At 71.6% G+C, this 56344-nt stretch carries 57 protein-coding genes, 1 tRNA gene and 1 riboswitch (1 of these 59 only partly in view); of the genes, 32 read left to right on the forward strand and 26 right to left on the reverse strand.

Annotated features, from left to right (window positions below; genetic code table 11):
* Positions 1–61: 61 nt before the first annotated feature.
* From DEJ12_RS03375 to DEJ12_RS03385, 3 genes are read right to left on the reverse strand one after another with little or no spacing between them, the layout of a single operon-like run.
* Positions 62–1090, reverse strand: a complete 1029-nt coding sequence (locus DEJ12_RS03375) for an asparaginase (RefSeq protein WP_111029018.1) — start codon at positions 1088–1090, stop codon at positions 62–64.
* Positions 1087–1461: a hypothetical protein gene (locus DEJ12_RS03380; RefSeq protein ID WP_071404676.1), complete on the reverse strand. Its 375-nt coding sequence runs from the start codon at positions 1459–1461 to the stop codon at positions 1087–1089. The genes DEJ12_RS03375 and DEJ12_RS03380 overlap by 4 nt, the downstream gene beginning before the upstream one ends.
* A complete protein-coding gene (locus DEJ12_RS03385; RefSeq protein WP_111029019.1) occupies positions 1461–2363 on the reverse strand; it encodes a polysaccharide deacetylase in 903 nt (300 codons plus the stop codon). Before DEJ12_RS03385 ends, DEJ12_RS03380 begins: the two co-directional genes overlap by 1 nt.
* A gap of 195 nt (positions 2364–2558) precedes the next feature.
* Here DEJ12_RS03385 and DEJ12_RS03390 point away from each other — a divergent pair, with 195 nt between their 5' ends.
* The 4 genes from DEJ12_RS03390 (at position 2559) to DEJ12_RS03405 (ending at position 8773) form a co-directional block, all read left to right on the forward strand.
* Positions 2559–3611 carry a LacI family DNA-binding transcriptional regulator gene (locus DEJ12_RS03390; protein WP_220034813.1) on the forward strand — a complete coding sequence of 351 codons (1053 nt, stop codon included), beginning with the start codon at positions 2559–2561 and terminating at the stop codon, positions 3609–3611.
* Positions 3612–3680: 69 nt separating this feature from the next.
* Positions 3681–5003 carry an ROK family transcriptional regulator gene (locus DEJ12_RS03395; RefSeq protein ID WP_111029020.1) on the forward strand — a complete coding sequence of 441 codons (1323 nt, stop codon included), beginning with the start codon at positions 3681–3683 and terminating at the stop codon, positions 5001–5003.
* 109 nt (positions 5004–5112) lie between these two features.
* Positions 5113–6081, forward strand: a complete 969-nt coding sequence (locus DEJ12_RS03400; RefSeq protein WP_111029021.1) for a hypothetical protein — start codon at positions 5113–5115, stop codon at positions 6079–6081.
* Positions 6082–6349: 268 nt separating this feature from the next.
* Complete coding sequence (locus DEJ12_RS03405; RefSeq protein WP_111029022.1) at positions 6350–8773, forward strand: lamin tail domain-containing protein; 2424 nt, start codon at positions 6350–6352, stop codon at positions 8771–8773.
* Between the two features lie 160 nt (positions 8774–8933).
* On the opposite strand, the gene DEJ12_RS03410 is transcribed toward DEJ12_RS03405, so the two are convergent.
* Positions 8934–9446, reverse strand: coding sequence for a hypothetical protein (locus DEJ12_RS03410; protein ID WP_111024089.1), 513 nt, complete (start codon positions 9444–9446; stop codon positions 8934–8936).
* 138 nt (positions 9447–9584) lie between these two features.
* On the opposite strand from DEJ12_RS03410, the gene DEJ12_RS03420 reads away from it, so the two are divergent.
* The 9 genes from DEJ12_RS03420 to DEJ12_RS03460 all read left to right on the forward strand — a co-directional run bounded on the left by DEJ12_RS03420 (position 9585) and on the right by DEJ12_RS03460 (position 20610).
* Positions 9585–10139: a DUF805 domain-containing protein gene (locus DEJ12_RS03420; protein ID WP_110863157.1), complete on the forward strand. Its 555-nt coding sequence runs from the start codon at positions 9585–9587 to the stop codon at positions 10137–10139.
* A gap of 9 nt (positions 10140–10148) precedes the next feature.
* Entirely contained in the window at positions 10149–10991 is an 843-nt protein-coding gene (locus tag DEJ12_RS03425) for a PhzF family phenazine biosynthesis protein (RefSeq protein ID WP_111029024.1), read from the forward strand.
* Between the two features lie 221 nt (positions 10992–11212).
* Positions 11213–12571, forward strand: a complete 1359-nt coding sequence (locus DEJ12_RS03430) for an extracellular solute-binding protein (protein WP_071404684.1) — start codon at positions 11213–11215, stop codon at positions 12569–12571.
* 107 nt (positions 12572–12678) lie between these two features.
* On the forward strand, positions 12679–13629 hold the full coding sequence (locus DEJ12_RS03435) for a carbohydrate ABC transporter permease (protein ID WP_110894824.1): 951 nt from the start codon (positions 12679–12681) through the stop codon (positions 13627–13629).
* Between the two features lie 5 nt (positions 13630–13634).
* Positions 13635–14528, forward strand: coding sequence for a carbohydrate ABC transporter permease (locus DEJ12_RS03440; protein ID WP_371830315.1), 894 nt, complete (start codon positions 13635–13637; stop codon positions 14526–14528).
* 105 nt (positions 14529–14633) lie between these two features.
* Entirely contained in the window at positions 14634–17642 is a 3009-nt protein-coding gene (locus DEJ12_RS03445) for a glycoside hydrolase family 38 C-terminal domain-containing protein (protein WP_111029025.1), read from the forward strand.
* 308 nt (positions 17643–17950) lie between these two features.
* Positions 17951–18910, forward strand: coding sequence for a hypothetical protein (locus DEJ12_RS03450; RefSeq protein WP_111029026.1), 960 nt, complete (start codon positions 17951–17953; stop codon positions 18908–18910).
* A gap of 106 nt (positions 18911–19016) precedes the next feature.
* Positions 19017–19757, forward strand: coding sequence for a histidine phosphatase family protein (locus tag DEJ12_RS03455; RefSeq protein ID WP_111029027.1), 741 nt, complete (start codon positions 19017–19019; stop codon positions 19755–19757).
* Complete coding sequence (locus DEJ12_RS03460) at positions 19747–20610, forward strand: NAD(P)H-hydrate dehydratase (protein ID WP_111029028.1); 864 nt, start codon at positions 19747–19749, stop codon at positions 20608–20610. Before DEJ12_RS03455 ends, DEJ12_RS03460 begins: the two co-directional genes overlap by 11 nt.
* Before the next feature lie 155 nt (positions 20611–20765).
* Here the strand turns inward: DEJ12_RS03460 and DEJ12_RS03465 are convergent, their stop codons facing one another.
* Entirely contained in the window at positions 20766–21203 is a 438-nt protein-coding gene (locus tag DEJ12_RS03465) for a YdeI/OmpD-associated family protein (protein WP_111029029.1), read from the reverse strand.
* A 184-nt stretch (positions 21204–21387) separates the two neighbouring features.
* Between DEJ12_RS03465 and DEJ12_RS03470 the strand changes: the two genes are divergently transcribed.
* The 4 genes from DEJ12_RS03470 to DEJ12_RS03485 are packed head-to-tail and all read left to right on the forward strand — an operon-like array spanning position 21388 to position 25518.
* Positions 21388–22530, forward strand: coding sequence for an ABC transporter substrate-binding protein (locus DEJ12_RS03470; protein WP_111029030.1), 1143 nt, complete (start codon positions 21388–21390; stop codon positions 22528–22530).
* A 5-nt stretch (positions 22531–22535) separates the two neighbouring features.
* On the forward strand, positions 22536–23540 hold the full coding sequence (locus DEJ12_RS03475) for an ABC transporter permease subunit (RefSeq protein WP_258370508.1): 1005 nt from the start codon (positions 22536–22538) through the stop codon (positions 23538–23540).
* Positions 23537–24451 (forward strand): ABC transporter permease, encoded by a 915-nt coding sequence (locus DEJ12_RS03480; protein ID WP_111029032.1) that lies wholly within the window; start codon positions 23537–23539, stop codon positions 24449–24451. Before DEJ12_RS03475 ends, DEJ12_RS03480 begins: the two co-directional genes overlap by 4 nt.
* Positions 24448–25518 carry an ABC transporter ATP-binding protein gene (locus DEJ12_RS03485; protein ID WP_111029033.1) on the forward strand — a complete coding sequence of 357 codons (1071 nt, stop codon included), beginning with the start codon at positions 24448–24450 and terminating at the stop codon, positions 25516–25518. The genes DEJ12_RS03480 and DEJ12_RS03485 overlap by 4 nt, the downstream gene beginning before the upstream one ends.
* Before the next feature lie 178 nt (positions 25519–25696).
* Here DEJ12_RS03485 and DEJ12_RS03490 read toward each other — a convergent pair whose 3' ends face one another.
* Positions 25697–26176 carry an NUDIX domain-containing protein gene (locus DEJ12_RS03490; protein WP_017888122.1) on the reverse strand — a complete coding sequence of 160 codons (480 nt, stop codon included), beginning with the start codon at positions 26174–26176 and terminating at the stop codon, positions 25697–25699.
* A 60-nt stretch (positions 26177–26236) separates the two neighbouring features.
* Here DEJ12_RS03490 and nagB point away from each other — a divergent pair, with 60 nt between their 5' ends.
* On the forward strand, positions 26237–27022 hold the full coding sequence (nagB, locus tag DEJ12_RS03495; RefSeq protein WP_111029034.1) for a glucosamine-6-phosphate deaminase: 786 nt from the start codon (positions 26237–26239) through the stop codon (positions 27020–27022).
* Between the two features lie 15 nt (positions 27023–27037).
* On the opposite strand, the gene DEJ12_RS03500 is transcribed toward nagB, so the two are convergent.
* On the reverse strand, positions 27038–28213 hold the full coding sequence (locus DEJ12_RS03500) for a MalY/PatB family protein (RefSeq protein ID WP_111029035.1): 1176 nt from the start codon (positions 28211–28213) through the stop codon (positions 27038–27040).
* Between the two features lie 44 nt (positions 28214–28257).
* Positions 28258–28830, reverse strand: a complete 573-nt coding sequence (locus DEJ12_RS03505; RefSeq protein ID WP_111029036.1) for a TetR/AcrR family transcriptional regulator — start codon at positions 28828–28830, stop codon at positions 28258–28260.
* Positions 28831–28907: 77 nt separating this feature from the next.
* Between DEJ12_RS03505 and DEJ12_RS03510 the strand changes: the two genes are divergently transcribed.
* The 5 genes from DEJ12_RS03510 to DEJ12_RS03530 all read left to right on the forward strand — a co-directional run bounded on the left by DEJ12_RS03510 (position 28908) and on the right by DEJ12_RS03530 (position 35104).
* On the forward strand, positions 28908–29798 hold the full coding sequence (locus tag DEJ12_RS03510) for an SDR family NAD(P)-dependent oxidoreductase (protein WP_111029037.1): 891 nt from the start codon (positions 28908–28910) through the stop codon (positions 29796–29798).
* 97 nt (positions 29799–29895) lie between these two features.
* Positions 29896–32343 (forward strand): GH92 family glycosyl hydrolase, encoded by a 2448-nt coding sequence (locus DEJ12_RS03515; RefSeq protein ID WP_258370509.1) that lies wholly within the window; start codon positions 29896–29898, stop codon positions 32341–32343.
* A 67-nt stretch (positions 32344–32410) separates the two neighbouring features.
* On the forward strand, positions 32411–32689 hold the full coding sequence (locus DEJ12_RS03520) for a hypothetical protein (protein WP_111029039.1): 279 nt from the start codon (positions 32411–32413) through the stop codon (positions 32687–32689).
* Positions 32686–34557: an alpha/beta hydrolase gene (locus DEJ12_RS03525; RefSeq protein WP_111029040.1), complete on the forward strand. Its 1872-nt coding sequence runs from the start codon at positions 32686–32688 to the stop codon at positions 34555–34557. The genes DEJ12_RS03520 and DEJ12_RS03525 overlap by 4 nt, the downstream gene beginning before the upstream one ends.
* Complete coding sequence (locus DEJ12_RS03530) at positions 34541–35104, forward strand: hypothetical protein (protein ID WP_258370510.1); 564 nt, start codon at positions 34541–34543, stop codon at positions 35102–35104. Before DEJ12_RS03525 ends, DEJ12_RS03530 begins: the two co-directional genes overlap by 17 nt.
* 24 nt (positions 35105–35128) lie before the next feature.
* On the opposite strand, the gene nagA is transcribed toward DEJ12_RS03530, so the two are convergent.
* The 7 genes from nagA to DEJ12_RS03565 all read right to left on the reverse strand — a co-directional run bounded on the left by nagA (position 35129) and on the right by DEJ12_RS03565 (position 40481).
* Positions 35129–36295: an N-acetylglucosamine-6-phosphate deacetylase gene (gene nagA, locus DEJ12_RS03535; RefSeq protein ID WP_111029041.1), complete on the reverse strand. Its 1167-nt coding sequence runs from the start codon at positions 36293–36295 to the stop codon at positions 35129–35131.
* Positions 36292–36699, reverse strand: coding sequence for a YrdB family protein (locus DEJ12_RS03540; protein ID WP_084740750.1), 408 nt, complete (start codon positions 36697–36699; stop codon positions 36292–36294). The genes nagA and DEJ12_RS03540 overlap by 4 nt, the downstream gene beginning before the upstream one ends.
* An 8-nt stretch (positions 36700–36707) precedes the next feature.
* A complete protein-coding gene (purU, locus tag DEJ12_RS03545) occupies positions 36708–37568 on the reverse strand; it encodes a formyltetrahydrofolate deformylase (RefSeq protein WP_110861849.1) in 861 nt (286 codons plus the stop codon).
* Between the two features lie 127 nt (positions 37569–37695).
* The gene (locus DEJ12_RS03550) at positions 37696–37908 is read right to left on the reverse strand and encodes a hypothetical protein (RefSeq protein ID WP_111029042.1); all 213 of its coding nucleotides are present in this window, start codon (positions 37906–37908) and stop codon (positions 37696–37698) included.
* Positions 37909–38015: 107 nt separating this feature from the next.
* Positions 38016–39425 carry an MFS transporter gene (locus DEJ12_RS03555; RefSeq protein WP_220034788.1) on the reverse strand — a complete coding sequence of 470 codons (1410 nt, stop codon included), beginning with the start codon at positions 39423–39425 and terminating at the stop codon, positions 38016–38018.
* A gap of 109 nt (positions 39426–39534) precedes the next feature.
* Positions 39535–39969 carry a MarR family winged helix-turn-helix transcriptional regulator gene (locus DEJ12_RS03560; RefSeq protein ID WP_220034789.1) on the reverse strand — a complete coding sequence of 145 codons (435 nt, stop codon included), beginning with the start codon at positions 39967–39969 and terminating at the stop codon, positions 39535–39537.
* A 56-nt stretch (positions 39970–40025) separates the two neighbouring features.
* On the reverse strand, positions 40026–40481 hold the full coding sequence (locus DEJ12_RS03565) for a MarR family winged helix-turn-helix transcriptional regulator (protein WP_111029043.1): 456 nt from the start codon (positions 40479–40481) through the stop codon (positions 40026–40028).
* Between the two features lie 75 nt (positions 40482–40556).
* On the opposite strand from DEJ12_RS03565, the gene DEJ12_RS03570 reads away from it, so the two are divergent.
* On the forward strand, positions 40557–41429 hold the full coding sequence (locus tag DEJ12_RS03570) for an NAD(P)H-binding protein (RefSeq protein ID WP_111029044.1): 873 nt from the start codon (positions 40557–40559) through the stop codon (positions 41427–41429).
* Between the two features lie 43 nt (positions 41430–41472).
* Here DEJ12_RS03570 and DEJ12_RS03575 read toward each other — a convergent pair whose 3' ends face one another.
* Positions 41473–41946, reverse strand: coding sequence for a DUF2017 family protein (locus tag DEJ12_RS03575; RefSeq protein ID WP_111029045.1), 474 nt, complete (start codon positions 41944–41946; stop codon positions 41473–41475).
* Positions 41943–42248 (reverse strand): ATP-dependent Clp protease adapter ClpS, encoded by a 306-nt coding sequence (clpS, locus tag DEJ12_RS03580; protein ID WP_071404706.1) that lies wholly within the window; start codon positions 42246–42248, stop codon positions 41943–41945. The genes DEJ12_RS03575 and clpS overlap by 4 nt, the downstream gene beginning before the upstream one ends.
* Before the next feature lie 38 nt (positions 42249–42286).
* Positions 42287–42371, forward strand: a riboswitch (ZMP/ZTP riboswitch).
* Positions 42372–42467: 96 nt separating this feature from the next.
* On the opposite strand from clpS, the gene glyA reads away from it, so the two are divergent.
* From glyA to DEJ12_RS03595, 3 genes are all read left to right on the forward strand, one after another.
* Complete coding sequence (glyA, locus tag DEJ12_RS03585; protein ID WP_111029113.1) at positions 42468–43745, forward strand: serine hydroxymethyltransferase; 1278 nt, start codon at positions 42468–42470, stop codon at positions 43743–43745.
* On the forward strand, positions 43742–44677 hold the full coding sequence (locus DEJ12_RS03590) for a tetrahydrofolate dehydrogenase/cyclohydrolase catalytic domain-containing protein (protein ID WP_071404707.1): 936 nt from the start codon (positions 43742–43744) through the stop codon (positions 44675–44677). Before glyA ends, DEJ12_RS03590 begins: the two co-directional genes overlap by 4 nt.
* 143 nt (positions 44678–44820) lie before the next feature.
* Positions 44821–45270: a hypothetical protein gene (locus DEJ12_RS03595; protein ID WP_111029046.1), complete on the forward strand. Its 450-nt coding sequence runs from the start codon at positions 44821–44823 to the stop codon at positions 45268–45270.
* A gap of 121 nt (positions 45271–45391) precedes the next feature.
* Here DEJ12_RS03595 and galK read toward each other — a convergent pair whose 3' ends face one another.
* Together galK and galT are read right to left on the reverse strand one after the other, a co-directional pair.
* The gene (galK, locus tag DEJ12_RS03600) at positions 45392–46531 is read right to left on the reverse strand and encodes a galactokinase (RefSeq protein ID WP_111029047.1); all 1140 of its coding nucleotides are present in this window, start codon (positions 46529–46531) and stop codon (positions 45392–45394) included.
* The gene (gene galT / locus DEJ12_RS03605) at positions 46528–47625 is read right to left on the reverse strand and encodes a galactose-1-phosphate uridylyltransferase (protein ID WP_111029048.1); all 1098 of its coding nucleotides are present in this window, start codon (positions 47623–47625) and stop codon (positions 46528–46530) included. The genes galK and galT overlap by 4 nt, the downstream gene beginning before the upstream one ends.
* Positions 47626–47689: 64 nt before the next feature.
* Between galT and DEJ12_RS03610 the strand changes: the two genes are divergently transcribed.
* Both DEJ12_RS03610 and DEJ12_RS03615 read left to right on the forward strand, forming a co-directional pair.
* Positions 47690–48544: a DeoR/GlpR family DNA-binding transcription regulator gene (locus DEJ12_RS03610; protein ID WP_111029049.1), complete on the forward strand. Its 855-nt coding sequence runs from the start codon at positions 47690–47692 to the stop codon at positions 48542–48544.
* Positions 48541–49473 carry an aldose 1-epimerase family protein gene (locus DEJ12_RS03615; RefSeq protein WP_111029050.1) on the forward strand — a complete coding sequence of 311 codons (933 nt, stop codon included), beginning with the start codon at positions 48541–48543 and terminating at the stop codon, positions 49471–49473. The genes DEJ12_RS03610 and DEJ12_RS03615 overlap by 4 nt, the downstream gene beginning before the upstream one ends.
* 87 nt (positions 49474–49560) lie before the next feature.
* Here DEJ12_RS03615 and DEJ12_RS03620 read toward each other — a convergent pair whose 3' ends face one another.
* The 4 genes from DEJ12_RS03620 to DEJ12_RS17785 all read right to left on the reverse strand — a co-directional run bounded on the left by DEJ12_RS03620 (position 49561) and on the right by DEJ12_RS17785 (position 51238).
* Positions 49561–49881: a hypothetical protein gene (locus DEJ12_RS03620; RefSeq protein ID WP_027466636.1), complete on the reverse strand. Its 321-nt coding sequence runs from the start codon at positions 49879–49881 to the stop codon at positions 49561–49563.
* 176 nt (positions 49882–50057) lie between these two features.
* A complete protein-coding gene (locus DEJ12_RS03625; protein ID WP_181433049.1) occupies positions 50058–50894 on the reverse strand; it encodes an SGNH/GDSL hydrolase family protein in 837 nt (278 codons plus the stop codon).
* 56 nt (positions 50895–50950) lie between these two features.
* Positions 50951–51023 (reverse strand) — tRNA-Lys (locus tag DEJ12_RS03630).
* Positions 51024–51076: 53 nt separating this feature from the next.
* Complete coding sequence (locus DEJ12_RS17785; RefSeq protein WP_017888098.1) at positions 51077–51238, reverse strand: hypothetical protein; 162 nt, start codon at positions 51236–51238, stop codon at positions 51077–51079.
* A 127-nt stretch (positions 51239–51365) separates the two neighbouring features.
* Between DEJ12_RS17785 and DEJ12_RS03635 the strand changes: the two genes are divergently transcribed.
* From DEJ12_RS03635 to DEJ12_RS03645, 3 genes are all read left to right on the forward strand, one after another.
* Positions 51366–51995 carry a DNA-directed RNA polymerase subunit beta gene (locus DEJ12_RS03635; RefSeq protein ID WP_111029052.1) on the forward strand — a complete coding sequence of 210 codons (630 nt, stop codon included), beginning with the start codon at positions 51366–51368 and terminating at the stop codon, positions 51993–51995.
* A gap of 578 nt (positions 51996–52573) precedes the next feature.
* On the forward strand, positions 52574–53173 hold the full coding sequence (gene sigK, locus DEJ12_RS03640) for an ECF RNA polymerase sigma factor SigK (protein ID WP_027466633.1): 600 nt from the start codon (positions 52574–52576) through the stop codon (positions 53171–53173).
* Positions 53170–54045 (forward strand): anti-sigma factor domain-containing protein, encoded by an 876-nt coding sequence (locus tag DEJ12_RS03645; RefSeq protein ID WP_111029053.1) that lies wholly within the window; start codon positions 53170–53172, stop codon positions 54043–54045. The genes sigK and DEJ12_RS03645 overlap by 4 nt, the downstream gene beginning before the upstream one ends.
* A gap of 184 nt (positions 54046–54229) precedes the next feature.
* Here DEJ12_RS03645 and pstB read toward each other — a convergent pair whose 3' ends face one another.
* The 3 genes in view from pstB to pstC are tightly spaced (at most 49 nt apart) and all read right to left on the reverse strand, a layout consistent with a single transcriptional unit that may run on beyond the window.
* Positions 54230–55009, reverse strand: coding sequence for a phosphate ABC transporter ATP-binding protein PstB (gene pstB, locus DEJ12_RS03650; RefSeq protein WP_027466631.1), 780 nt, complete (start codon positions 55007–55009; stop codon positions 54230–54232).
* A 49-nt stretch (positions 55010–55058) separates the two neighbouring features.
* The gene (gene pstA, locus DEJ12_RS03655) at positions 55059–56144 is read right to left on the reverse strand and encodes a phosphate ABC transporter permease PstA (protein WP_111024123.1); all 1086 of its coding nucleotides are present in this window, start codon (positions 56142–56144) and stop codon (positions 55059–55061) included.
* A gap of 13 nt (positions 56145–56157) precedes the next feature.
* Positions 56158–56344, reverse strand: partial view of a phosphate ABC transporter permease subunit PstC gene (pstC, locus tag DEJ12_RS03660; RefSeq protein WP_071404716.1) — the end only. It continues 764 nt past the right edge of the window; 187 of the gene's 951 nt are visible here — the last part of the coding sequence; its start codon lies beyond the right edge, outside the window; the stop codon is at positions 56158–56160.

Here is a 56344-nt window from a genome sequence, read left to right on the forward strand (position 1 = left end):
GTGCGGCGCTGCGACGGTGTCGCGGCGCGGGCTGACGGGCGGAGGCGGAGCGTGGGTGCGGTCAGGGTTGGCCGGTCGGGGGAGAGCCCCGGCCGTGCGCGGCGAACGCCGCGTGGATGCGGGCGTCCGGGGCGTCGAGGGCGAGCAGGGCAGCCAGCAGGAGACGCGCCTTGAGGCCGTCGAGGGTGCCGGCGGGGACGAGTCCGGCGCCGAGTAGGTCGATCTCGCCGCCCGCGAAGCCGTACGTCGTCGTGAGCGTCGCACCGGCGCCGGTCCGCGACGCCAGCACGACCGGCATCTGCGCGGCGAGGGCGCGGACGGCGTCGACCGTGCGCTCGGCGACGTGCCCGCCGCCGAAGCCCTCGATGACCGCGCCGCGGTACCCGAGTCCGTACAGGGTCGACAGGACCCGGCCGTCGTCGGCGAGGGTGACCCGGTGCAGGGCCACCGGAGGCAGCGGTGCGACGCGTGTGGTGAGCGAGGGTGCTCGGGACGCCGGAGCGTGGAAGACGGGCGAGCCCTCGGTGACCCGTCCGAGCGGACCGGAACCCGGTGAGGCGAAGGCACCGGTCGACGAGGTGTGCGTCTTGCGGACCGTCCCGGCGGCGTGCACCTCGTCGTCGAGCACGACGAGGACGCCACGTCCCACTGCTGCCGGTGCCGCGGCCACGCACACGGCCGCCAACAGGTTGGCCGGGCCGTCCGCGCCGGGCGAGGAGGCGTGGCGCATCGCTCCGGTCACCACGAGGGGCTCGGGGCGGTCCCAGGCGAGGTCGAGCAGGTACGCGGTCTCCTCGATGGTGTCCGTGCCCTGCGACAGCACGACGCCCGAGGCTCCGGAGCCGACGGCGTCCCGCGCGGCGTCGAGCGCTCGCTGCACGTCGTCGAAGTCGAGCGAGGGAGAGGGCACCATGCCGAGCTGGCGGGCCTCGACCCGTGCGACCTGCGCGATGGCCGGCACACCGGCGAGGAGGTCGCGGGCTGCGATCCGCGGCACGGCGCCGCAGTCGCGCGTATCGCCCGAGGTGACGCTCGCGATGGTCCCGCCGAGGGCGAGGTACACGATCCGGGGGAGCGTGGGGTCCGTCACGGCAGGGTGTCCCTTCGTCGATCGACCGCGCGGGCGAGGCTGCGGTGTTCCCAGTCGGTGTCGTCACGCGGGTCGGCCCTGCGGACGCGGGTGGCGACGGCCGACCAGTCCGTGCGCCCGGCGCCGACCTGTTCGACCGCGTCCAGGACCCCGTCGACGCCCTGGGCCACGACGCGCTTGCCGGTCGGCCCGACGATCACGAGCCGGACGGTGCCCGGGACCTCGTGGACGCGGATCCGATCGTCCGCGAAGAGCCGGGTCGCCCAGGCGGCCAGCCGGAGCTGCGCCCGCTTGCGCGCCGCGGGGGTGTCCTCGACACCGGCGGCGTACCAGTCACGGTGCCCCCCGTTGCCGCCACATCCGCCGCACATCAGTACTCGCGTGGACGCTCGGGCTGCGCGAACGGGAAGCGGACGCGGAAGTCGTCGGCGATCTCGTTCATCGTGACGAACCGGACGCCCTCGTGGCCCCCGATGTACTCGATGAGCCGCTCGATCATGAGCAGGACCTGCGGCCGCCCGGAGACGTCGGGGTGGATCGTGATCGGGAAGACGGCGTAGTCGAGTTCGCGGTACACCCAGTCGAACTGGTCCTTCCACATCTGCTCGACGTCGCGCGGGTTGACGAAGCCGTGGCTGTTCGGGCTCGACTTGATGAACATCATCGGGGGCAGGTCGTCGACGTACCAGTTCGCCGCGATCTCGACGAGGTCGATCTCGCTCCCGTGGACGAGCGGCGTCATCCACGTGTGCGGGTCCTGCGAGTAGTCGATCGGTGTCCACTGGTCGCCGACGATCGAGTAGTAGGGGACGAAGTCCTTGTGCTGCTGACTGTGGTCGTAGCTGAACCCGAACTTCTCCAGGAGCGTCGGCGTGTAGCTGCTCAGTTCCCACCACGGCGCGACGTAGCCCGTCGGCTGCTGACCCGTGAGTCGCGTGATCAGCTCGACCGAGCGCTCCATCACCGCGTCCTCCTGCGCCTCGGTCATCGCCACGGGGTTCTCGTGGCTGTACCCGTGCGCACCGATCTCGTGGCCGGCATCGAACAGGGCCTTGCACTGGTCCGGGAAGGTCTCGAGCGAGTGGCCGGGGATGAACCAGGTCGCTGCGATGTCGGCGCGGTCGAACACCTTCTGCAGACGTGGGACGCCGGTCTGTCCCGCGAAGATCCCGCGCTGGATGTCCGAGGGGGAATCCGCCCCTCCGTAGGAGCCGAGCCAGCCTGCGACCGCGTCGATGTCGACGCCGAAGGACACGAAGATCTCTTTCACCATGGGACACCGTCTCTCGTCGTTGCTGCAATTCGTGCAATCGTTTGCATTGACCGGAATCCTGACAGTCGACTGTTTCGATCGACGTCCAACCGTGTAACCAGTGTGTTTCGGCTCGTCCGGGCTGTCGTCGGGCGAGGCGCCCGCAAACGTTCGCGCCGTCCGGTGTGACGACGATCTGTCACCTAGACTCGACGGATGGGCAGTACGAGCGACGACCCGGCCGGACACGGTCAGCAGGATCGTCGTGGTGACGTGAACCTCCAGGCCATCGCCGCGCTCGCCGGCGTGCACATCTCGACGGCGTCGCGCGTGCTCCGACAGGCGGAGCCGACCAAGGGGTGGAGCGCCTCGGCGCAGCGGGTGATCGCGGCGGCGGCCGAGCTCGGGTACCGCCCCAACCGACTCGCAGCATCGCTCCGGACCCGGCGGTCGAACACCATCGGCGTCGTGATGCCACGGCTCGCCGACACGGTCATCGCGACGATCTGCCAGTCCGTCGAGTCGGCCGCCCGATCTGCCGGGTACCAGCTGTTGCTCACGACGCCCCCGGACGACATGGGCGCGCAACTGGACGCGGTCGACTTCCTGCTCTCCCGACAGGTCGACGGCCTCATCGTCAGCTCGCTCCACCTGTCGTCCCCGAACCCTCGGCTGATCGACCTCCCCGTGCCGGTCATCGCGACGAACCGCCACCCCGGGGACTGGATGCCCGCCGTGGTCGGTGACGACGTCGAGGGCGGCCGGATGGCCACGGAACACCTGCTCGCGCTGGGGCACCGCCGCATCGGCGTCATCGCGGGTCCGCGCCACGCCAGCACCGCCGTGGAGCGGGTGGCCGGGTTCCGCCTGGCGCACGAGCAGCGGGACCTCGCCGTGGACGACGCGCTCGTCGTCCACAGCGACTTCGAGGTCGAGGGAGGCGTGGTCGGCGCGCACACGCTGCTCTCGCTGTCGGACCCGCCGACCGCGATCTTCGCCGTCAACGACACCGCGGCGATCGGCGTGATGGGCGCCGCACGGCAACGCGGCCTCCGCGTGCCCGACGACCTGTCGATCGTCGGCTACAACGACATCTCGGTCGTGGCGCAGCTGCCCACGCCCATGACGACCGTGCACTCACCGACCGCCCTGATGGGCACCGTGGCCGTGGAGCGGCTGCTCGCGGCGATCGGCGACGGGGCACTGCAGGGAGCGACGCTCCCGGTCTCGCTCGTGGTGCGGTCGTCGACCGGACGTCCGGCGGGCTGATCCAGGACAGGGCGCTCTGACCGGACCACGCGAGCGGGTGCCCGAGCGGCGTCGCGGTATGGTCGCGGCATGGCAGAGCATCGACGCGGAGCGAACCTCCCGTCGATCGGCGGGTTCAACCGCACCGTGGTCCTCGACGCCGTCCGCCGCTCGCCCGACGGCCTGAGCCGCGTCGAACTCGCCGCCCGCACCGGCCTGAGCGCGCAGACCGTGTCGAACGTCACCCGGTTCCTGATCGAGGCCGGCATGATCGTCGAGTCCGGCACCGTCGTGTCCGGCCGCGGCAAGCCCCGCACCATCCTGCGGCTCGAACCGGGCAGCCGGTACGCGGTCGGCGTGCACGTCGACCCGGCCGTCGTCACCTACGTGCTGCTCGACCTCGCCGGCACCGTCGTCGCCGCGTCCACCACCTCGACCCCCACCGCCGACGACCCGTCCGAGGTGGTGCGCACCATCGCCTCGGCCGTCGACGGGCTCGTCGCCGACGCCGGGGTGGCCGTCGACAGCGTGCTCGGCGTCGGGATCGCGAGCCCCGGACCCATCGACGTCGAGGCCGGCATCGTGGTCGACCCGCCGTTCCTGCCCCGGTGGCGGGACGTGCCGCTGCGCGATGCGCTCGCCGAGGCCACCGGCTACCCGGTCCTGCTCGAGAAGGACGTCACGGCCGCCGCGGTCGGCGAGATGTTCCTGGCGGGGGAGTCCTCGGCCCGGAACTTCGCGTTCGTGTACTTCGGCACCGGGTTCGGCGTCGGACTCGTCGTCGACCACGAACCCGTGCGCGGGGTGGGGTCGAACGCAGGTGACGCCGGGCACATCATGGTCGACCAGGGGTCGCTCGCGGGCACCCCGGACGGCTCGGGCACGCGCGGCGAGGTCGGTGCAGCCGTCGCGCCGGACCGGTTGGTGCGGGTGGCGCGGTCGCGCGGCCTCGCGTTGTCGGGCGGCGGCGCGGTCGCCGAGGCAGATGCTGGTGCAGACGCCGCGGGTGCCACCGACGCCGCCGACGCCACGGACGCCGCCGATGCCGCCGATGTCGATGCCGTGAACGCCGCGTGGGACGAGCTCGCCGCGGCCATCGCGGACGGGGACGGCACCGCCGTCACGCTCGCGGCCGATGCCGGCACCGTCATGGGCAACGCCGTCGTCCTCATCGTGAACCTGCTCGACATCGACCGCGTGGTGTTCGGCGGCCCGTTCTGGTCCCGCATCGCGAGCGCTGCCCTGCCGGCCGCGCGGACCGCCATCGTCGGGTCGCCGCTGCTCGTGCCGAAGCACGCCGTGCAGGTGGTGGAGAGCGACCGCGGTGCCGACGTCGCCGCCGTGGGTGCCGCCTGCCTGGTACTCGACGCCGCGCTCTCGCCGCGGGCCAGCACCCTGCTCATCCGGCGCTGACGGCACGGGCGCCGTCGCCCGGCGGTCTGCCCGGCCGGAGTGCTCCGCCCCGGCCCGCTACGCTGCGATCCGACGCAGCCGCCAGGTGTGCGGGATCGACGGGGGACACATGACGGACACCACGGACAGCACGGACAGCACGGACAGCGCGAACGACACGGACGGCACGATGGACCCGCGGTGGGCGAGGGTGCGCCCACTCGTGTTCCGGACGATCATCGGCGCGGTCGTCGCCGCGGGCCTGGTCGGCATCGCCGCGGTGCTCCTCGGCGACTTCGGACGGGTCGCGGTGCAGCTGCTCCTGACGATCGTCGTGGTCGTCGTCTTCGCGCTGCTGTCCTGGTACGACGCCGATGTCTCGTCCAGGCGGTCCGGGATCTTCGCGTTCGCGAGCATCGCCACGTCGATGTACCTACTCGTCGCCGGTCTGTACAAGGTGTGGATCGTGCCGACGGGCGTCTCCGGTGACGGCATCTGGTTCGTCCTGGAGCACTTCTGGCACTGGATCTGGCTCGTCGGCGTCGCCCGGGTGGCGCTCCTGCACGTCCACCTGCTCCTCGTGATCCACCGGCGCTACCCGACGCCCGTCCTGCAGGTCGTCGCGAAGGCCACCGTCGGCGTCATCGCCCTGCTCGCACTGCTGCTCTCGATCCCGCTGCTCGCGCCGGACGTCGACTACGCCCGCGGCTACTGGCGGCTCGTCTGGGTGGTGGTGATCCTCGACCTGCTCGGGACCGTCGTGGTGCCCCTCAGCAACGCCCTGTTCCGTCCGCGAGCCACGCTGCCGTCGGCGACGTGGCCGGCGCCCGAGCAGCAGCCGGCGTGGAGCGCAACGCGGACGCCTGCGGCTCCCGCACCTGCTCCCGAGGTGCCACTGCCGCCTGCTCCCGCACCTGCTCCCGCTCCTGCCTCCGCCCCCGATCCCGCCCCCGGAACGGTCGTCGCGTCCGACGGGCGTCGCTACGCGTCCCGTCCGTCGGCCTCCCGCGCCCTGGCCTGGCCCCGCTACGTCGACGGCACGCCCCTGCCCGCGCTGCCCGACGGGACGCCCGACTTCTCGGAGGTCACCGAGCGCTGACACCTCGAGCAACGAGTGTGCAGAAGACGTCGGATTCACAGTGCGGACCCGACGTCTTCTGCGCACCGGATGCGGTGAGCGCGACCGCAGGGCGGACGGGAGGCGCGGTGCGGGCCCGCCCCGCGCCTCCCGTCCGCACGCCGCGCGTCCAGGGCGCCGGGCGCGACCCGGGACACCGTGCGTTCACCCCGCGGCCACCGGCCGGTCGCGTGGATGCTGAACAGTCGTGCAGGTCTTCGCCCGCTCGCTCCCCCGAGAAGGACCCTGCATGCGCGCTCCCGCCCTGCGCCCGCCCACCCTGCGCCCGCCAACACTCCGCATCGGCGCCGCCGTCGCGACCGCCCTGGTCGTCGCCGCCGGTGTCGTCACCGCCAGCCCGGCCCTCGCGGCCGTCGGTGATGACGACCCGGCAGTCGGCGCCGTCGCGGCGAACGGCCTCGTCGTCAACGAGGTCGAGTCGAACGGCGACGACACCGACTGGGTCGAGCTCGAGAACACCTCGGGCACCGCGATCGACCTGACCGGGTACGCGTTCCTCGACTCCGACAACTCGCACGACGCGTACGTGCTGCCCAGCGGCTCGACGATCGCCGCCGGCGGGTACTTCGTCGTCGACCAGCTGTCCGCGACCGCCCCCGGCTTCGACTTCGGGCTCGGTGGCGCCGACACCGCGCGCCTCTACGACCCCGCCGGCGATCTGGTGCTCCGGTACGCCTGGACGACCCACGCGGGTGTCGCCTACGGTCGCTGCGCCGACGGTGTCGGGCCGCTCGTGGACACCACGGCCTCGACCAAGGGGGCTGCGAACGACTGCTCCTCGCCCGTGCGGATCAACGAGGTCGAGTCGCAGGACGGCACCCCCGGCGACTGGGTGGAGCTGACCAACACCGGCAGCACCACCCTCGACCTGGGCGGGTACGTGCTGCGCGACAGCGAGGACGACCACGCGTACACGATCCCCGCCGGCACGACCGTCGCGGCCGGGGGCTTCACCGTCCTCGACGAGGCGGCGTTCGGCTTCGGACTCGGCAAGGCGGACTCCGCGCGGCTCTTCGACGCCCGCGGTGCGGTCGTCGACTCGACCTCGTGGACGGCGCACGCCGCCACCACGTACGGCCGCAACCCCGACGGCACCGGCGACTTCGCCGAGACGGCAGCACCCACGAAGGGTGCGGCGAACCGGTTCGCCGGCGTCGTCACCGCCGAGGCCTGGCCCGGCGGCCCGGACGAGACCGTGCTCGACGACGAGGACACCTTCACGGGCGACTTGAGCGGCCTCGACTGGACGACCTCGGGGACCTCGCGGGACGGGCAGCTCTGGGCCGTGCAGAACGGCGACGGCCTGCTCTACCACCTGACCTCGGACGGCGCGGGCGGCTGGGCGCCGTCGAACGCCGCGGGCACCGACCTGCGCTACGCCGACGGCACGGGCACCCCGGACGCCGAGGGCGTGACCGTCACGAGCGACGACCCCGGCGCCGTCTACGTGTCGACCGAGCGCAACAACGACGTGTCGAGCACGAGCCGCCCGTCGGTCCTGCGCTACGCCACGACCGACGGCTCCGAGGGCACCCTGCGGGCCACCGACGAGTGGAACCTCGCCGCGGACTTCCCCGGGCTCGGCGCGAACGCCGGGCTCGAGGGCGTCACCTGGATCCCGGACACCTGGCTCACCGCGCACGGCTTCGCCGACGAGCGCACCGGCGCCGCCTACGCACCGTCGAGCTACGCCGGACACGGCGAGGGACTGTTCTTCGTCGGGGTCGAGGGCACCGCGAGTGTGTACGCCTACGCCCTGATGGACGACGGGTCCTCGGCGCGGGTCGCCACGATCGCGACCTCGCTCGCCGTCGTCGCCGACGTGCAGTTCGACCCGACGCTCGACGCGCTCTGGGTGGTCTGCGACGAGGTCTGCTCGGGTCGGACCGCGCTGTACGAGGTGACCGACGGGGCCTTCGCCGCCTCGACGCTGCACGAGGCACCGTCGGCCGCCGACCGCACGCTCGCCAACGAGGGCTTCGCGATCTCGGGCGTCTGCACCGACGGGGAGCGCGCGACCTTCTACGCCGACGACAACGACACGGACGGGTTCTCGCTCCGGACGGGGACGTACCCGTGCGAGGGCGGTGACACCGACCCGGGCACGGAGCCCACGCCGACTCCGACTCCGACGCCGACCCCGGGCGACGGCGGCACGACGCCGACGCCGACCCCGGGTGGGACGCCCACAGCGGTCCCGACCCCGGGTCCCTCGGCTGCCCCGGTCGTTCCGGTGGCGCCGTCGGAGTCGCTGTTGACGGAGGGGAACCGTGGTGGGGTGTCGGCTCCGGCGACCGCTCGTGCGGGGGAGACGATCACGGTGACGGTGGGCTCGGCTTCGGCCGGTGACACGGTCAACGTGTGGCTGTTCTCGGAGCCGACGCTGATCGGCACGGCTGTGGTCGCTGCTGACGGGACGCTTCGGGTGACGATCCCGGCGGACACCGTCGCTGGCGTGCACCGCCTCGCGGTGACGGCTGCGGACGGGAGCCTGATCGGGTGGACCCCGATCACGATCACCGTGGATGGGCAGCTCGCGTTCACGGGCGCCGCAGGGATGGGTGCCGGTGCGTTGGTGGCGTTCCTGCTGCTCGCGGCGGGCGCGGGCGTACTGATCGTCCGTCGCCGCAGGACCGCGGCCGCTGCGGAGTAGTCCCCACGCCCCACGGGCGCACTTCGTGAGCAGGAATGGTCGGGTTCGCACAGCGGACCCGACCGTTTCTGCTCACCATGCGCGGTGGGCGCGACCGAGCGACGGACTGGAGGCGCGGTGCGGGGCCGCCCCGCGCCTCCAGGCCGGTGGGTGGCTGCGGTCAGTCCGCCGACCCGTGCATGGTCTGGGTGTCGTCCTGACCCGGGATGGCGTCCTTCGTGGTCCAGCCGTACCAGCGGCCGTCGATCTCGGTGACCGCGCGGCCGTCGCCGCAGGTGACGAGGCCCTTGGTCGGGAGCTCCTCGGGCAGGAAGTCGGCGGTCATCGCCGTGCCGCCGTACGACTCGTCGAGCGGGGTGCAGTCGTCCACGTCGACGCCGTCCTTCGACGCGAACCCGATGACGTACCCGGGCTGCGAGACGTGGAGACGGACGTCGATGTCCTTCGCGTCCTCCGGCACCCACTTCGGCATGAAGAAGGCCAGGTCCTCGGACTCCCCGGAGCGCGGGGCGTCGGAGTACGCGTCGAAGTGCTTCTGCGGGGTCTTGTTCGGCACGATGTCCTGGATCGCGCTGCAGCCGGCGGTCAGCAGCAGGGCGGACACCGCGGCGGTGGAGGCGAGGGCGATCCGGAGGGTGCGGCGGGCGGTGGTGGGGCGCGTGTCGGTGCTCATGGATCCAGTCTCACGACGGAGGCGGCGCTGAAACATCACGTGCGCACCCGGAAGTGGTCGGGGGTTACCCCCACCCGCCGCGCCGGGCCTGCCGAGGAGTACTCAGGAGTGCCCAGGTCGCCCCGGTAAGCAGGTTCGGTGCACCAGACGCAGCAGCCACCGGTCGGAGTCCCCTGGCACCAGGCCACCTTCCCCGCCTCGTTCTCGCGGTTCTGGCGGGGGTACGTCGTGTTCCGCGGTCGTGCCGCTCGTGCCGAGTTCTGGTGGTGGGCGCTGTGGTGGGCGATCATCTCCGCGGCGATCAACATCGTGTACGGCATCGGACTCTTCATGACGCCGCCACCGATGCCGAGCCCGGACGAGACGCGCGTCCTCGACCAGGCGATGCAGTCCTTCAACCCGTTCCCGGTCTGGTGGTTCCTGCTCACGTCGATGCCGGTCTTCGCCCAGATCGCACTGGGGGTCTTCGTGGTCGTCGGACTCGCGGCGCTGCTGCCCTGGATCGCCATCGCGGTGCGGCGGCTCCACGACACGAACCGCTCCGGGTGGTGGGTCCTGCTGTACCTCGTGCCCGCCGGCAACATCGCGCTCGCCGTGTTCCTCGCACTGCCCTCGGAGCCACCCGCGGCACCGCAGCAGTCCGGGCCACCCGTCGGTGATCGGCCCGCGCACCCGGTCGTGACGCCGCAGTAGCGTCGGGGCATGCAGCAGGAGATCCTCCGGTACACCGCGTTCGCCGCCGAGCCGGGCGGTGGCAACCCCGCCGGGCTCGTGCTCGACGCGGCCGGACTGTCCGACGACCAGATGCTCGCGATCGCCCGGCAGGTCGGGTACCCCGAGACCGCGTTCGTCGTGGGTGCGACGTCGACCGGGCCGCGGGTCCGCTACTTCTCGCCGAGCGCCGAGGTGCCGTTCTGCGGGCACGCCACCGTCGCCCTGGCCGTCGCGCTGGCCGAGCGCGAGGGGCCGGGCCGCCGGGTGTTCACGACCCTGGCCGGCGAGGTCGCGCTCGACGCCACCGTCGGTGCGGACGGAGTGGTTCAGGTCGCGATGACGAGCGTCGAGCCGGCGACACGGGACATCGACCCGGCCCTGCTGGCGCGGCTGTTCGACCTGCTCGGGCTCTCGGCCGCGGACATCGCTCCGGGGTTCCCGGTGCTGGAGTCCTTCGCCGGCAACTGGCACCCGGTGCTCGTGCTGCACGACCGCGAGCTGTTCCACCACTTCCGGTTCGCGCCGGGGCCCCTCGCCGAGCTCAAGCGCGAGGCCGGCTGGGCGGGGACGGTCACGGTACTGCACCGCACCGGCGACCGGGAGTACGAGGCGCGCAACCTGTTCCCCGCCGGGCGCATCACCGAGGACCCGGCGACGGGCTCGGCAGCGGCGTCGACCGGGGCGTACCTGCGGCAGATCGGTGCAGCGCAGCCGGGCGACCGCATCACGATCCGGCAGGGGCGGCACGTCGGGCGTCCGAGTCTGCTGCTCGTGAACGTGCCCGAGGCCGGCGGGATCACGGTGACGGGGAGCGCGACCCCGATCCCCTGACGGACGTTCCTTCCCAGAACGCACGCGATGGGAAGCGGAATCGGGCGTACCTGGTCGAAACTTCCGACCCGGTACGCCCGAATCCGCCCGGTACGCCCGATTCCGCCCGGTACGCCCGAATCCGCCCGAGAAACTCCTTGACAGGTTTAAGTCAATACGGTGGACTAATCCTGCGCGCGGGCGATGGTGCCCGCGGACATCACCCGTGCAAAGGAGCACCGATGAAACGCACCCGCATCATCGCCGGACTCGCAGCTGTGGCCGTGGCCGCAGTCGGTCTGGCTGGCTGCTCGAGCTCGGGGTCCGCCTCGAGCGACACGATCAAGATCGCGTACCAGAAGTTCGGCGCCTTCCAGCAGCTCGACGCCCAGATGAAGGTCGTCAAGAAGCAGTACGAGAAGGACAACCCCGGCAAGAAGGTCACCCTCGTGCCCATCCAGGCACAGGGCAACGACTACTACACGAAGCTCGCGCTCATGAACAAGGCACCGGCCACCGCCCCGGACGTCATGTACGAGGACACGTTCCTCGTCAAGGCCGATGCCGAGGCGGGCTACCTGCTGCCACTCGACAAGTACACGGACAAGTGGGACGAGTGGGACCAGTTCTTCGACAACGCCAAGCAGGCCGGGCAGGGTGACGACGGCAAGATCTACGGCGTCCCGATGGGCACCGACACCCGAGCCCTCTGGTACAACAAGGACATCTTCAAGAAGGCCGGGCTCGACGTCCCGTGGAAGCCGAAGACGTGGGACGACGTGCTCGCGGCGGCGAAGACCATCAAGGAGAAGCAGCCCGACGTCATCCCGTTCAACATCTACTCGGGCAAGGCGCAGGGCGAAGCCTCGACCATGCAGGGCTTCGAGATGCTCCTGTACGGCGCCGACGGCTCCGGCAACACCCTGTACAAGGACAAGAAGTGGGTCACCGGCTCGAAGCAGTTCGAGGACTCGCTCAAGTTCGTGAAGGACGTCTACCAGGGCGGCCTCGGCCCGACACCGCAGCAGGCGCTCGACACGAACGTCGGCACGACCATCGCCCAGACGTGGCTGCCGAAGGGCAAGCTCGCGATCGACCTGGACGGTTCGTGGCAGTCCGGCACGTGGCTGAAGTCCGGCACCGCGCCGTGGCCCGAGTGGAACGACGTGATGGGCCAGGCACCCATGCCGACCCAGAACGGGCAGGCTCCCGGCTACAACTCGATGTCCGGCGGCTGGACCCTGGCGGTCGGCGCGAAGTCGAAGAACCCGCAGGCGGCGTTCGACTTCATCACGAGCTTCCTCGACAAGGACGGTTCGCTGAAGTACGACACCGAGAACAGCCAGATCGCCGTCCGGAAGGACGTCGCGGACGACCCGGCCTACACGGCGGCGAACCCGACGTTCAAGTTCTTCTCGGGGCTGGTGGAGAACACCAACTTCCGCCCGGCGACGAGTGACTACTCGCAGGTGTCCAACGCGATCCAGGTCGCGATGGAAGCGGTCATGACCGGTCAGCAGTCGCCGAAGGACGCGGCTGCCGCCTACGACAAGGCCGTCACGCAGGTGGTCGGCAAGGAGAACACCGTCTCCGCTGGTTGACGGACGTCACCCAATGACGGACTGGAGGCGCGGGGCGGTCCCGCACCGCGCCTCCCGTCCGCTCTTCCCCACCTTCGGAACCCCTCCGCACCCGGAAGGCACCCATCGTGTCCAGCACCCCCCTCGCGCCGACGCTGTCGGCGCCCGGTGCGCCGAAGCGCACCGATCCACCCGTGCCGCGCAAGCGGCGACCACTGCGGAACGTCGGACGAGCGGTCCCGCTCCTGCCCGCCCTGGTCCTCCTCGTCATCTTCCTGCTCGGCCCCGTCATCTCGTCGTTCTACGGGTCGTTCACCAACTCGGCCCTGACCGGTGCCAGCGCGGCCGACCAGCAGTTCGTCGGCTTCCAGAACTACGTCGAGCTGTTCCAGGACCCGGACTTCCCGAAGTCCGTCATCCTGACCGTCGTCTTCCTGCTGGCCTCGGCCGTGGTGGGACAGAACGTGCTCGGCCTCGGACTGGCCCTGCTGATGCGCTCGGCGAACAAGGCCGTCCGGGCGATCGTCGGCACCTTCGTGGTGGCCGCGTGGGTCCTGCCCGAGATCGTGGCGTCGTTCGCGGCGTACGCGTTCTTCAACGACGAGGGGACGCTCAACACGTTCCTCGCGTCGATCGGGATCACCGGTGCGAACTGGCTCTACACGTACCCGATGCTCGCCGTGATCCTGGCGAACATCTGGCGCGGTACCGCGTTCTCGATGCTCGTCTACTCGGCCGCCGTGCAGGAGGTCCCCGAGGAGATCACCGAGTCCGCCGAGGTCGACGGAGCCACCGGCTGGCAGCGGCTCGTCTACATCACGCTCCCGGTGATCCGCCGGAGCATCTCGACGAACCTCATGCTCACGACGCTGCAGACCCTGTCGGTCTTCACGCTGATCTTCGTGATGACCGGCGGCGGCCCGGGCACGAACTCGTCGACCCTGCCGATCCTGGCGTACCAGGAGGCGTTCAAGTTCTCGCAGCTCGGCTTCGGGACGGCGATCGCGACCATCCTGCTCGTGGTGGGGGCGGTCTTCTCGATCATCTACATCCGAGCCCTCAAGCCGGAGGTGGACTGATGGCCATGACAGCCCCGTCCCTCGACCAGACCACGACCCGCTCGGTGACCGCACCGGGGTCGATGCACATGACGTCCCCGCGCGGCCGCACCATGCGGTGGGTGTCGAACGTCGTGCTGCTCGTCATCGCGGTGTGCTTCGCGGTGCCGCTGCTCTGGCTCGTGCTCGCCTCGTTCGACACCCAGGCGTCGCTGTCGGTGAAGCTGCCCTCGCAGTTCACGCTCGACAACTTCGCGAAGGTGCTCACCCCCGAGCTGTCGTTCATCCCGCTCGCGAACAGCCTGCTGCTCTCCGGCGGCACCGCGGTCGTCACCGTGGTGTTCGCCTTGCTCGCCGCGTACCCGCTGTCCCGGTACAAGATGCGGGTCAACAAGCCGTTCCTGTACAGCATCCTGTTCGGTACCGGCCTGCCGATCACCGCGATGATGGTGCCCGTCTACGCACTGTTCGTGTCGCTCAACCTGATCGACAACGTGTGGGGCTGCATCTTCTTCCTCGCCGCCACGTCGCTGCCGATGGCGATCTGGATGGCGAAGAACTTCATGGACTCGGTGCCGATCTCGCTGGAAGAGGCGGCGTGGACCGACGGTGCCTCGATGCTCACCACCCTGACCCGCATCGTGATCCCGCTCATGCGTCCGGGCATCGCGGTCGTGTTCATCTTCGTGTTCATCCAGGCGTGGGGGAACTTCTTCGTCCCGTTCGTCCTGCTGCTCTCGCCCGAGAAGGTGCCCGCCGCGGTGAGCATCTTCAACTTCTTCGGGCAGAACGGGGCGGTGGCGTACGGCCAGCTCGCCGCGTTCTCGATCGTCTACTCCGTGCCCGTCATCGCCCTCTACGTGATCGTGTCCCGAGGCCTCGGCGGCGGCAACGCCCTCGCCGGCGGCATCAAGGGCTGATCCGCCGGTCCACGCCCCGCAAAACACCGGTGTTCGCGCGTCGAACACCCGCGAACCGCGGTTCCGTTCGCGAACACCGGTGTCTTGCAACCAGAAAGGAAGCACATGCACCAGGACGAACCGCTCGTCGAGGCCCGGATCGCCCGCCTCGTGCGCGACCGTGTCGACCCCGCCGTCCTCCGTCGCTCGGCGCCGGTGACGATCGAGGCGTGGGAGGTGCCGGGCGAACCGGTGCCGTTCGATGCCGCCGTGGGCGAGACGTACACACCGTTCACGGTGGGGTCGCACTGGGGCGGACGCCCGTGGGGCACGACGTGGTTCCGGGTGACCGGCACCGTGCCGGCGGACTTCGGCACGGCGCCGGGGACCACGGCCGAGCTCCACGTCGACCTGGGGTTCACCAAGCGGCAGCCCGGGTTCCAGGCCGAGGGACTCGCGTTCCGCGCCGACGGCTCCACGATCAAGGCGATCGAGCCGCGGAACGACACCGTGCCGCTCGAGGTCGGCCCGGGGGAGTCCTTCCAGCTCTGGATCGAGGCCGGGGCGAACCCGGACATCGGCGGCGACTCGTTCCAGGGCGCGACGCCGCTCGGCTCGCGCTCCACCGCCGGCGACGACCCGATCTACCGCCTGAAGGCCCTCGAGGTCGTCGAGCGCGACGACACTGTGTGGGAACTGCAGCAGGACCTCTGGGTGCTGCGCGGGCTGATGGCCGAGCTCCCCACCGACGGCACCCGCGGCGCCGACATCCTGCGGGCACTCGAACGCGCCGCCGACGCCCTGGACCCGGACGACGTCGCCGGCACCGCCGCGGACGCCCGGCAGGTCCTGGCGCCCGTGCTCGCCGTCCCCGCCAGCCCCGCCGCCCACCGCGCGATCGCCGTCGGGCACGCCCACATCGACTCCGCCTGGCTGTGGCCCGTGCGCGAGACGAAGCGCAAGTGCGCCAGGACGTTCTCGAACGTGCTCGACCTGATGGACCGCGACCCCGACTTCACCTTCGCCTGCTCGTCCGCGCAGCAGTACGCCTGGATCCGCGACGAGTACCCGTCCATCTGGACCCGAATCAAGCAGCGCGTCGCCGAAGGGCGGTGGATCCCGGTCGGCGGCATGTGGGTGGAGTCGGACACCAACCTGCCCGGCGGTGAGGCCCTGGCCCGCCAGTTCGTCGCCGGCAAGCGCTTCTTCCTGGAGGAGTTCGGCATCGACACCCCCGAGGCCTGGCTCCCCGACTCGTTCGGCTACTCGGGCGCCCTGCCGCAGATCGTCCGCGCCGCCGGGTCGAAGTGGTTCGTCACCCAGAAGCCGTCGTGGAACGAGACGAACGTCATCCCGCACACCTCGTTCCACTGGGAGGGCATCGACGGCTCGCGCGTCCTGACGCACCTGCCCCCGGCCGACACCTACAACTCCGACGTCTCGCCCGCCGACCTGCGCCGCGGCGAACGGAACAACAAGGAACGCGGCACCGCGAACACCTCGATGCTGCTGTACGGCTTCGGCGACGGCGGTGGCGGTCCCACCCGCGAGATGGTCGGCGCCGCACACCGCCAGCACGACCTCGACGGGTCGCCCCACGTCACGCTCGGCACGCCGGCGCAGGTGTTCGAGCAGCTCGAGGCCGAGCTGCCGACGCCGGGGGTCTGGTCGGGGGAGATGTACCTCGAGTTCCACCGCGGCACCTACACGTCGCAGATCCGCACGAAGCAGGGCAACCGCCGCTCCGAGCACCTGCTCCGCGAGGCCGAGCTCTGGGCGGCGACGGCGGCGGTCCGGCTCGGCAGCGAGTACCCGTACGCCGAACTCGAGGACGCCTGGCACACCGTCCTGCTGCAGCAGTTCCACGACATCCTGCCCGGGTCCTCGATCGCGTGGGTGTACGAGAACGCCGAGGAGCAGTACGCCCGGGTCGCCGGGGTGCTCGAGGGGCTGATCGGGAGCGCGACGACGGCGCTCGCCGGCACTGCGGACGCCGCGTCGGTCGTGCGCTTCAACGCCTCGCCGGTCGCGGCAGGGGACGTGACCGCCCTGGCAGGTTCGGTCGTCCACGCGCCGCGACCCGTGCCTCCCGTCCGGAGCGGCGACCGCTTCGTCTTCGACACCGGCGTCGTCACCGCGACCATCGACGCTGCCGGCCACGTCGTCTCGTTCGTCGACCACGCCACCGGACGCGACGCGATCGCTCCCGGCGCTGCGGCGGCGGAGTACACGGTCTTCCGGGACACCCCGAACCAGTGGGAGGCGTGGGACATCGACCGCGCCTACCAGCGCAACGGCACGGCGCTGTCGGCGTCGTCGGTCGCGATCGCAGGTGACGAGCTCGTGGTGGAACGGTCCTTCGGATCGTCGACGCTCACCACGCGCTACTCCGCCGTGCAGGGCGAACCGGAGCTGACCGTCGAGACCGAGGTCGACTGGCACGAGCACCAGAAGCTGCTGAAGCTCGCGTTCCCGATCGATGTGCTCGCGTCGTCGGCCTCGAGCGAGATCCAGTTCGGGCACATCGACCGGCCGACGCACCAGAACACCTCGTGGGACCACGCCCGCTTCGAGACCTCGGCACACCGCTGGGTGCACGTCGCGGAGCCCGGGTTCGGCGTCGCGGTGGCGAACGACTCGACCTACGGCCACGACATCACGCGCGAGACCCGGCCGGACGGCGGGATCACCACGCTCGTGCGGGAGTCGCTGCTGCGCGGGCCGACGTTCCCGGACCCGAACGCCGACCAGGGGCACCACGTGTTCCGGACCGTGCTGCGGATCGGGGCCTCGGTGCTCGACGCCGCCGACTCCGGGTACCGGCTGAACCTGCCCGTGCGGAGCGTGCCCGGGTCCGCCGAGGTCGCGCCGCTCGTCACGGTGTCGTCGCCGCAGGTGTTCGTCGAGGCCGTCAAGCTCGCCGAGGACCGCTCCGGAGACGTCGTCGTGCGCCTGTACGAGGGGCTCGGCGGCCGGGCGACGCACGTCGGGGTCGCCTTCGGGTTCGACGCTGCGTCGGTGTCGCAGGTCGACCTGCTCGAGCGGCCGCTGGAGCGCTCGTGGTCGGCCGGGGAGCCGGTCGTGCTGACCCTGCGTCCGTTCGAGATCGTGACGCTGCGCGTGCGTCGGGCCTGAGGCAGCGGGCCCGGCGTTCGGTCGGGGAGAGACCGCGGCGCCGGACGGGACACGGGTGCGTTCCGTCCGGCGCCGTGTTGCGTGTGGGTGGGTGCGGGCGTGGGCCGGGCCGGGTGGAATCGGGCGTAGCTGGTCGAATCGGGCGTACCTGGTCGGAACTTCTGGCCAGGTACGCCCGATTCCGCTTGGCATCGCGGCCGTTCTGGGAAGGAACGTCTCCCCTCCACAACAGCACAGGCCTGGAGGCCCGTCCACAGTTCCTGACATCGACCTCCGGAACGGATGGCCGGTCCGGCATCGTCACGTGCATGAACGAGTCGCTGCCCATCCTCCGAGCCTCCGCCATGCACGAGGCCGGCCTCGACGCCACCACCCTGCGCCGCCGAACCCGGACCCAGGGTGTCGGCCGCCTGGTCCGGGTCGGACCGAACGCCTTCGTCGACGGTGCCGCGTGGGACGCCGCCGGGCCTCGTCAGCGGTACGTCACCCGGGTGTTCGCGCGGCTCGGCCGGCTCGGCACCCGGGCGACGGCATCGCACCTGTCCGCCGCGGCCCTGCACGGTCTCCCGGCGCTCGGCGGGTGGGACGTCCCGGTGCACGCGACGGTGCCCGAGTCGATGTACCGGGGCCGGAGCGCCGAGCTGGTCCTGCACACGAGACCCTTCGGCCGGGGCGAACGGGCCACGGTCGGTGCGATCGCGGTCACCTCCGTCCCCCGGACCGTCGTCGACGTGGCGATGACCGGCGACCTGCGGGCGGGCGTCGTCATCGCGGACGCCGCACTGCGACGTGGGTTCGACGGCGCCGATCTCCGACGAGCGGTTCCTCCGAAGGCCCGCGCCCGAGCCCTGGCGCAGCAGGTGCTCGACCTGGCCGATGCTCGCTCCGGGTCACCGGCCGAGTCGCTCGCGCGGGTCGTGTTCCGGGAGCTCGGGCTTCCGGACCCGTTGCTGCAGCAGGAGTTCGTCGTCGACGGACGTCGGTCCGCAGTCGACTTCTGGTTCCCGGACCACGGGGTCATCGTCGAGATCGACGGGCGGGCCAAGTACTCCCAGGAGCGCTACCTGGGCGGCCGGAGTCCGACCGAGGTGTTCCTCGACGAGAAGCGGCGGCACGGTCGCTTGCTCACCGTGCCGGGTGTGCGGACGATCATCCGGCTCGAGTGGCGAGACCTGTTCGACCTCGATGCGCTGGCGCTGCGACTCCGGGCGGCGGGGCTCCCGTGCGCGGTCCGACCGGTCCGGAGCGCTCGGCTCCGTACGGGGTGACTGCCCGGCGCCGCGCGGGGCGACCGTCCGGCGCCGCCCGGCGCCGCGCGGGGTGATCGTCCGGCACCGGTGAACCGGCACAGCACGCGCTGGCTAGCGTGGCGTCATGGCAGTGCAGGAGATCTGGCTCGTCCGTCACGGCGAATCGGTCGCGAACGTCGCGGCGGCTCGGGCCGAAGCCGCGGGCGACGACGTGATCGACGTCGAGTTCCGGGACGCCGACGTCCCGCTCAGCCGGCTCGGCACCGATCAGTCCCGTGCCCTCGGCCAGGAGCTCGCCGACCGCGGGATCGACGACGTCCCCGTCGCGCTGTGGGTGTCGCCGTACCTCCGTGCGCAGCAGACCATCGCGATCGCGCTCGAGGCAGCCGGCATCACCGAACCCGAGAAGCGGGTGGACGAGCGGCTGCGCGACCGTGAACTCGGCGTCCTCGACCTACTGACCCTGCAGGGCGTCCGCAACCGGTACCCGGACGAGGAACGCCGCCGACAGTGGCTCGGCAAGTACTACCACCGGCCGGCGGGCGGGGAGTCGTGGGCGGACGTGATGCTCCGGCTCCGGTCGCTCCTGGGCGACCTCGAGCGGGTCGACGGTGTCGAGCGCCTGGTGATCGCCGCACACGACGCCGTGGTGATGCTCGCCGTCGCGGTGTGCCTCGACCTCGACGAGCCGGCACTCATGGAGTTCGCCCGGACCCACGCCGTCGCGAACGCCTCCCTCACCCGACTACGTCGTGACGATGCCGGATCGCCGTGGGTGCTCGAGGAGTTCTCCTCCGTCGGACACCTGGACGACGACGAGGTCACCGAGCACACCGGCCGGAAGGACGACGAACATGTCCACTGAGCCCGTCACCCCGAACTTCCTGCGGGACTGGCCACTGCCCGAACCCGGTGCCGGCAAGTACGGCCGCGGGCAGGTGCTCATCGTCGGCGGCGCCGCTCGGACCCCCGGCGCCGCGATGCTCTCCGCGCTCGCCGCACTCCGCGTCGGCGCCGGTCGACTCACCCTGGCGGTCGGCCGGAGCGTCGCGAACGAGGTCGCGGTCGCCGTGCCCGAGTCCGGGGTCGAACCCCTCGACGAGGACCAGGACGGACACATCGCCGTCGGTGCGATCGAGGGCATCGCGGACAGCGCCTCGAGCGCCGATGCCGTGCTGGTCGGGCCGGGGCTCGACGAGCCGGACGGTTCGCGTGACCTCGTGGCCGGACTCGCCGACGTCGTCGGTCCGCAGACCACCGTCGTGCTCGACGCCTTCGCCCTCGGTGTGGCTGCCGACGTGCGGGACCGCCTCGAACCGCTGCGTGGACGGCTCGTGATGACGCCGAACTCCGGCGAGGCCGAACGCCTGCTCGGGCGGGAGTGCAGCGACGACGACGTGGCCGACGCCGTGGCGATCGCGAACCGCTTCGGAGCGGTCGTGGCCCTCGGCGACGCCATCGCCACACCGCAGGGTCGGGCGTGGCTCAAGGGCACCGGCTCGGGCGGTCTCGGCACGAGCGGCAGTGGGGACGTGCTGTCCGGCGCGGTCACCGGGCTGCTCGCCCGCGGCGCCGATCCGGCACAGGCCGTGGCGTGGGCGTCCTACGTGCACGCTGCCGCAGGTGACCGACTCGCGGTGCAGGTCGGACCGCTCGGGTACCTGGCGAGCGAACTCGTCACCGAGATCCCGCGGGTCCTGGTCGAGCTCGGGGCCTGAGCGCGCCCGTTCTTTCCCAGAACGCCCGCGATACCCGGTGCTTTCGGGCATACCTGCCGAGAACTTCCGACCAGGTACGCCCGAATCGACCAGGTACGCCCGAAACCACCAGCCCGCCCGACCCCGCCCGTCCCCGCGCCGCCCCGCCCGCACCCCTACCCCCGCAGCGACTCCACGGCCTTCGCGATCCGCCGGGCCCGGGTCTCCGGGGCCTTCGCCTGCGTGACGGGGTCGGCGAGCGCCCGCTGCCGTGAGTTCGACAGGGTGTCGAACGCCGCACGCACGCCGGCCTCCTGCAGCGCGGCGGCCAGGTCCTCCGGCAGGTCGACGGTCCGGGGCAGGGGGTCGACCTCGAGCGAGACCTCGACGGTGTCCCCGGCGGCGATCCCGGCGGCCGCACGGTGGGCGGCCGACAGCGGCACCAGGAACTGCTCGTCCATGACCCCGACGGTGGAGCGGTAGGTGTAGCCCCGGTTGATCGTGACGACCACCGCGGGGCGCTTGCCGGATCCGAGCGCCTCGATGACGGACTCCGGGACGGGGAGTCCGGTCGCCGTCTTCCGCGCTTGCAGGACCGTCGTCGTGAACCGCATCCGTGCCTCCAGGCCTGGTGTGGGCGCGACCCTGCGCCCAGAACGAGCAAAGCGTACAGCCGCACCCGCTGTTCCGCCGTCGTTCACCACCGGAGCACGGGCCGGAAACCGGCCGCGTCCACGATCGAGCAGAACCCGGACACCCGGTCCCCGCAGCACCTTCCCCCACCCGAAAGGCCCACCCGTGCAGCACAAGCGCACCCTGGCCGGCATCGCCCTGGCCGCCGCCGCAGTCGTCACCCTCGCCGGATGCTCCTCGACGAGCTCCGCCAGCACGAGCAAGGGCGACGCCGACTGGAAGACCACCACCAGCGCCGAGTCCGCCGGCGGCATGGACGCCCTGGTCAAGGCCGCCAAGGCCGAGGGCCAGCTCAACGTCATCACGCTCCCGCCGACGTGGGCCAACTACGGCAAGATCATCGACGGCTTCACCAAGAAGTACGGCATCAAGATCAACTCCGCGAACCCGAACGGCTCGAGCGCCGACGAGGTCGCCGCGGTCAAGTCGCAGAAGGGCCAGTCCACCGCCCCCGACGTGCTCGACCTCGGGAACGCCGTGCTGCAGGAGAACCTCGACCTGTTCGCCGACTACAAGGTCGCGAACTGGGACGACATCCCCACGAACCTGAAGGACGAGGACGGCGCCTGGACGCGCGACTACACCGGCCTGATGTCGATCGGGTACGACTCGTCGAAGATCTCCGACGCCCCGAAGGACATGACGGACCTGCTCGGCTCCGAGTACAAGGGCAAGGTCTCGATCGGCGGCGACCCGACGCAGGCGAACCAGGCCGCGTCCGCGGTGTACCTGGCGGCGCTGGAGAACGGCGGCTCGGCCGACGACATCACCAAGGGCGTCGACTTCTTCGGCAAGCTCAAGCAGGCCGGCAACTTCCAGAACGTGCTGCCGACGCAGGCCACCGTCGCCTCGGGTGAGACCCCGGTCGTCGTCCAGTGGTCGTACAACAACCTGGCCTGGGGCCCGGCGGCGGGCGCGAGTGGCAACAAGGACTGGAAGACCGTCGTCCCGAAGGGGCAGGCGCTCGGCTCGTACTACTCGCAGGCCATCAACAAGGACGCCCCGCACCCCGCGGCCGCCCGCCTGTGGGAGGAGTACATCGCCAGCCCCGAGGTCCAGAACCTGTACCTGCAGGCCGGCGCCTTCCCGTCCACCCTCGCCGCGCTGACGAAGTCGGGCAAGGTCGACCAGGACGCCCTCGACGCCGCCGGTGGCGCACCGAAGGACTACGTCGAGCTGACCGACGCGCAGGTCGCCGACGCCGCCAAGGTGCTCAAGGCCAAGTGGTCCTCGACGATGGGGTCCTGAGCAGCATGACCACCGCATCGGCAGACGCGCCCGCGGCGAGCGGCGCAGCCGCGACCGACGCCGCACCGGCGACGAGCGCGACGAGCGCGACGAGCCCCGTGCGCCCGACGTCCGCACGAGCGTCCACCGATGCCGTCCGACGCGGCGCCGGACCCCGTGTCCGGCGCCGCGTCGGCCTCGCCTGGCTGGGGCTGACGCCCTTCGCCGCCTACGTCCTGCTGTTCCTCGCGGTCCCCGCCGTGATCGCGATCGGCAGTGGCTTCTTCGACGGCTCCGGAGCGTTCACGTTCGCGAACCTCGCGGCCTTCGCCGACCCGTCCGTGCTGCGGGCGTTCGGCGGGTCGTTCGGCCTGTCCGCCGCCTCCGCGGTCATCGGTGCCGTGCTCGGCGCGGTCGTCTGCTGGGCGCTCTCGGCACTGCGGCCGGACGGACTGGTCCGGTCGATGATCGACTCGGCCGCGAGCGTCCTCGCCCAGTTCGGCGGCGTCATGCTCGCGTTCGCGTTCATCGCCACGATCGGTGTGCAGGGCCTCGTCACGACGTGGTTGGTGACGGTCTTCCACGTCGACCTCAACGCGGACGGCGCCTTCCTGTACACGGTGCCCGGGCTCGTGATCCCCTACGTCTACTTCCAGGTGCCGCTCATGGTCCTCACGTTCATGCCCGCACTCGAGGGCGTCAAGGCCCAGTGGGGCGAGGCCGCCGCGACCCTCGGGGCCTCGCGCCTGACGTACTGGCGCCGGATCGCGTTGCCGGTCCTGGCGCCGGCGTTCTGGGGGTCGCTCCTGCTGCTCTTCGCGAACGGCTTCTCGTCGTTCGCCACCGCCGCGGCCCTCATCTCGCAGGGCGGCATCGTGCCGCTGACGATCCGCACGCAGCTCACCAGCGAGACGCTCGCCGGCCTGCAGAACGTCGCCGGGGTGCTCGCCTTCGGCATGGTCGTCGTGATGGCGGTCGTGATGGGCGCGTACTCGCTGCTGCAGCGCCGTGCCGCACGGTGGCAGCGATGAGCGCGGCGGCCCCGGTCCGTCCGGTCCGCCCGGCGCAGCCGGTTCGGCTCGGAGGCCCGTCCCGCGTCCGCCGCTTCGGCACGGCCCCGTCCCGTGGTGCGGCAGCGATCGTGCTCACCGTGATCGGGCTCCTGTTCGCCGTGCCGCTGGTCGCCCTGCTGCAGTTCACCTTCCGGCAGGGCACCGACGGCGGGCTCACCTTCGCGCACTGGGCGGCGATCGGTGACCCGGCCAACGCGTTCACCTACCAGCCGGTGTTCGACGGGCTCGGGGCGTCGCTGCTCATCGCCGTGATCACCGTCGGGATCGTGCTGCTCGTCCTGCTGCCCGCCCAGATCATCACCGCGCTCCGCTACCCCAGGCTCCGGAGCGTCCTGGAGTTCGTCTGCATCGTGCCGATCACCGTGCCGGTCGTGGTGCTCGTCGTCGGGTTCATCCCCGTGTACCAGGTCGTCTCGCAGGTCTTCGGGTCCGGCTCCTGGACGCTGGCGTTCGCGATCGGCATCATCACGCTGCCGTTCGCGTTCCGCCCGATCGCCGCCGCCATCACCGCGACGGACCTGATCGTCCTGTCCGAGGCGGCCCGGTCGCTCGGTGCCTCGTGGTGGACCGTCACCTGGCGCGTGCTCCTGCCGAACCTGCGTCGGGGCATCACCGCCGCGTGCTTCCTCACGATCACCGTGGTCCTCGGCGAGTACACCCTCGCCGCGTTCCTCTCCCGCAGCACGTTCCAGACCGGGCTCGTGCTCGTGCAGGGGACCGACCCGTACGTCGCCGCGATCTTCTCGGTCGCCGCACTCGCGTTCGGCTTCGTGCTGCTCGTCCTCATCGGCCGCATCGGAACCCGTCGCACGGGCCGCGTCCGCCGCACCCGCACCACCCGTCGTCCCCGCCTCGAGGAGTCCGCATGACCGTCACCGCTCCGGCAGCCCCGGCGTCGCTCGCCACCACCGGTGCCGTCGTCGAACTCCACGCCGTCGAGAAGCACTACGGCGCACACCGTGCACTCGCGGGACTGTCGCTCCGCGTCGAGCCGGGGGAGTTCGTGTCACTGCTCGGCCCATCCGGTTGCGGCAAGACGACGGCGCTCCGCGCGCTGGCGGGCCTTGAGGCCATCGACGCCGGCTCGATCCGCATCGACGGCCAGGACGTCGCCGACACCCCGGTCAACAAGCGCGACATCGGCATGGTGTTCCAGCAGTACTCGCTGTTCCCGCACATGACGGTCCGGCAGAACGTCGCCTTCGGCCTCGAGATGCGCCGGGTCCCCGCCGCCGAGCGCAAGAGCCGCGTGGTCGAGGCCCTCGACATGGTCCGCCTCGGCGAGTTCGCCGAGCGGTACCCGCACCAGCTCTCCGGCGGACAGCAGCAGCGCGTCGCCCTGGCCCGCGCCCTGGTCACCCGCCCCCGGGTGCTCCTGCTCGACGAGCCGCTGTCGGCCCTCGACGCGAAGGTCCGGGTCTCGCTGCGCGACGAGATCCGCCGCATCCAGAGCGACCTCGGCATCACCACGGTGTTCGTGACGCACGACCAAGAGGAGGCGCTCGCCGTCTCCGACCGGATCGCCGTGATGCAGGCGGGCGACGTCGAGCAGGTCGGCACGCCCGAAGAGCTCTACCGCACCCCGTCGTCGGCGTTCACGGCGGACTTCGTCGGCCAGTCGAACCGGCTGCAGGGCGACCTGCGCGGGGGCGACGTCTTCGTGTACGGCTTCAGGGTGCCGGCCCTCGACTCCTCGGCTCCGGACGGGCCGGTGCTCGCCTACGTCCGGCCGGAGGACATCGCCTTCGCCCCGGAGGGCATCACCGGCACCGTCGTCACCTCGAGCTTCCTCGGGTCGATCCGCCGCACCACCGTCCGCCTGGACGACGACACCGTCGTGACCGTCCAGCACGAGGTCGGCGACCGCCGGGCCACCGGCGACCCCGTCGCCGTGCGCCTGCTCGGCGCACCGGTCGCGGTCGCGCCGCTCGCGTAGCTCCCCCCCCCCCCCCCGCGAAAGCGACAGATCGCGCTCGCGACCGCGCTCACCGTCGCGAAAGCGACAGATGGGCGCGGATGCTTCGCGGACTTCTGTCGCTTTGGCGGGGTGGGCGCGACCGACGGCGGACGGGAGGCCCGTGGCGGCCTGGCACCGCGCCTCCAGACCGGTGGGGTCAGCGCTGGAAGCGCGCCTCGCGCTCGTCGGCCAGCCCTGCCTCGACGCGTGCCCGCATGTTCTCCGACATGTCGGGCAGGGCGTCGAGCCGAGCCCAGAACGCCTCGGTGTTCTCGCCGTCGGCGGGGTTCGGCGTGCCGGAGACGTACCGGCAGGCGAAGACGAGGTCGAGGTACTGCGACCGGTCGCCGTTCGGGTAGGTCATCTCGGGCAGCACCTGCACCCAGGCCAGGCGTTCGGCGACGGCGACGACGTCGGCTTCCTCGAGGACCTCGCGTTCGGCGGCGACGGCGGGTTCCTCGCCCGGGTCGACGATCCCGGTGACCGGGGTGTACGCGCCCGTGTCGGCACGCCGCACCACGAGCAGTTCGCGATCGGCGCCGGAGCCGCGGGTCACGATGGCGCTCACGCCCGACAGCCAGAGCGGCGCCGTGCCGATCTTCTCGCGCAGGGACAGGACGAAGTCGGGGGTCGGCATGCCTCCACGCTACCCACACGGCCCCTGTCGCAGACTGGTCATGACCAGTAGGCTTGCCGTGTGGAGATCATCATCCTGCCCACGCCGGACGAGGTCGGTCGCGTCGCCGCGGCCAAGATCGCGTCCGTCGTCGCCAAGAAGCCGTCCGCCGTCATCGGTCTCGCCACCGGATCCAGCCCGCAGGGCATCTACGCCGACCTGCAGCGCCGGGTGCAGGCTGGTGAGATCTCGTTCGCCGAGGCTCGTGGGTTCGCCCTCGACGAGTACGTCGGCATCCCGCTCGAGCACCCCGAGTCGTACGCGGCCGTGATCGCCCGCGACGTGGTGGCACCGCTCGGATTCGACGCCTCGCGCGTGCGGGTGCCGGACGGCCGTGCCGCCGACCTGGAGTTCGCGGCCAAGGAGTACGACGCCGCGATCCGTGCCGCGGGCGGGATCGACGTGCAGATCCTCGGCATCGGGGCCAACGGCCACATCGGGTTCAACGAGCCGACGTCGTCGTTCGCCTCGCGTACGCGCATCAAGACCCTCGCGCCGTCGACCCGTGACGCCAACGCGCGCTTCTTCGACTCGCCCGAGCAGGTCCCGACGCACTGCATGACGCAGGGGCTCGGCACCATCCTCGAGGCCCGCGAGCTCGTCCTCGTCGCCCAGGGCCCGTCGAAGGCGGCCGCTGTCGCCGCTGCGATCGAGGGGCCGCTCAGCTCCTTCGTGCCCGGTTCGGCCCTGCAGCTGCACGAGCATGCGACCGTCGTCGTCGACGAGGAAGCCGCCGCCGGGCTGCAGCTCGCCGACTACTACCGCTACACGTACGCGAACAAGCCGGCCTGGCAGCGGTTCGAGTAGGCGCTGGGCTCGGGTTCAGGCGCGCGCGGCTGCGGCGAGGCGGCTGAGTCCCTCGTCGAGGGTCTCCGCCGAGCAGCCGAAGTTCAGCCGCGCGAAGCCCCGGCCCTGCCGTCCGAAGGCCGGGCCGGAGCCGAGCGCCACCTTCGCCCGGTCGACGAGCTCCGCCGCGGGGTCGTCGCCCCACGGCAGCGCCCGCAGGTCGAGCCACGCCAGGTACGACGCCTGCGGCTGCCGGTACTCGCCGCCGGGCAGCACGTCGCCGATCCGTTCGGCCAGGGTGCGCCGGTTCGCCGCGAGCTCGGTGAGCAGTGACGCCAGCCACGGCTCGCCCTCGCTGAAGGCGGCGACGCTCGCCGTGTAGCCGAGGATGCCGGTGCGCTCGACGACCTCGGTCGGCAGTCCGTCGAACCAGGCGCGGGCCTGCTCCGAGGCGCCGATCATCATCGCGCACTTCGTGCCGGCGAGGTTCCAGGCCTTGCTCGCACTCGTCAGGGCGACGCCGAGCGACGCGGCCTCGGGGCATGACTCCAGGAACGGCGTGAACACCGCGTCGGCGTGCACGAGCGGCGCGTGGATCTCGTCCGACACCACGACGGCGTCCCACTCGGCGGCCAGCTTCGCGAGTGCGACGAGCGACGCGCGGTCGTGCACCAGGCCGAGGGGGTTGTGCGGGTTGCAGAGCAGCACCGTGCGGGCTCCGTCGGCGAACGCCTGTGCGATGCCGTCCAGGTCCATCTGCCAGCCGGCCGTGGTGTCGAAGGGGTCGGCCGGGCCTGCGGGGGCGAGCAGCGGGACCTCGGTGACGGTGCCGCCGGCCTCGGACACGTACTCCCAGAACGGCGGGTACACGGGCGGCATGATGACGACCTGGTCGCCCGGCTCGATGACCCGGCGCAGCACCTCGACCGCCGCGACCGACACGTCCGTGGTGGTGCGGACGAGGTCGGGGTCGACCCGCCATGCCCACCGGCTCTCGGCGAAGTCGGCGAACGCCTCGGGCAGGGCCCGTCCGTGCCCGACGTACCCGGTGTCGCCGTTCGTCACCGCCGTGACCAGGGCGTCGCGGATCGGTTCGGCGAGCATGCTGTCCATCTCGGCGACGAACATGGGGAGCACGTCCGGCGGGTAGGCCGTGTACTTCTCGCTCGTGCGGGACCGGTACGCATCGAAGACGGACACCATGACGCTCATGCGCCCATCCTGACAGCGAGGCACGCGGGGCGCGAGAGCGGTGGTCAGGCCGGGCGGAGGCCCGCCAGCAGCACCTCGACGTAGCGCTCGCGGTCGTGCACCCGGGAGCCACCCGCCACGGCGGCCACCCGCATCCCGCACAGCAGCCGTCGCAGGTCGTCCGCGTCGACGTCGGCACGCACGAGCCCCTCGGCCCGTGCCCGTGCGAGCAACGCGTCGACGGACTCGACCAGGTCGCCCGCGAGCGCCGCGGTGTCAGCGCACGAGAACCCGCCGTTCGTCAGCAGGTCACCGAGGGCCGCGTCGTCGACCATGCTCCGGAACGCAGCCGTCACGACCCCCCGGAGCGCGTCCACCGCGTCGGGCAGCGCGACGGCGACACGGACGAGGTCGAGCATGTCCTCGAGCGCGTCGATCGCGAGCGCCTCGAGCAGGTGCTGCTGCGACGGGAAGTGCCGGTAGGCGGTCCCGACACCCATGCCGGCCTCGTGCGCGACGGCGTTGAGGAGCGGCTGCTCGCCCCGCTTGAGGAACGACCGGGCGACGTCGAGCAGCGCGGTCCGGTTGCGTTGCGCATCGGAGCGCAGCGCTTCGGGTCGGGCCATCGCGATCGTCATACGGACACTCTATCCGCTTGTGCTAGCGTTCCGGATGGATCATCCGATTCCGGACGACGACTGAGCAGGAGACGACCATGGACACCTTCGAGTGGGAACCGTCCGCGATGCCCGACCAGCGCGGCCGGACCGTGGTGGTCACCGGCGCGACCGGCGGACTCGGGCTGGTGGTCGCGACCCGACTCGCAGCCGCCGGAGCACGCGTCATCGCGGCGGTCCGCAACCCCGACAAGGCGGCTCGCGTCCTGCCCGTCGGCCTGGAGGCGCGGGTCGTCGACACCGCGTCGGTCGCCTCGGTCACGGCGTTCGCCCGGCAGCTCGCGGCGGACGGCATCGTCGTGGACGCCCTCGTCAACAACGCCGGCGCGACGCTGGGCGCGTTCGGGTTGACCGACGAGGGCATCGAACGCACCTGGGCCACCAACGTCGTCGGGCCGGCCGTGCTCGCCGACGCGATGCTCCCGGTGCTCGGCGGACCGTCGCCCCGGGTCGTGCTCGTCGGGTCGAACCTGTCGCAGCGCACCCGCCGCGTGCCCGCACCGGGCGGGGTGGACGATCCGAGTGACTACTCCCAGCTCGCCGTGTACACCGACTCGAAGACGGCGGCGACGGCGCTCGCGGTCGACCTCGGTGAGCGGCTCCGCGCGGCCGGCTCGGACGTCCGCTCGGTCATCGCACACCCCGGCATCGCGGCGACGGGGATGAACGACCAGGCCGAGACCCTCGCGCAGCGCCTCGGCGGCGTGATCGCGCGCAGCATGGCCCGGACCGCGGAGGACGGCGCTCGCTCGACGCTCTGGTCGGCCACCGCGCCGGACGTCGCCGAGGGGGTGTTCGTCGGGCCGGCGCTGCGTCGGGGTGACCGGCGACTGCACGTCGTGCCCGTCCGCGGGGCCGCCGCGGATCCGGTGTTCCGGCAGCGGGTCCGCACCTTCGTCGACGAGGTCGCCGCCCGCACCGTCGTCTGACCGAGGCCGGGCCCGACGCCGAACCCGACGTGAACAGCGGGAGAGCGGTCGGTGACGCAGGCGGCGTCCCCCGTCCGAGGGGGCTAGCGTCACCGATGTGAACCGATCTCGCGTGCACCGTCGCCCGCTCGTCCGTCCGCTCCCGCTCGCCGCGGTGGCCACGATCGCCGCACTGTTGGGCACGGCGATCGTCGCCGCGCCGGCCGTGGCCACGCCCTCGACGCAGGCCGGGCGCACCGTCAGCGATCCCGCGCGGTACGTCGACCCCTTCATCGGCACGAGCAACAACGGCAACACCTGGCCCGGGGCCACCGCGCCGTTCGGCATGATGCAGTGGAGCCCCACGGGCACCGCGGGCGACCAGACGTCGACCCCGGTCGCGAACGGCTACTCGTACGACGTGAACCGGCTGCGCGGCTTCAGCCTGACGCACCTGAACGGTGCCGGGTGTGCTCCCGGGGCTGCCGGTGACGTGCCGATCATGCCGGTCACGACCCCGGTCACGACCTCGCCGTCCGCCGACTCGAAGGACGCCGTCTACGCCGCCGGGTACTCCCACGACCAGGAGTCCGCGAGCCCCGGCCGCTACGGCGTCACGCTCGACAACGGCGTCCGCACCGACCTGGCCGTGACCACCCGCGCTGGCGTCGGTGCGTTCACGTTCCCGGCCGGCAAGGACGCGAACCTGCTCTTCCGCACGTCGAACTCGATCAACGGCAGCGAGGCCGCGATCACCCGCGTCGACCCCCGCACCCGCACGGTCAGCGGCAGCGTCCTGACCGGCGGCTTCTGCAGCCGCCGCGCGAACGGCGGCGGCGCCACCAACCCGGACCGCCGCAGCTACTACCGCCTCTACTTCACCGCGACCTTCGACACGGCGTTCGCGAGCACCGGCACCTGGAAGGACGGCACGGTCCAGCCTGGAGGCACGTCCTCCTCCGGTGGGGAGGGGTACCTGACCGGCGCCGACCGCGCCGGACGCGGCTCCGGCGCGTGGGTCGGGTTCGATGCGCGTCGCGGAGCGACGGTGCAGGCGAAGATCGGCATCTCGTACGTGAGCGCAGCCGGTGCGGTCGCCAACCGTGACGGCGAGGTGACCAAGCGCTCGACCGTCGCCAGCGTGGCGGCCGGCACACGGGCCTCCTGGAACCGTGAACTGTCGCGCCTGCGCGTCGGTGGCGGCACGGCGGACCGGACCACCCAGCTGTACACGTCGGTCTACCACGCACTGATGCAGCCGAACACGCTGAACGACCGCGACGGTCGTTACCTGGGCCCGGACCTGCGGGTGCACCGGATGGACCGCGGACACCGGGCCGTCTACGGCACGTACTCCGGGTGGGACCAGTACCGGGCGCAGATCCAGCTGCTGGCCTTGCTGCGGCCGGACGTCGCCGGGGACATGGCGCAGTCGATGCTGCGGTTCGCCGAGCAGAACGGCGGCGTGTGGGACCGGTGGCTGCACCTCGGAGCGCCGACGCACGTGATGACCGGCGACCCCTCGGCCGCGACGCTCGCCACCTGGTACGCCATGGGCGTCCGGAACTTCGACGTCCGGGCCGCCTACGCCTCGCTCAAGCACCAGGCGACGGTCGAGAACGCGGACGCCGAGAGCGACATCGGGTGCCCGGGGCAGTGCCTGGCGCAGCGGCCCGCACTCGACGAGTACCTGGAGCGGCAGTACGCGGCGAACGACGACTGCTCGTGCTGGGGTGGTGCGGCCGAGACCCTCGAGGACTCGATCTCCGACAGCGCGCTCGGGTACTGGGCGGGTTCGCTCGGGCTGCGCTCGGATGCCCGGATGTTCGCGGAGCGTGGGTCCTACTGGAAGAACACCTTCAACGCCGCCGTCGGCTACCAGGCTGCTCGTCAGGCCGACGGATCGTGGACGCCGGACTGGTCGCCCTCGACCGGCACCGGGTTCGCGCAGGGCACGAGCGCGCAGTACACCTGGCTCGTGCCGCAGGACGTGCAGGGACTGTCGAGCGCGCTCGGCGGTGACGACGCCACGGTCGCACGGCTCGACGACTTCTTCCACGACAGCACCGGTGCGTTCGCGGTGACCGGTGGCGACGCCACGAAGTTCGACCCGACGAACGAGCCCGACATCCACACGCCGTGGATGTACAACGCGCTCGGCAAGCCCTGGAAGACGCAGGAGACCGTGCGGCAGGTCGTGGACGAGGCCTACTCGACCGGCCCTGGCGGCCTGCCGGGCAACGACGACCTCGGCACGATGAGCGCCTGGTACGTCTTCGCCTCGATCGGCTTGTTCCCGCAGACGCCCGGGCGAGCGGAGATGCTCATCGGCAGCCCGACGTTCAGCACGGTCGACATCCGGCGCTCGAGCGGCGAGCGGATCGTCATCCGGTCCTCGGGGACCGAGCCGTACGTGCAGAGCGCCCGGTTGAACGGGTGGACGCACGAGCGGTCCTGGGTGCCGGCGTCGTTCGTGACGCGGGGCGGCACGTTGTCGCTGCGGGTCGGGGACACGGCGGACACGGGCTGGGCGAGCGGCGAGCGGGGGCGCCCGATCGACCGCTGAACCCCGCTTGACACACCGTACTTCAGCGGTGATATGTTGACCTCCTCGGGGAACACGAGGGGGCACCATGGGGGATCTGACGGTCGACCTGCCGACCATGCAGGCGGTCGCACGAGCGGCGGGGCAGGCGGTCACCGACCTCCGCTCTGAGCGCCCGTTGTCCGGTTCGGACGGCGGCGCGTTCGGCTCGGGGGCTGTCGAGTCCGCGTTCGTCGCGTCGGCCAGGGCGCACGACGCGATGATCCGTTCCCTCGGTGACGACGCGGACACGCTGCGCGAGTACGTGACCGCCGCCGCCGAAGCGGTCCTGCGTGCGGATGCCGACCTCGCCCGGCGGGTCCGGTGAGCGCGGACCCGGTCGCGGGCGACCCGGACGGCATCCAGCGGATCGCCCGTCGGCACGACGACCACTCGGACGCGGTCCGTGACGGCGCCCGGCACGTGCTCGTCGCCGCGGAGCACGCGGCGTCCGGCTGGGCGGGGCGGGCGCAACAGCGGTTCCTCGTGACGGCGGCGGCGATGCCGGCGAGTGCCCAGCGCGTCGCGGCGCGGCTGGACGCGGCGTCGGCCGCACTCGCCACCTACGCACGCCAGGTGCGGGAGATCCAGGACGACGCCGCGAGCCTGCAGACGACCCGGCGGAACACCGCGGACGACATCGCGGCCAACCAGCGGGCGATCCGCGATGCCACCGTGGTGGCGTCCGGACCGGATGCGGTCGAGTCGGACCGTGCGCTCCTGCAGCAGCTGGAGCGCAGCGGCGAGTGGTTGGCAGCGCTGGACGCTCGGCTGACGGCGCAGTGGGACGAGCTCGTCGCCCGCCGAGCCGCAGCCGACCGAGCGGCGGCCTCCGCGCTCGAGGACCGGTCGGTGCTCGGCAAGCTGGTCTCCGCCACGGTCGTGTCCGCGATGAGCGACGGGCAGTTCCTCACCTGGCTCGGCACCCTCGACCCGGAGACCGTCGCCGCGCTCGGTGATGACGCACGGGTCGCCGAGCGGCTCGCCGGACTCGACCCTGCGCAGGTGGCCGGGTGGTGGCAGGCGATGTCGGGCGTCGACGGTGCGCCGTCCGCGGTCCAGCGGGCGTTCGTCGCGGCGATGCCGGCGGTCATCGGCAACCTGGCCGGTGTCGCCTCCTGGGCGCGGGCACGGGCGAACACGACGGTGTTGGCTGACCGGCTCGCTCACGCCCGCAAGCAGGTCCGCCACTGGCGTGGGCGGCACGACGCGGCCCGGAACCCGGCCGAAGCGGCGACGGCACGGGAGCAGCTGCTCGTCTGGGAACGGCAGCGCGACGCCTACCGGAACATCCAGGACACCCTCGCCACGACACCGGTCTCGCTGGTGGCACTCGTCGACGACCGTCCCCCGCTCGCGCAGATCGTCGCGGGTGACCTCGACCGTGCCACGCACGTCAGCGTCATCGTGCCGGGCATGAACACCGCGACGTACCAGGACGGCACGGTGCAGGACTACGGAGCGATCGCCATCGGCATGCGTGCTGCGCAGGTTCGGGTGTCCGGTGCCCGCGCGGGCGACGTGGCCGTCCTGTCCTGGATCGGCTACCACCCGCCGATGGCCGACGACCCGTCGTTCCGGTCCGTCCTGGCGAACGACCGCGCGCGAGCGGGTGCCGAGCGACTCGTCGCCGACCTCGACGGGTTCCACGCGGCACGAGCGGCCGCCGGGCGGGACGCCGACCTGACCGTCATGGGGCACTCCTACGGGACGACCGTGGCGACCATCGCCCTGACGGAGACCCACGCCGACCACGTGGTGCTGCTCGGCTCGGCCGGTGTGACGGACGCCGTACCGAACGCGTCCATGCTGCACGTGCCCGAGGGGCAGGTCTTCGCCAGCCAGGGCGCGAAGGACGGCTGGGCCGTCACCGGGCAGAACCTGTCCGGTCGGCGTGACCCGACCGAGTCCACGTGGGACGCGCACGCGTTCAGCTCCGAGACCGAGGGCCGTGGGTCGGACACCCTGCACGGCGTCACCCGCCACGGGCCGTACGACGGCGATGACGACGACGGCCGGTACTCGTACTTCGACAACGGGACCACCGCCCAGCACAACGCTGCACGAGCGGCGATGGGACACGGGGACGAGATCCCGGAGCGAGGCCGCCCCTTCGACCGGATGCGGCAGCAGACCAAGGACGACTGGCTCATGTACGGCTGGCAGACCGGGGGCACCGGTGACCCGACGCTCTGAACGGTCGTGGGCGGCACTCGCCGGAGCCCTGGTGGTCACCGCACTCCTGACCGGGTGCACCGGCCCCGCCCCGGACTCCCCGATGCAGAAGGACACGTCGATGAACGTCGAACAGTCGCACCAGGACGTCCTGGACATCTTCGCCGCCGTGCGCTCGGTCGTCGGGCAGGACGGCTGGGGCGACGACGAACCCGCGTGGTTCATCTGCGGCACCGGCGACCAGGAAGCCGCCCAGTACTCGTACTCGGCCGCACGCAGGCTCCCGCTCCCGGGCACGCCCGACCAGGTCGCCCAGCGCGTCACGAAGGCGCTCGCTGCGATCGGGTACGACGGAGCCCGCGTGCAGCACGACGACACGCTGACGCCCGAGCGCACCGTCGTCAGCTACCCGAACGGCTACCTCGGTGGGACGGCAGGGGACGGTTTCGCCGTCCTGTTCCAGGCGTACGAGTCCCATGCGGACGTGTCCATCTACGGGCACTGCGTCCCGGGCCGGGCCCCACGGTTCGGTGAGCCCCTCAACCCCCGCCCGACCGACCTACCGTGACGTGTCCGAGCGAGCCGTGCGTGCTCAGCGCAGCTCGCGCCCGCCGCCCCAGACGCGCTCGACCTCGAGCGACGGCGTCAGCGCCACCATGTCGGCGGCGAACCCCGGCGCCAGCCGACCCAGACGGTCGCCGAGCCCCAGCGCGCCGGCCGGCACGCTCGTCAGCGCCGCCACGGCCTCGGGCAGGGTCCGCCCGGCGAGCGAGACCGCGTTGCGGAGCGCCACGTCCTGCGTCAGCGTCGACCCCGCGATGGTCTCCGTCCCCGCCACGTGTGCGACGCCGTCGGTCACCGTGACGTCGAGCGACCCGAGCCGGTACGAGCCGTCCGCAGCGCCGGCGGCACCCATCGCATCGGTGATCAGCGCCACCCGACCCGGCGTCGCCCGGAAGAGCGTGTCCGCCACGACCGGGTGCACGTGCACGGCGTCCAGGATGAGCTCGAGCGTCACACGGTCGTCCGACACGGCGGCGCCGATCGGCCCCGGTGCGCGGTGGTGCAGCCCGGGCATCGCGTTGCAGGCGTGGGTCAGGATCGTCGCGCCGGCGTCGAACGCGGCCCGCGCCTGGTCGTACGTGCCGACGGTGTGGCCGACGGCGACCGTGACGCCGGCGTCGACGAAGCGGCGGACGGCGTCGAGGGCTCCGGGCAGCTCGGGCGCGATCGTGACCTGGCGGATGACGCCCTCTCCCGCTTCGAGCAGGGCGTCGACCGCGGCGGGGGTCGGCTCGATCAGGAACGACTCGTTGTGGGCGCCCTTGTTGTGCGGGGACAGGAACGGTCCCTCCAGGTGCACACCGACCATGAGCGGGTCGGTCGCCATCACGGCGCGGACGCGGGCCAGCGACGCCGCGAGGGCGGGGACCGGGTTCGCGACGAGCGACAGGACGGAGCGGGTCGTGCCGTGTGAACGGTGCATCGCGAGCGAACGGTCGAACGAGTCGTCCTCGTACGCCTCGGTCGCCCCACCGTGTCCGTGCAGGTCCACGAATCCGGGCGTCAGGACCGCGTCGCCCAGGTCGACGACCCGGTCGGCCGCGGGGGCCTCAGGACCGGAGCCGGTCGCGTGGATCGTGTCGCCGACGACCAGGACCCAGCCGTCGGCCGTGGTGCCGGCCGCGTCGACGACGCGGGCTGCGCGGACCAGCGTGCGCTGGGCCTCCTGGCCGGTCTGGAGGCCCGTGGTGCTCATGCGGTCTCCTTGCGGAACGCGATCACGCCGCTCAGGGCGGCGATCACGATGAAGACGATGCCGACGACCGGGTGGCCGATGGAGATCCAGGTCGCGCCTGCGGCGACGACCAGGGCGACCTCGACGATGGTCTTGCCGACGATGTCGGTCTCGATCGGGGAGCGCGGCGACCGGAAGAAGTACCAGACGACCGCGGCGAACAGGGGAGCCCCGACCATGAACAGGTAGCCGGGGAGCGGGAGCTGCCACGACCAGTAGCCCCAGAAGGCCAGGGACAGCAGGCCGAACACCATCACGGCGATCCGCAGGATCATCCAGGCCTCGAACCGCCGACGCGGCTGCCGGACGGCTGCCGGGTCGGGGACCGATTCCCAGTCGACGGGGGACTGCGGGGCGTTGGTCATGGTGCTGCCTACTTGAAGATGATGGTGCGGGCGCCGTCGAGCAGGACGCGGTCCTCCGCGATCCAGCGCACCGCCTGGGTGAGCGTGCGGGACTCCTCGTCCTGCCCGATGGACACCAGCTCGGCCGGTTCCTTGGTGTGGTCGACGCGGACGACGTTCTGCTCGATGATCGGGCCCTCGTCGAGGTCGCTCGTCACGAAGTGCGCGGTCGCACCGATGAGCTTCACCCCGCGGGCATGCGCCTGCCGGTACGGGTTCGCGCCCTTGAAGCCGGGCAGGAACGAGTGGTGGATGTTCACGGCACGCCCCTCGAGTGCCGCGCAGAGCTCGGGCGACAGGATCTGCATGTAGCGGGCGAGGACCACGAGCTCGATGTCGTGCTCCTCCACCGCCTGCAGCACGCGCCGCTCCATCTGCTCCTTCGACTCGGCGTCGGTGACCGGGCGGTGCTCGAACGGCACGGAGTAGAACGCGGCGAGCTCGGACAGGTCCGCGTGGTTCGACAGCACGAGGGGGACCTCGATCGGCAGCTGTCCGCCGCGCTGCCGGTAGAGCAGGTCGTTCAGGCAGTGGCCCGCCTTCGACACGAGCACGAGGGTGCGCAGCGGACGACCGACGACGTCGAGCTGGACGCGGGCGTCGTAGCGGGCGGCGACGGGGGCGAGTGCTGCCTCGAAGGCGGCGCGGTCCACCGGCGCCATCACCTGCAGGCGCATGAAGAACGTGTTCGTGTCGGCGCTGGAGAACTGCTGCGACTCGGTGATGTTGCCCTGGGCGGCGACGATCGCTCCGGAGACGGCGTGCACGATCCCGGGCTGGTCGTCGCAGACGAGCGTCAGGGTCCAGTGCGTGGGGGTCGGGTCGGTCACCGGATCAGGGTACCGGCCGCGGGGGACGTGCTTCGTGAGCAGGAATGGTCGAGTGCGCCGCGGCGACTCGACCATTTGTGCTCACGAACCGTCAGTGGCGGGCGCGGCAGCGGTGGCGCGCCCGGCGTCAGCGCCGGCGCGCGAGCAGACGACGGACGAAGTAGACCTCCATGCACAGGGCCAGGACCGTCGCCGCGATGCCGATGCCGACGTACGCGGAGCCCCGGTCGGCGTTGACGATCGCCGCGATCGGGATGCCGATGCAGAGGATGCCGCAGATCACCACGTTCCAGATCGCGCCTGCCTTGGTGTCGCTGCTGAACCCGCCGCCGTTCGCCATGCCCGCGACGCTACCGGTCCGCGGGTGGCGAGGTGCTCCAGGACGTCCGGAGGCCGCCGAGTGAGCAGAAGACGTCGGGTGCGGGGGTGCGACCCGTCATCTTCTGCTCACTCGGCGTCGGGTGCGGGTGCGGGTGCGGGCGCGGGTGCGGGCGCGGGCGTGGACGCCGGCGCGGGCGCGGCGGTGGCGCGCCGGGCGTCGGCGTCCCGCAGCCGGCGGTCCGCCAGGGTCAGCACGGTCAGGAGCACCGCGACGCCGAGGATCACCCACGCCAGCACGTGCAGGTCCGGCGTCGTCGGGGCCTGGCCGAACACGCCACCGATGAGCGAGGACGCCGCGATCGCCCCGATGTACACCGCGGTGCGGGACAGCCCGGCCGCGGTGCCGATGTACTCCGCGGGGACGAGCCGGTACAGCGCCGCCTGGTTCGACACCGACGCCAGCGCCTGCGGCACCCCGAACAGCGCCGGGGTCAGGGCGAGCAGGACGACGGGCGACCCGGTGTGCAGGAAGAGCAGGAGCACACCGCCCAGGATCGGCACCAGTGCGGCTACGACGAGCGGCCCGCGGATCGCCGTCTTCCGTGCGACCACGAACGAGGCCACCCCGGCGACGATCGCGGCCGGCAGCTGGATGTACCCGGCGACGTCGCTCGGGTAGCCCGCGACGTCCTGCACCCACTGCGAGAACCCGTAGGTCATCGTGTAGGCGAGCAGGTACGTCAGGAACAGGCGGCCGTACGTGCGCGACAACGCGCCGTTCCGGGCGAGCAGCCGCACGTCGACGAACGGTCGCACGGCCCGCAGCTCCCACGCCACCAGGGCGACGAGCAGCACGAGCGCCACCGCGAGCAACCACCACAGCCCCGCGGACAGGTCCAGCAGGAAGACGAGCAGCGCCGAGACGGTCCCGGTCATCAGCACCATGCCGAGCGGGTCGAGCGCCTGCAGCACCGGCAGGTCGGCGTCGTCGCGCGGACGCAGCCGGTCGGACGGCAGCCAGAGCGTCGCCACGACGATGCCGAACACCGCGAGCGGCACGTTCACCAGGAAGATCGCGTGCCAGCCGAACGCGGCGATGAGCGCCCCGCCGAGCGGTGGGCCGGCGGCGGCGGACACGAGCGACGTGATCGACAGCGCCCCGAGCACGAGCGGCGGCGTCGGCTTCCCGATCCGGGCGGAGTGCTGCCGGAGCGTGGTGAGTGCCGCCGGGTACGCCGACGACGTCCCGATGCCGATGAGCACCCGGGCGAACACGGCGCCGCCGAACCCGGTCAGGACCTCGGGCACCACCCCGGCGATCCCGACGATGACGAGCCCGGTCAGGAACACCTTCTTCGGGCCGAACCGGTCGGCGAGCTTGCCCATCGTGGGCTGCGCGATCGCACTCGCCAGGTACAGGGCCGCGACGAGCCAGATCGCCTGCGCCGCACCGATGCCCAGGTCGCGGGAGATCGGGGTGAGGGCGACCGACACCATCGTGGTGTTGATCGGGTTGAGCAGGGGCCCGACGAGCACCGGGATGAGGAGCTTCGGGCCGAAGCCGCTGCCCGTGGTCGTGTCGGGGGTCGTGGTGGTGGACGTGAGAGCGCTTCTTCCGGTTGCAGGACTGGGCGAGGGGTGCGGGTCAGGGATCGACGATCGGCCCGAGCAGGTCCATCGCCCGCGCGACGACGCGGCGGTCCGCCTCGAGCAGGGTCGCGAGCCGCTCGGCGAGCTCGTGGTTCCGCGCGGCCCAGGCGGTCTGGCGCGCGTCCCGACCGGCCGCCGTCGCGCTGACGATCGCCCGCCGGCCGTCCGTCGGGTCGGCCTGCCGCTCGGCCAGGCCGAGGTCGACCAGGGCCTGGACGGTCGCGCCCATCGACTGCGGTCGGACACCCTCGGCTCGCGCCAGGTCGGCGATGGTGGCCGGCCCGTGCCGCAGCAGGCGTCCGAGGGCGGCGGTCTGCGACGCCGTGACGTCGTCCGACTTCGAGGCCAGCAACGACCGCCGCAGTCGTCCGTGCATCGTCAGCACGGCGTCGGCCAGGTCGGTCGGGTCGGTCTCCGGTGCGTCGGTCACGCCCCGGAGGCTAGTCCGTCACCAGCCAACCTTGCAAGTTTGCCTTCTGATATCGCTCAGGGAACGGCGGACACGTCGTCGCCCGCGTCCGGCTCGAGCAGCGGGAGCAGGGTCGCCGAGATCGCTTCCGCACCGTCGCCGAACCACGCGTTGCTCGCCCGGACGATCGGATGGGCGCGTGCCAGCAGCGCCTCGCCCTGGTCGGTCAGCCGCATCCGGGAGGCCCGTCCCCGGCCCGGTGCAGCACCCCGCTCCACGAGTCCCCGCGTCGAGAGCCCCCCGACGAGCGTCGTCATGCTCTGCGGTCGGACGCCGACCGCTCGCGCCAGGTCGGCCTGGCTGAGCTCGCCCGCCGCTGCGAGCTGGATGAGCGCCCCGAACTCCACGGGTGTCAACCCGAGCGGCGCCAGCTCGGCCGCGAGCCGGCGGGAGAGCGTCCGTGCGGCCCGGATCACCGTCCACGCCACGATGCCGTCGACGTCGTCGCGCGGGGCTGGGAGTTCCTGGGGCACGGGGCGATCGTACCGGCGTACGTTCTGGTATCAGGAAACTGATACCAGAATGGGTCAGCGGGACGAGGAGCAGACATGGGCGAGAGCGTGGCGGTCACCGGCGTGACCGGGGACGTCGGGGGCAAGACTGCGGAGCTGCTGCGGGCGGCCGGGGTGACGGTGCGTGCCGTGGTCCGACGGCCCGAACAGGTCGACGCGCTCCGGGCGCGGGGCATCGACGGCCGTCTGGCCGACCTGGACGACGAGGACGCGCTCACCGCGGCGCTCGAGGGGGTCGACCGGTTCTTCCTCGTGACGCCGGTCAGCCAGCGGCAGCGCGAGCAGGGCTCCACCGGGGTCCGTGCGGCGCAGCGTGCAGGGGTCGGCCGGATCGTGCAGCTGTCGGGCGGGGACGCCGCCGAGCACTCCCCGATGTCGTGGGCGAGCGCCGCCTGGCACATCGACCGGCTGGTGCGCGAGAGCGGGCTGGCGTGGACGATCCTGCACCCCTCGTCGTTCATGACGAACGTGCAGCCCTCGGCCCCGGCGATCCGACGGGGGTGGTTCCCGCACACCACGGGCCGCGGGGTGATCGGCTGGATCGACACCGAGGACATCGCCCGGACCGCCGCCCGGGTGCTGACGGAGGACGGCCACGACGGCACCGAACCGGTGCTCACCGGGCCGGATCTGCTCGATGCACGGGGTGTCGCCGCCGCGCTCGCCACCGGGCTCGGCCGACCCGTGCGCGCCCTGCACCTGCCGAGCAGGGTCTACGCCGGCGTGCTGCGCCTGAGCGGGGTGCCCGCCTGGCAGGCCGAGGGGCTCCGGCAGCAGTTCGGCCGGGTCGTCCGCCGCGGCCTCGACGGTGTCGACGTGATGAGCGACGACGTCCGGCGCATCACCGGCACCACACCCCGGAGCCTGGCCGACTGGGTGCGAGCCCACCGCGACGACCTGCTGGGGTGACCCGTCGCACCGGAGGTGATCCGGGCCTCCAGGCCGTGGGCCGTCAGCGCGACGTGAGCGTGACGACCAGGTGTTCCTGCACGTAGCCGAGCCAGTCGTAGACGTCGCGCAGGCCGACGCCCGCGTCGGCCTCGACGGAGCGTTCCTCGTCGTCGGCGTCCTCGATGCCCAGCCGATCGGCGATCGTCAGCCGCAGGTCGGTGAGGGTGCGGAGCCACGCCTGCTCGTCCTCGGCGTCGAGCGAACCGGCGCGGGTACCCGTCAGCCAGTCGTGCACGATCGAGGCGTTCGTCGTCTTCTGCGTGAGCAGGTCGGACTGCGTGTACTTCCGGAACTCCGCGCTCGCTGCGTCGTCATCCGGGTAGGCATCCGGGAACATCCGCTCGCTGAGCGGGTCGGTGGACAGGTCGCCGCCGAGCACCTGCTGCAGCTGCTCGGTGAGCGAGGCGAGCAGGTCGCGCTCGCCGGAGGACAGGCCGAGGTGGACGCCGTCGGCGCGGCGGACGAACGGGATCACGCTTCGGGGGCCTTGTCGACGGTCGCCTGCAGCCCGTAGCCGTGCATGGACTGCACGTGGGCCTCCATCGACTCACGCGGGCCCGTCGCCACGATCGCCCGACCGTCGTCGTTGACCTGGTGCATGAGCCGCTCGGCCTGCTCGCGTGAGAACCCGAAGTGCCGCTGGAAGACGTAGGTGACGTACGACATCAGGTTCACCGGGTCGTCCCACACCACCGTGACCCACGGGGTGTCCGCCCGCGCACTGGTCCGTTCGTCCGTGGTGGTCCGTTCGTCCACGTCGGGCGAGAGCAGCGTCATGCATCCAGGGTGACACAGGGTGCGGTGGCTCGGTACGATCGTCAGGTCGCGACTGGCGTTGGATGGGTCACCATCGGGGAGCGACAAAGACACGGTGCGCGGCCGTACGCCTGGGCTGCACCGACCGACCGTCCGAGTGCGACCAGCTGGTCGTCCGCACACCGTAGGAGTCCCGTGTCCATTGCCGATCTGCCCCCGTTCGTCTCCGACTCGGCCGAGGTGGCCGAGCAGACCGCCGCACGCGCCGCCTTCAACGCCCCGCTCGCCGAGGTCGACCCCGAGATCGCCGCCGTCCTGCAGCAGGAGCTCGGCCGCCAGCGCGACACCCTCGAGATGATCGCGTCCGAGAACTTCGTGCCGCGCGCCGTGCTCGAGTCGCAGGGCTCCGTGCTCACCAACAAGTACGCCGAGGGCTACCCGGGCAAGCGCTACTACGGCGGCTGCGAGTACGTCGACGTCGCCGAGCAGCTCGCCATCGACCGTGCCAAGGCGCTCTTCGGTGCCGAGTACGCGAACGTGCAGCCGCACTCCGGTGCCACGGCCAACGCGGCCGTCCTGCACGCCATCGCCTCGGCCGGCGACACCATCCTCGGCCTCGAGCTCGCGCACGGCGGTCACCTGACCCACGGCATGAAGCTCAACTTCTCGGGCCGCATCTACAACGCCGTGGCGTACGGCGTCGACCCCGAGACGTTCGAGGTCGACTACGACGACATCCGCGCCAAGGCCATCGAGCACCAGCCGAAGGTCCTGATCGCCGGGTGGTCCGCCTACCCGCGCCAGCTCGACTTCGCGAAGTTCCGCGAGATCGCGGACGAGGTCGGTGCGAAGCTCTGGGTCGACATGGCGCACTTCGCCGGCCTCGTCGCCGCCGGGCTGCACCCGTCCCCGGTCCCGCACGCCCACGTCGTCTCGTCGACGGTCCACAAGACCCTCGGCGGCCCCCGCTCGGGCATCATCCTGTCGAACGACGAGACCCTGTTCAAGAAGCTGAACTCCGCGGTCTTCCCGGGCCAGCAGGGCGGCCCGCTCATGCACGTGATCGCCGCGAAGGCCACCGCGTTCCTGCTCGCCGGCACCCCGGAGTTCAAGGACCGTCAGGAGGGCACGATCCGCGGCGCCCAGGCCCTCGCCGCCCGTCTGACCGCCGCCGACGCCAAGGCCGCGGGCATCGACGTGCTCACCGGCGGCACCGACGTGCACCTGGTGCTCGTCGACCTGCGCGCGTCCGAGGTCGACGGCAAGCAGGCCGAAGACCTGCTGCACGAGGTCGGCATCACCGTGAACCGCAACTCCGTGCCGTTCGACCCGCGCCCGCCGATGGTCACCTCGGGTGTCCGCATCGGCACCTCGGCGCTGGCGACCCGCGGCTTCGGCGACGCCGAGTTCACCGAGGTGGCCGACATCATCGCGCTGACCCTCATGCCGAACCCGGACGTCGCAGCACTCTCGGCGCGGGTGAAGGTCCTGACCGACGCGTTCCCGCTCTACGCGTGAGCGGTTCGGTCAGCGCGGCGCTCCCGCGCGAGCTCTGGGCCGGTGAAGGGAGTGCCGTCCGCATCGACGGCACGGCCCTCGCCGCCCGGACGCTCGACGAACTCAGGGGCCGGATCGACCGCCTGCACGAGCACGGCATCCGTCCGGGTCTCGGCACGATCATGGTCGGCTCGAACCCCGGCTCGATGTCCTACGTCGCGGGCAAGCACCGCGACTCGGCGTCGATCGGGCTCGACTCGCACCGCATCGACCTGCCCGAGACGGCGTCCGCTGCCGACATCCGGGCCGCGATCCTGCAGATGAACGACGACCCCCGGGTCACCGCGTTCATCGTGCAGCTCCCGCTGCCGCAGGGCATCGACCCGACGCCGATGCTCGAGCTCATGGACCCGTCGAAGGACGCCGACGGCCTGCACCCGACGAACCTCGGCGAGCTCGTGCTCGCCGTGCCCGGTGGTGCCGGCACGATCGACGCACCGCTGCCCTGCACACCGCGGGGCATCGTCGCGATGCTCGACGCGTACGAGATCCCGATCCGCGGCGCGCACGTCACGATCATCGGCCAGGGGCTGACCGTCGGACGGCCGCTCGGCCTGCTGCTCACGCGGCTCGAGGCGACCGCGACCCTGACGCACTCGCTGACCGCCGACGTCGCCGCGGAGTGCCGTCGCGCCGACATCATCGTCGCCGCGGCCGGGGTCGCCGGGCTCGTCAAGCCGGACTGGGTCCAGCCCGGTGCCGCAGTCATCGACGTGGGGATCACCCGCGTGGTCAACGAGGAGACCGGCAAGGCGAAGCTGCACGGCGACGTCGACCCCGCGGTCGCGTCGGTAGCGGGCTTCCTGTCGCCGACCCCCGGTGGCGTCGGGCCGATGACCCGCGCGATGCTCATGAAGAACGTCGTCGAGGCCGCCGAGCGCCAGCTGTCGTAGCGCGCGGTCGCGCGCGGCGTGCCGGTCGCGTGACGCTCGCGTGCTGGTCGCGTGGCGATGGTGAGCAGCAATGGTCGGGTGGCGTCATCGCACCCGACCATTGCTGCTCACGAAGTGCACTCCGCCGGTGCTACGGTCGCGGCATGGGGGACGAACGACTGCAGACGACGCCGGTGATGCGAGCCCGGCCCGAGCCGTCGCAACTGACCAAGGACGCCCGGTGGCTGATCGTCATCGTGGCGATCTGCGTGCTGTTCCAGGCTCCCGGGTCGACCTGGGCGACGACCTTCGTGCACGCCGGCCAGGAGTACACGTTCACGTCGGGCCCCTGGTCCGGATGGACGCTCGCGACGGTGGGGTTCGCGGTCGCCGGGTTCGTCGTCGCGATCGCCCGCCGTGGTGCAGCCCGGTTCGACGAGCACACCGTGATGGGCCTGACCCTGGCCGCCGTGCTCGGGACCACCGCCCTGGTGTGGTTGCTCATGCCGGCGCAGACCGCGTGGGTGGAGTGGGCCGTGGAGCACGGTCGGACGCACCCGTTCGTGCTCGGGAACGTGGTGGAGTACGTCCGTTACGCGGACTACCTCGGCTGAGTCGGCGGGGGCGCGGCGGGGCTGTCGGGGTGCTGCCGTTCTTTCGCGCTGAGCGACAGCCCACGGGCTGATCGCCGCGTGAACTGTCGCTCAGCGCGAAACGTCGAGCGGCGGAGCGCCGTCAGTCGCGCCGGGCGCCCTGCGCGGCGTGCACCGTGAACACGTTCGGCTCGCGGAACCCGGCGTCGGCGAAGGCGGCGGTGACGGCGGCGGTGATCGCCTCGCGTGACTCCTGGTCGACCAGCGCGATCGCCGCACCGCCGAACCCACCACCGGTCATGCGCGCACCGACGGCACCCTGCTCGACCGCGGTCGCGACGGCCAGGTCGAGCTCCGGCACGGAGATCTCGAAGTCGTCGCGCATCGACTCGTGCGACGCGACGAGCAGGGAACCGATCGCCCGGGGACCCTGTTCGCGCAGCGTGCGGACGGTGTCGAGGACGCGCTGGTCCTCGGTCACGATGTGCCGGACCCGGCGGAAGGTCTCGTCGTCCAGGAGCTCCTGCGCACGAGGCAGGTCCTCGACGCTGACGTCACGCAGTGCCTCGACGCCGAGCACCTGGGCACCCTTCTCACACGAGGCCCGACGAGCCGCGTAGCCACCGGTTGCGTGGGCGTGCTCGACGCGGGTGTCGATCACCAGGACCTCGAGCCCGTTCGCCTCGAGCGCCAGGTCGACGACGGCGGTGTCGAGCGTGCGGCAGTCGAGGAACACGACGGCGTCCTGCTCGCCGAGCAGCGAGGCGGACTGGTCCATGATCCCGGTGGGGGCACCGACGGCGTGGTTCTCCGAGTACTGCCCGACGCGCGCCAGGGTCTTCCGGTCGAGGCCGAGTTCCCACAGGTCGTTGAACGCCAGCGCGACACCGCATTCGATCGCCGCACTGGACGACAGGCCCGCACCGACCGGCACGTCGGACTCGATGAAGACGTCGAACCCGGTCTTGTCGTTCAGATCGGCACCGGCATGCTCGCGCAGGGCCCATGCGATCCCGAAGACGTAGGCCGACCAGCCGCCCATCGCCTCGGGCGACAGGTCGTCGAGGGACAGCGCCATCGGCTCGCTCGAGGCGTCGAAGGCGGAGGCGACGCGGATCGTCCGGTCGTCACGCTGCGCGATGGAGGCGGTGGTGCGACGGTCGATCGCGAAGGGCAGCACGTAGCCGTCGTTGTAGTCGGTGTGCTCACCGATCAGGTTGACGCGACCCGGGGCGGAGTACCGCACCGTCGGCTCGTACCCGTAGACCTGCTGGAACGTCATGCGCGCTCGACTCCCTGTCGGATGAACTCGGCCGCCTTCTCGGGCACGAGGTCCCCGATCCAGGCGCCCATGGCGGCTTCGCTGCCGGCCAGGAACTTCAACTTGTCCGCCGCACGTCGCGGCGAGGTGATCTGCAGCATCAGCCGCACGGTGTCGCGGGCGGTGTGCACCGGCGCCTGGTGCCACGCGGCGATGTAGGGCGTCGGGTCGCCGTAGAGCGCATCGAGCCCGCGGGTGAGCCGGAGGTGCATGTGGGCCAGCTCGTCCTTCTCGGCCTCGGTCAGGCCCGCGAAGTCGGGGACGTGGCGGTGCGGCAGCATGTGGATCTCGATGGGCCAGCGCGCGGCGAACGGGACGAAGGCGGTGAAGTGCTCGCCAGCGAGGACGACCCGCTCGGAACCCCGCTCGTTCGCGAGGTGCTGCTCGAACAGGTCCGGACCGAACCGTTCGATGCTCGCGAGCAGGCGCTGGGTGCGCGGCGTGATGTACGGGTACGAGTAGATCTGCCCGTGCGGGTGGTGCAGCGTGACACCGATCGCCTCGCCCCGGTTCTCGAAGGGGAACACCTGCTGGATGCCCGGCATCGCGGAGAGTGCGGCGGTGCGGTCGGCCCAGGCTTCGACGACGGTGCGGGCACGCGACTCGGAGATGGAGGCGAAGGACCCGGAGGTCTCGGGCGAAAAGCAGACGACCTCGCACCGGCCGACCGAGCGGAGCTGGCGGTTCAGGCCGACGTCGCTCAGGGACTCGAGTGACTCGGGGGCGTCGTCGGCTTCGAGCAGCGGGCCGAACGACGGCGAGCGGTTCTCGAACACGGCGACGTCGTAGCGGCTCGGGATCTCGGACGGGTTGGCCGGGCTCTGGGGCGCGAGCGGGTCCTGGTCGGCCGGCGGCAGGAACACCCGGTTCTGCCGGGACGCCGCGATCGACACCCATTCGCCCGTCAGGACGTCCTGCCGCATCCGCGCCGTCTCGGGCCGCGGGTCGAGCACGCGCTCGTCGATGCTGCGTTCTGCGGGCAGTGTCGAGTCGGCGTCGTCGAAGTAGAAGAGGTCGCGGCCGTCCGCGAGCTTCGTCACGCGCTTGGTGATCACCGGAACAGCCTAGCGCCCATCCGAAGCGTTGCGAAAGACATCGGAAGCAAGCGAAACTGTCCACATGACGGACGCCGACCTCTCCTTCCTCGCCGGCGCGCTGCCCGCGCCCCTGCGGCAGGACCGCATCGTCGCGATCGTCGACGGCGCCCCTGGCATGGTCCGGACGGCCGCGTTGGCCGCGTCCCTCGGCACCAGCGAGGTGACGGTCCGCCAGGACCTCGCCGTCCTCGACCAGGAGGCCCGGATCCGGCGGGTGCACGGAGGCGCGGTCCGCCTCGGGGCCGGGTCCACCGAGCGCCCCTTCGAGGAGACCGCCGTCGAGCACCAGGTGGCCAAGGCCGCCATCGGCCGTGCGGCCGCTGCGCTGGTCCGCCCGGGGGAGTGCGTCGTCCTCGACGTCGGCACCACGCCGGCCGCCGTCGCCGAGGCCCTCGTGGCGCGCACCGAGCTCACCGGCGTCACGGTCGTCACGAACTCCCTCACCACGGCGCTCGCGCTCGAGCGTGCGGTCCCGCGCTTCACCGTGATCGTCACCGGCGGCACCCTCCGGCCCCTGCAGCACTCGCTCGTCGCCCCCTTCAACGGCGCGGTCCTGCCGATGATCGCCGCGGACCTCGTGTTCCTCGGCGGGACCGGACTCGACGTCGACCACGGCCTGACGAACGTGAACCTGCCCGAGACCGAGGCCAAGCGGATGCTCGCGGCGACGGCCCGGCGTACGGTCGTGGTCGCGGACGGGTCGAAGTTCGGCCGGGCCCACATCGGGGTCGTCCGCGCGCTCGAGGACATCGACGTCGTCGTCACCGCCGAGGCCGACGCCGCCGCGGTCGCCACGATCCGGGCGGCCGGGGCCCAGGTGATCGTCGCCGACGGCGAGCAGCACACCGAATCAGCCGGAAGGAAGAACACCCCATGACCGCAGCACCCACGGGTGGCCAGTACCGCCTCCACCACGCCGGACCCGACGGGGTCGTCGAAGCCGTGGTCACCGAGGTCGCCGCGGGCATCCGCGAACTCCGCGTCGCCGGCTTCGACATCACCGAGCCGTTCCCCGTGACCGAGCAGCCGCCGGGGGCGAACGGCATCGTCCTGGCGCCCTGGCCGAACCGCGTCGCCGGTGGTGTGTGGGAGTTCGACGGCAAGCGGCAGCAGCTCGACGTCTCGGAGCCGAAGTACGGCAACGCGTCGCACGGACTGCTCCGGTTCGCCCCGTACCGGGTGGTCTCGCAGACCGAGACGTCGATCCAGCAGGAAGCGACGATCCACCCGCAGCACGGGTGGCCCTTCACCCTCGAGACGCGCGTGCTGCACGAACTCGTCGACGACGGCATCCGTGTCACGCACGAGGTCACGAACCGTTCGGGCGTGCGCGCACCCTTCGCTGTCGGCGCGCACCCGTACCTGCGTGCCGGTGACACCCCCGCCGACGACCTGGTCGTCACGCTCGACGCCGCGACCGCCTTCACCGTCGACGAGCAGAAGGTCCCGAACGGTTCGGTGCCGGTCGAGGGCACGCCGTACGACCTGCGCCAGGGGCGACGTGCCGGGGACTCGGACCTCGACACCGCCTACACGGACGTCACCCCCGACGCCGACGGGATCCGCCGCACGACGATGCACGGGCCGGAGGGCGACGGGGTCGAGCTCTGGCAGGACGCCTCGTTCCCCTACGTGCAGGTCTTCACCTCGCGCGAGTACCCGCGGGGCGACGGGAAGGGCCTGGCGGTCGCGGTCGAACCGATGACGGCGCCCGCGAACGCCCTGAACTCGGGCGAGGGCCTGCGCTGGCTCGAGCCGGACGAGACCTGGACCGGTTCGTGGGGGATCCGCCGCGTCTGGTCCTGAGGAGTCCGGTCGGCACCACCGCTGACACGAAGAAGGCCCCGCCGGGTGTCCGGCGGGGCCTTCTGTGTTCGTGTCGGACGCCGGGCGTCAGCCGCGGCGCATCCGGAGTGCCTCGACCGCGAGGGACTCGGTCGCGTACCGGCCGACCTCGTGCGCCCACGCCGGGTCGTCGCCACGGAGCGCGATGAAGTCCTTGCGCTGCCGGCAGACGTAGCCGAGCACGGCGGTGGCCGTCGCGACCTCGATGAAGTCCTTGCGGATGTGGCGGGTCGTGACCTGGGCGTTGCGGCGGAGCGTGTCGAGCAGGAGCTCGTTGCTCATCGTCGTGTTGGTCGCTGCTGCGAGCTCGACGATGCGGCGCGCGTCACCGGTGGTGCTGGTCTGCGTGGCTTCGATGGGCTCGATCACGGTGTACCCCGTTCGTTCGTGGTGGTGCTGTGCTGCAGGATCCGGTGATCGGATCCGGGAACGACACTATCGGCGGCAGCCCAACAATCCGCTGAGGGCGGGCTGTGGTGGGCAGGGGATCTCCCATGAGCCCGCTGGGGACGGGTTGTACCCCGTTCAGGAGCAGATGGCGCCGCTCAGACGCAGCGGGCGCTGCCGACGGGTGCGCCGAGGGCGTCGAGGGACTCGCTGACGCGGTCCGCCAGGTACTGGTAGCCGGCGTCGTTCGGGTGGCCGCCGTCGACGGCGGAGTACCCCGGGCTGTTGCTCGACGTGAACCACCTGCCGGCGAGGGCGTCGATGTACGGGACACCGGCGGCGGCGGCACCCGCGGAGACCGACGCGGCGACACCGACGGTCGAGTTCGCCCACGGCAGCGGTGCTGACGGGCCGAGCGCGACGACGACGGCGTCCGGCCAGGTCTGCTGCGCCGTGCGGAGGGTCCGCTCGACGGTGGCGCGGAGGGTGTCCGAGTCGACGAGCCAATCGTTCTGGCTTCCCTGCACGATCACGAGCTGGGGGTCGAACGCAGCGTGCCGCTCGAGGCGTGGCCCGTACGTGTAGTGCGACGAACCGGTCCGACCGGTGTCGACGTAGCCCGTGCCCGGGTACCCGTCGATCTTGGCCGTCCACCCACGGTCCTCGCTGAGGTCCTGTGCCCAGCCGCGGAGTCCGCTGGCCGAGCCCCGACCCGAGGTGTACGAGTCACCCACGATCAGGACGCGTGACCCGGGTTCGATCGCCGCGGCGACGCGATCGGCCGAGACGCCGGGGGCAGCGACGGCCGAGGCCGAGGTCGACGAGGACACCGGCTGGCAGGCACTCGAGACGCTCGGCAGGATCAGCAGGAGTCCGGAGACCCCGAGTGCCATCGCGCCGAGGGCGAGTGCCGGCACCAGCTTCCGGCGGCGTCGGCGCATCGTCGCCGGGCCGGTGGGGGTGCCCGGCCGCTCGCGCTGCGATCGTCGGCCCATCCGTCGCATTCTAGACAAGAGGCCAGACCGGGGCTGTGAAGGCAGGCCGGAAGGTGTGGGCCCCGTGGGGCTCGAACCCACGACCCTCGGATTAAAAGTCCGGTGCTCTACCAACTGAGCTAGAGGCCCTCACCCGCAAGGCTAGCGGGTGAGGGCCTCCGGGACGGAACCGTCTGACCGGGTCAGCCCCGGCGTCCGGTGAGCGTCCGCAGCAGCCACGCGATGACCGCGATGATCAGCAGCACGATGCCGACGTAGAGCAGGAACTTGAGGCTCGCAGCGAAACCGCCGACGAACAGCAGGATGACTGCGATCACAGCCAGGATGATGAGCAGGGCGTTCATGGAAGATCCTCTCCTTCACGTGCAGGGAGGAGCGCCTCCCTGCCGCAACACGGTACGCGTGGCGCAGCGGTTGCGTTCTGGGCGAACGGGACGCGGGCGTGTCACCGGCCGCGCCTACACTGCTGCGGTGCCTCGCGATCACCACCGTCCCGTCCACTTCACCGACGCCGAGTTCGCCGCCATCCAGGGCGGTGAGGACCCGGCGCTCGTGAACCGTGTCGCGCACGAGACCGCGAACGCCCTGCTGCACCGGGTGCGCGAGGACCCGGACCCGGCCGTGGTCGAGCGGCTCGTCACCTACACCGACGTGCACGGCATCGACGCCATCGCGGAGCTGTGGGCGCGGGTCGGGGCGCACACCCTGCCGGGGGCGCTCTGGCGGGTGTACCTGGTGCGCGTCGTCATCCGGCAGAACCCGGAGGAGATCGCGTACCTGTTCGAGCGGGGCACGGCGCAGATCGGCACGATCGACCAGGCGGTCGCGGGTGCCGAGGAACCGACGGGGCCGGCGGAGATCCTGACGCTCGCCGACCGCATCCTGCACGGCCTGTACACGGGCGACCTCGCGGTGGCGCTCGACCGCGGGGCGTCCTTCTGCCGACTGACCGCCGCCGGCGCGACCGCCGTGGCGGACGAGTCCGACCTGGTGGCATCCGAGCGCGCGAGCGAACTCACGACGCGGGCGCTCCGCCTGACGGAGCTGGCGGCCGACCTGACCGAGGCTGCGGCGCTCTGGCGCCGCGACAGCCTGGACTGAGCGAGCGGCGGGGCGGACCCGCACCGGGCCTCCAGGCCAGGGCCGCGCAGCAGCGCGATGACGCGCCAGGCCAAGGGCCGCGCAGCAGCGCGATGACGCGCCAGGCCAAGGGCCGCGCAGCAGAGAACCCGGACGCGACCGCGTCCGGGCACAAAAAGACCGGGCCGCAGAAGCGCCTCTCGGCGCGAGGCCGCTCGAAGCGGCGAATTTTGGAGCCCGGGGCTTGCTGCGGCCCGGCGAGACCAAGTCTACGAGACGTCGGCTGATCACTCGACCCTGTTCACTCATGGTGGACAGAACCGGCCCCGGGCGCGCCCGCGCGCACCCCGGTGCAGGCCCGCCGCGCCCATCCCGTCGAGAAATCCCGACCCCCATCCAATCCACAGCGGGGACCGCACCGAATCATCAGCGTGACGGACGGAATGCCCGTCACGAAGCGAGAGGCCCGGTGTGACCCGGACCGGCACCGCCGGTCAATTCCCTGTGGGTCACGCCGGCCCCTCGTCTCGACCGCCCATGCGGAGGCTTCGTGCTACCCGCCTGGTCAACGAAAGCAACCGAGAGGAGGGAAACCTGCAATGCTTGCCCTCGTGGATAGCGACACCGAACGCTGGAGCTCGTCAGAGCCAGCTCAGGCATCGCCGGACGACCTCCTCGCCCGGGTCGCCGCCGGTGACCAAGCCGCCTTCGCGGACCTCTACGACGCACTCTCCGGTCGGGTCCTCGGTCTGATCACGCGCCTCCTCCGGGACCGCGCGCAGTCGGAAGAGGTCACACAGGAGGTCTTCCTGGAGGTCTGGCAGCAGGCCACCCGCTTCGACCGGAAGCGTGGGACGGCCGCCAGCTGGGTCCTCACCATGGCCCACCGCCGAGCGGTCGACCGGGTCCGTGCCTCGCAGTCGTCGCACGACCGCGACACCAAGATCGGCATCCGCGACCTCGAGGCCGGTTTCGACCAGGTCTCCGAGTCAGTCGAGATCCGCATCGAGCACGAGCGCGTCGGCCGAGCGCTGGCGAAGCTCACCGAGTTCCAGCGGCAGGCCGTGCAACTCGCGTACTACGGCGGCTACTCGCACAGCGAGATGGCCGAACACCTCGGTGTCCCCATCGGCACCGTCAAGACCCGTCTCCGTGACGGGATGATCCGACTCCGAGACGAGATGGGGGTGACCTCATGACCGAACGCCACGACGACCCCGCACTGATGACGGGTTCCCACGCACTCGACGCGCTGTCCGACGACGAGCGCGCGCTCCTCGAGGACGCCCTCCGGACGTCCCCCGAGCTGCAGGCCGAGAACGACTCGCTGCGCGAGACCGCGCTGCAGCTCGCCTACGCCGTCGCACCGATCGAGCCCCCCGCGTCGCTCAAGGCGTCGCTGCTGGCCCGGATCGCGACGACCCCCCAGGCTGCGCCCCTCGCCGACACGACGGTCGACCAGACCCCGGTCGCCGAGACCACCTCCGTCCAGGAGGCCCGTCCCGAGCCCGCCAGGCACGTCGCCTCGATCGCCGACGGCGCCACCGCCGGTGGCCGGGCATCGTCCGAGGCTCGCCGCCGCTGGTTCCAGCGTCCGGCGGTCATGCTGACGGCCGCAGCTGCCGTCGCCGCGGTCTTCTTCGGCGGACTCGGCGTCGGGTCGATCTTCGACCCGAACGGCTCCGGCACGGGCACCACCCAGGCCTCGAGCGGTCTCGACCGCATCTACGCCGCCTCAGACTTCCAGCGCACCACCACCAAGGTCGCGGGCGGCGGTTCGGCGACGGTCGTGTGGTCGAACGACCTCGGCAAGTCCGCGGTGATCCTCGACGGTGTCGAGCAGGCGCCGAAGGGCAAGACGTACGAGCTCTGGTACATCGGCTCCGAGGAGCAGGGCGGCACCATCAAGTCGGCCGGCCTGGTCGACGGTGCGGCTGACGGTGTGCACTCCGCCGTGCTCAAGGGCGCGATGTCCGAGGGCGCGACGATCGGGATGACGGTCGAGCCCGAGGGCGGTTCCGAGCAGCCGACCACGTCGCCGATCATGGCGGTCCCCACCACCACGGCCTGACGCCTCGGGCGGTCCTGCTGGACTGCCACCGACGCAGAACGACGAAGCCGCTGTCACACGACAGCGGCTTCGTCGTTCTTCGTCCGCACGGCTTTCCGGCGCAACCACGAAGGCCCGGTGCGCGTCCGTGGCGGACGTGCACCGGGCCTCCAGGCCGTCCGTCAGTGCGACGGACGGATGCCGATCAACCGAAGCGACCCGAGACGTAGTCCTCGGTGGCCTGCACGGACGGGTTCGAGAACATCGTCGCGGTGTCGTCGAACTCGATGAGCTTGCCGGGGGCGCCCGTGCCGGCGATGTTGAAGAACGCCGTCTTGTCGCTGACGCGCGACGCCTGCTGCATGTTGTGGGTCACGATCACGATCGTGAACTCCTTCTTGAGCTCCTCGATCAGGTCCTCGATGGCGAGGGTCGAGATCGGGTCGAGGGCCGAGCAGGGCTCGTCCATCAGGAGCACGTCCGGCTCGACCGCGATCGCGCGGGCGATGCAGAGACGCTGCTGCTGCCCACCGGACAGACCCATGCCGGGCTTGTCGAGGCGGTCCTTGACCTCGTTCCACAGGTTCGCACCCTGCAGCGAGCGCTCGACGATGTCGTCGGCCTCGGAGCGGGAGACGCGCTTGTTGTTGAGCTTCACGCCCGCCAGCACGTTGTCGCGGATCGACATCGTGGGGAACGGGTTCGGACGCTGGAAGACCATGCCGACCTGACGACGGACGAGCACGGGGTCGACGCCGGCGCCGTACAGGTCGTCGCCGTCGATCTTGACCGAGCCCTCGACCCATGCGCCGGGGATGACCTCGTGCATGCGGTTCAGGGTGCGGAGGAAGGTGGACTTGCCGCAGCCCGACGGGCCGATGAAGGCCGTGACGGTGCGGGGCTCGATGGTGATGTCGACACCCTCGACCGCCTTGAACTTCGAGTAGTAGACGTTGAGGCCGTCGACCTCGATGCGCTTGGACACGTTGATCCTTCTGGGTGGGTGGTGTCGCTGGTTCCGCGGGGGCGGAGGGTCAGCGGCTGAGCTTGGGGGCGAAGAGACGGGTGATGAACCGAGCGAGCAGGTTCAGCAGCATCACGATCAGGATGAGCACGAGGGCCGCGGTCCAGGCCCGGTCGACGAACGGCACCGGGTTGGCGCCCTGCTGCGAGTACTGCGTGTACGCGTACACCGGCAGGGTCATCATCGGGTCACGGAACAGGTTGTAGTTCATGCTCGCGGTGAAGCCGGCCGTGACGAGCAGCGGGGCGGTCTCACCGATGACGCGGGCGATGGAGAGCATGACGCCGGTGGTGATGCCGGCGAGGCTGGTGGGGAGCACGACCTTGAGGATGGTGAGGTACTTCGGCACCCCGAGGGCGTACGAGGCCTCGCGGAGTTCCATCGGGACGATCTTCAGCACTTCTTCGGTGGAGCGCACGACGATCGGGATCATCAGCACCGACAGGGCGACGGAGCCGACCAGGCCGAAGCGGGCACCCGGGCCGAGGAACAGCGCGAAGAGCGCGTAGGCGAACAGGCCGGCGACGATCGACGGGATGCCCGTCATGACGTCGACGAAGAACGTGATGCCCTTCGCCAGTGCGCCGCGACCGTACTCGACCAGGTAGATCGAGGTGAGCAGCCCGATCGGCACCGAGATGAGCGCCGCGAACAGCGTGATCTCGAGCGTGCCGATGAGGGCGTGGACCGCGCCGCCGCCCTCGGAGATGACCCCGCGCATCGAGTACGAGAAGAAGTTCGCGTCGAAGCGGGCGACGCCCTTGGCGATGACCGTCCAGAGCAGCGACACCAGCGGCAGGACCGCGATGACGAACGCCGTGATGACGAGCGAGGTGACCAGGCGGTCGACCGCCTTGCGGCCACCCTCGACGATGCGCGAGATGACGACGATGAGGACGTCGAACAGGACCGTGCCGAGGAAGATCGCGGCGACGACGTTGAAGTCCTTGACGGCGCCACCCGCGTTGAGCAGGGCAAAGACCAGGACGAGGGCGACCCAGCTGCCGACGAGCAGCAGCCACGGGACGGAGGCGTGCAGCTTGCCGTTGGCGTAGACGTTGCCGGCGGTGCCGGTCTGACGGAGCGCGAGGGACATCGGGTGCGACCTCTCAGCTGACTCGGCTGCGGACGATGTACCGCGCGAGCATGTTGATGACCAGGGTGATGACGAAGAGGATCAGACCCGACGCGATGAGCGCGTTCAGTGCCGTACCGGATGCCTCGGCGAACTGCAGGGCGATGTTCGCCGCGATCGTCGAGGGGTTCTGCGACGTCAGCATCTGGAACGTGACGTTC

Origin of the sequence: Curtobacterium sp. MCLR17_059 (genome assembly GCF_003234665.1) — a bacterium.
Taxonomy (GTDB): domain Bacteria; phylum Actinomycetota; class Actinomycetes; order Actinomycetales; family Microbacteriaceae; genus Curtobacterium; species Curtobacterium flaccumfaciens.

Coding starts and splice junctions, on each gene's coding strand:
- DEJ12_RS03460 (WP_111029028.1), top strand. CDS start 19,747: ATGTCCACTGAGCCCGTCACCCCGAACTTCCTGCGGGACTGGCCACTG.
- DEJ12_RS03425 (WP_111029024.1), top strand. CDS start 10,149: ATGCAGCAGGAGATCCTCCGGTACACCGCGTTCGCCGCCGAGCCGGGC.
- DEJ12_RS03610 (WP_111029049.1), top strand. CDS start 47,690: ATGACGGACGCCGACCTCTCCTTCCTCGCCGGCGCGCTGCCCGCGCCC.
- DEJ12_RS03615 (WP_111029050.1), top strand. CDS start 48,541: ATGACCGCAGCACCCACGGGTGGCCAGTACCGCCTCCACCACGCCGGA.
- DEJ12_RS17785 (WP_017888098.1), bottom strand. CDS start 51,238: ATGAACGCCCTGCTCATCATCCTGGCTGTGATCGCAGTCATCCTGCTG.
- DEJ12_RS03410 (WP_111024089.1), bottom strand. CDS start 9,446: ATGAGCACCGACACGCGCCCCACCACCGCCCGCCGCACCCTCCGGATC.
- DEJ12_RS03450 (WP_111029026.1), top strand. CDS start 17,951: ATGAACGAGTCGCTGCCCATCCTCCGAGCCTCCGCCATGCACGAGGCC.
- pstA (WP_111024123.1), bottom strand. CDS start 56,144: ATGTCCCTCGCGCTCCGTCAGACCGGCACCGCCGGCAACGTCTACGCC.
- DEJ12_RS03430 (WP_071404684.1), top strand. CDS start 11,213: ATGAAACGCACCCGCATCATCGCCGGACTCGCAGCTGTGGCCGTGGCC.
- DEJ12_RS03505 (WP_111029036.1), bottom strand. CDS start 28,830: ATGACGATCGCGATGGCCCGACCCGAAGCGCTGCGCTCCGATGCGCAA.
- DEJ12_RS03445 (WP_111029025.1), top strand. CDS start 14,634: ATGCACCAGGACGAACCGCTCGTCGAGGCCCGGATCGCCCGCCTCGTG.
- DEJ12_RS03455 (WP_111029027.1), top strand. CDS start 19,017: ATGGCAGTGCAGGAGATCTGGCTCGTCCGTCACGGCGAATCGGTCGCG.
- DEJ12_RS03520 (WP_111029039.1), top strand. CDS start 32,411: ATGGGGGATCTGACGGTCGACCTGCCGACCATGCAGGCGGTCGCACGA.
- nagA (WP_111029041.1), bottom strand. CDS start 36,295: ATGAGCACCACGGGCCTCCAGACCGGCCAGGAGGCCCAGCGCACGCTG.
- DEJ12_RS03510 (WP_111029037.1), top strand. CDS start 28,908: ATGGACACCTTCGAGTGGGAACCGTCCGCGATGCCCGACCAGCGCGGC.
- DEJ12_RS03570 (WP_111029044.1), top strand. CDS start 40,557: ATGGGCGAGAGCGTGGCGGTCACCGGCGTGACCGGGGACGTCGGGGGC.
- DEJ12_RS03440 (WP_371830315.1), top strand. CDS start 13,635: ATGACAGCCCCGTCCCTCGACCAGACCACGACCCGCTCGGTGACCGCA.
- DEJ12_RS03480 (WP_111029032.1), top strand. CDS start 23,537: ATGAGCGCGGCGGCCCCGGTCCGTCCGGTCCGCCCGGCGCAGCCGGTT.
- DEJ12_RS03475 (WP_258370508.1), top strand. CDS start 22,536: ATGACCACCGCATCGGCAGACGCGCCCGCGGCGAGCGGCGCAGCCGCG.
- galK (WP_111029047.1), bottom strand. CDS start 46,531: ATGACGTTCCAGCAGGTCTACGGGTACGAGCCGACGGTGCGGTACTCC.
- DEJ12_RS03390 (WP_220034813.1), top strand. CDS start 2,559: ATGGGCAGTACGAGCGACGACCCGGCCGGACACGGTCAGCAGGATCGT.
- DEJ12_RS03395 (WP_111029020.1), top strand. CDS start 3,681: ATGGCAGAGCATCGACGCGGAGCGAACCTCCCGTCGATCGGCGGGTTC.
- DEJ12_RS03490 (WP_017888122.1), bottom strand. CDS start 26,176: ATGCCGACCCCCGACTTCGTCCTGTCCCTGCGCGAGAAGATCGGCACG.
- DEJ12_RS03485 (WP_111029033.1), top strand. CDS start 24,448: ATGACCGTCACCGCTCCGGCAGCCCCGGCGTCGCTCGCCACCACCGGT.
- DEJ12_RS03595 (WP_111029046.1), top strand. CDS start 44,821: ATGGGGGACGAACGACTGCAGACGACGCCGGTGATGCGAGCCCGGCCC.
- clpS (WP_071404706.1), bottom strand. CDS start 42,248: ATGACGCTGCTCTCGCCCGACGTGGACGAACGGACCACCACGGACGAA.
- DEJ12_RS03540 (WP_084740750.1), bottom strand. CDS start 36,699: ATGACCAACGCCCCGCAGTCCCCCGTCGACTGGGAATCGGTCCCCGAC.
- DEJ12_RS03625 (WP_181433049.1), bottom strand. CDS start 50,894: ATGGGCCGACGATCGCAGCGCGAGCGGCCGGGCACCCCCACCGGCCCG.
- DEJ12_RS03500 (WP_111029035.1), bottom strand. CDS start 28,213: ATGAGCGTCATGGTGTCCGTCTTCGATGCGTACCGGTCCCGCACGAGC.
- DEJ12_RS03385 (WP_111029019.1), bottom strand. CDS start 2,363: ATGGTGAAAGAGATCTTCGTGTCCTTCGGCGTCGACATCGACGCGGTC.
- sigK (WP_027466633.1), top strand. CDS start 52,574: ATGCTTGCCCTCGTGGATAGCGACACCGAACGCTGGAGCTCGTCAGAG.
- DEJ12_RS03645 (WP_111029053.1), top strand. CDS start 53,170: ATGACCGAACGCCACGACGACCCCGCACTGATGACGGGTTCCCACGCA.
- DEJ12_RS03405 (WP_111029022.1), top strand. CDS start 6,350: ATGCGCGCTCCCGCCCTGCGCCCGCCCACCCTGCGCCCGCCAACACTC.
- DEJ12_RS03550 (WP_111029042.1), bottom strand. CDS start 37,908: ATGGCGAACGGCGGCGGGTTCAGCAGCGACACCAAGGCAGGCGCGATC.
- DEJ12_RS03465 (WP_111029029.1), bottom strand. CDS start 21,203: ATGCGGTTCACGACGACGGTCCTGCAAGCGCGGAAGACGGCGACCGGA.
- DEJ12_RS03380 (WP_071404676.1), bottom strand. CDS start 1,461: ATGTGCGGCGGATGTGGCGGCAACGGGGGGCACCGTGACTGGTACGCC.
- DEJ12_RS03400 (WP_111029021.1), top strand. CDS start 5,113: ATGACGGACACCACGGACAGCACGGACAGCACGGACAGCGCGAACGAC.